General features: G+C 52.6%; 52 protein-coding genes and 2 tRNA genes (2 of these 54 only partly in view). 40 read left to right on the forward strand and 14 right to left on the reverse strand.

The window, feature by feature from the left end:
* The 5 genes from bcp to AACY82_RS02205 form a co-directional block, all read left to right on the forward strand.
* Window positions 1–420, forward strand: partial view of a thioredoxin-dependent thiol peroxidase gene (bcp, locus tag AACY82_RS02185; protein WP_339615121.1) — the 3' portion only. The gene continues 51 nt to the left of window position 1, outside the view; only the last 420 of its 471 coding nucleotides appear in the window; its start codon lies beyond the left edge, outside the window; its stop codon occupies window positions 418–420.
* Between the two features lie 310 nt (window positions 421–730).
* A complete protein-coding gene (locus tag AACY82_RS02190) occupies window positions 731–1,168 on the forward strand; it encodes a helix-turn-helix domain-containing protein (protein WP_041523159.1) in 438 nt (145 codons plus the stop codon).
* 120 nt (window positions 1,169–1,288) lie between these two features.
* Entirely contained in the window at window positions 1,289–1,621 is a 333-nt protein-coding gene (gene yajC / locus AACY82_RS02195; RefSeq protein WP_339615122.1) for a preprotein translocase subunit YajC, read from the forward strand.
* 69 nt (window positions 1,622–1,690) lie between these two features.
* Window positions 1,691–2,680 (forward strand): D-cysteine desulfhydrase family protein, encoded by a 990-nt coding sequence (locus tag AACY82_RS02200; protein ID WP_339615123.1) that lies wholly within the window; start codon window positions 1,691–1,693, stop codon window positions 2,678–2,680.
* 83 nt (window positions 2,681–2,763) lie between these two features.
* Window positions 2,764–4,119: a sodium:alanine symporter family protein gene (locus AACY82_RS02205; RefSeq protein ID WP_339615124.1), complete on the forward strand. Its 1,356-nt coding sequence runs from the start codon at window positions 2,764–2,766 to the stop codon at window positions 4,117–4,119.
* Between the two features lie 75 nt (window positions 4,120–4,194).
* Here AACY82_RS02205 and AACY82_RS02210 read toward each other — a convergent pair whose 3' ends face one another.
* The 7 genes from AACY82_RS02210 to AACY82_RS02240 all read right to left on the reverse strand — a co-directional run bounded on the left by AACY82_RS02210 (window position 4,195) and on the right by AACY82_RS02240 (window position 9,985).
* Complete coding sequence (locus AACY82_RS02210; protein ID WP_339615125.1) at window positions 4,195–4,530, reverse strand: TusE/DsrC/DsvC family sulfur relay protein; 336 nt, start codon at window positions 4,528–4,530, stop codon at window positions 4,195–4,197.
* A 1-nt stretch (window position 4,531) separates the two neighbouring features.
* Window positions 4,532–4,840 carry a sulfurtransferase complex subunit TusB gene (gene tusB, locus AACY82_RS02215; RefSeq protein WP_339615126.1) on the reverse strand — a complete coding sequence of 103 codons (309 nt, stop codon included), beginning with the start codon at window positions 4,838–4,840 and terminating at the stop codon, window positions 4,532–4,534.
* A complete protein-coding gene (gene tusC / locus AACY82_RS02220; RefSeq protein ID WP_339615127.1) occupies window positions 4,840–5,199 on the reverse strand; it encodes a sulfurtransferase complex subunit TusC in 360 nt (119 codons plus the stop codon). The genes tusB and tusC overlap by 1 nt, the downstream gene beginning before the upstream one ends.
* An 8-nt stretch (window positions 5,200–5,207) precedes the next feature.
* Window positions 5,208–5,600 (reverse strand): sulfurtransferase complex subunit TusD, encoded by a 393-nt coding sequence (gene tusD, locus AACY82_RS02225; RefSeq protein WP_339615128.1) that lies wholly within the window; start codon window positions 5,598–5,600, stop codon window positions 5,208–5,210.
* Window positions 5,601–5,646: 46 nt separating this feature from the next.
* Complete coding sequence (locus AACY82_RS02230) at window positions 5,647–6,309, reverse strand: Bax inhibitor-1/YccA family protein (RefSeq protein ID WP_339615592.1); 663 nt, start codon at window positions 6,307–6,309, stop codon at window positions 5,647–5,649.
* 273 nt (window positions 6,310–6,582) lie between these two features.
* Window positions 6,583–6,673, reverse strand: a tRNA-Ser gene (locus AACY82_RS02235).
* A gap of 147 nt (window positions 6,674–6,820) precedes the next feature.
* On the reverse strand, window positions 6,821–9,985 hold the full coding sequence (locus tag AACY82_RS02240) for an Rne/Rng family ribonuclease (RefSeq protein WP_339615129.1): 3,165 nt from the start codon (window positions 9,983–9,985) through the stop codon (window positions 6,821–6,823).
* A gap of 732 nt (window positions 9,986–10,717) precedes the next feature.
* Between AACY82_RS02240 and rluC the strand changes: the two genes are divergently transcribed.
* Both rluC and AACY82_RS02250 read left to right on the forward strand, forming a co-directional pair.
* Window positions 10,718–11,725, forward strand: coding sequence for a 23S rRNA pseudouridine(955/2504/2580) synthase RluC (gene rluC / locus AACY82_RS02245; protein WP_339615130.1), 1,008 nt, complete (start codon window positions 10,718–10,720; stop codon window positions 11,723–11,725).
* Between the two features lie 58 nt (window positions 11,726–11,783).
* Complete coding sequence (locus AACY82_RS02250; RefSeq protein WP_339615131.1) at window positions 11,784–12,422, forward strand: HAD-IA family hydrolase; 639 nt, start codon at window positions 11,784–11,786, stop codon at window positions 12,420–12,422.
* 28 nt (window positions 12,423–12,450) lie between these two features.
* Here the strand turns inward: AACY82_RS02250 and AACY82_RS02255 are convergent, their stop codons facing one another.
* Window positions 12,451–13,041 (reverse strand): Maf family nucleotide pyrophosphatase, encoded by a 591-nt coding sequence (locus AACY82_RS02255; RefSeq protein WP_339615132.1) that lies wholly within the window; start codon window positions 13,039–13,041, stop codon window positions 12,451–12,453.
* Between the two features lie 251 nt (window positions 13,042–13,292).
* Here AACY82_RS02255 and AACY82_RS02260 point away from each other — a divergent pair, with 251 nt between their 5' ends.
* From AACY82_RS02260 to AACY82_RS02315, 12 genes are all read left to right on the forward strand, one after another.
* Complete coding sequence (locus AACY82_RS02260) at window positions 13,293–13,835, forward strand: YceD family protein (protein ID WP_339615133.1); 543 nt, start codon at window positions 13,293–13,295, stop codon at window positions 13,833–13,835.
* A 69-nt stretch (window positions 13,836–13,904) separates the two neighbouring features.
* A complete protein-coding gene (gene rpmF / locus AACY82_RS02265) occupies window positions 13,905–14,087 on the forward strand; it encodes a 50S ribosomal protein L32 (protein WP_041523172.1) in 183 nt (60 codons plus the stop codon).
* 25 nt (window positions 14,088–14,112) lie between these two features.
* Complete coding sequence (gene plsX, locus AACY82_RS02270) at window positions 14,113–15,108, forward strand: phosphate acyltransferase PlsX (protein ID WP_339615134.1); 996 nt, start codon at window positions 14,113–14,115, stop codon at window positions 15,106–15,108.
* 36 nt (window positions 15,109–15,144) lie between these two features.
* Window positions 15,145–16,086 (forward strand): ACP S-malonyltransferase, encoded by a 942-nt coding sequence (fabD, locus tag AACY82_RS02275; protein ID WP_339615135.1) that lies wholly within the window; start codon window positions 15,145–15,147, stop codon window positions 16,084–16,086.
* Window positions 16,087–16,107: 21 nt separating this feature from the next.
* Window positions 16,108–16,851: a 3-oxoacyl-ACP reductase FabG gene (gene fabG / locus AACY82_RS02280; protein WP_339615136.1), complete on the forward strand. Its 744-nt coding sequence runs from the start codon at window positions 16,108–16,110 to the stop codon at window positions 16,849–16,851.
* Window positions 16,852–17,041: 190 nt separating this feature from the next.
* On the forward strand, window positions 17,042–17,278 hold the full coding sequence (gene acpP / locus AACY82_RS02285; protein ID WP_007640684.1) for an acyl carrier protein: 237 nt from the start codon (window positions 17,042–17,044) through the stop codon (window positions 17,276–17,278).
* Between the two features lie 136 nt (window positions 17,279–17,414).
* Window positions 17,415–18,659, forward strand: coding sequence for a beta-ketoacyl-ACP synthase II (fabF, locus tag AACY82_RS02290; RefSeq protein ID WP_339615137.1), 1,245 nt, complete (start codon window positions 17,415–17,417; stop codon window positions 18,657–18,659).
* Window positions 18,660–18,704: 45 nt separating this feature from the next.
* A complete protein-coding gene (gene pabC / locus AACY82_RS02295) occupies window positions 18,705–19,586 on the forward strand; it encodes an aminodeoxychorismate lyase (protein ID WP_339615138.1) in 882 nt (293 codons plus the stop codon).
* Window positions 19,583–20,644, forward strand: a complete 1,062-nt coding sequence (gene mltG / locus AACY82_RS02300) for an endolytic transglycosylase MltG (protein WP_339615139.1) — start codon at window positions 19,583–19,585, stop codon at window positions 20,642–20,644. The genes pabC and mltG overlap by 4 nt, the downstream gene beginning before the upstream one ends.
* 88 nt (window positions 20,645–20,732) lie before the next feature.
* Entirely contained in the window at window positions 20,733–22,433 is a 1,701-nt protein-coding gene (locus AACY82_RS02305) for a glutamine--tRNA ligase/YqeY domain fusion protein (RefSeq protein WP_339615140.1), read from the forward strand.
* Between the two features lie 48 nt (window positions 22,434–22,481).
* Window positions 22,482–23,876: a cysteine--tRNA ligase gene (gene cysS, locus AACY82_RS02310; protein WP_339615141.1), complete on the forward strand. Its 1,395-nt coding sequence runs from the start codon at window positions 22,482–22,484 to the stop codon at window positions 23,874–23,876.
* 30 nt (window positions 23,877–23,906) lie between these two features.
* Complete coding sequence (locus AACY82_RS02315) at window positions 23,907–24,287, forward strand: rhodanese-like domain-containing protein (RefSeq protein WP_339615142.1); 381 nt, start codon at window positions 23,907–23,909, stop codon at window positions 24,285–24,287.
* Between the two features lie 266 nt (window positions 24,288–24,553).
* On the opposite strand, the gene AACY82_RS02320 is transcribed toward AACY82_RS02315, so the two are convergent.
* Window positions 24,554–25,828 carry an HlyC/CorC family transporter gene (locus AACY82_RS02320; RefSeq protein ID WP_339615143.1) on the reverse strand — a complete coding sequence of 425 codons (1,275 nt, stop codon included), beginning with the start codon at window positions 25,826–25,828 and terminating at the stop codon, window positions 24,554–24,556.
* 90 nt (window positions 25,829–25,918) lie between these two features.
* Window positions 25,919–26,716: a cytochrome c biogenesis protein CcsA gene (ccsA, locus tag AACY82_RS02325; protein ID WP_339615144.1), complete on the reverse strand. Its 798-nt coding sequence runs from the start codon at window positions 26,714–26,716 to the stop codon at window positions 25,919–25,921.
* 345 nt (window positions 26,717–27,061) lie between these two features.
* Here ccsA and ffh point away from each other — a divergent pair, with 345 nt between their 5' ends.
* The 14 genes from ffh to AACY82_RS02395 all read left to right on the forward strand — a co-directional run bounded on the left by ffh (window position 27,062) and on the right by AACY82_RS02395 (window position 45,341).
* On the forward strand, window positions 27,062–28,459 hold the full coding sequence (ffh, locus tag AACY82_RS02330; RefSeq protein ID WP_339615145.1) for a signal recognition particle protein: 1,398 nt from the start codon (window positions 27,062–27,064) through the stop codon (window positions 28,457–28,459).
* Between the two features lie 177 nt (window positions 28,460–28,636).
* Complete coding sequence (locus tag AACY82_RS02335) at window positions 28,637–29,089, forward strand: META domain-containing protein (protein WP_339615146.1); 453 nt, start codon at window positions 28,637–28,639, stop codon at window positions 29,087–29,089.
* 45 nt (window positions 29,090–29,134) lie between these two features.
* Window positions 29,135–30,820, forward strand: a complete 1,686-nt coding sequence (locus AACY82_RS02340; RefSeq protein ID WP_339615147.1) for an NAD-dependent malic enzyme — start codon at window positions 29,135–29,137, stop codon at window positions 30,818–30,820.
* A gap of 31 nt (window positions 30,821–30,851) precedes the next feature.
* On the forward strand, window positions 30,852–31,421 hold the full coding sequence (locus tag AACY82_RS02345) for a helix-turn-helix domain-containing protein (RefSeq protein WP_339615148.1): 570 nt from the start codon (window positions 30,852–30,854) through the stop codon (window positions 31,419–31,421).
* 59 nt (window positions 31,422–31,480) lie between these two features.
* Complete coding sequence (gene fadB, locus AACY82_RS02350) at window positions 31,481–33,652, forward strand: fatty acid oxidation complex subunit alpha FadB (protein ID WP_339615149.1); 2,172 nt, start codon at window positions 31,481–31,483, stop codon at window positions 33,650–33,652.
* Between the two features lie 11 nt (window positions 33,653–33,663).
* On the forward strand, window positions 33,664–34,863 hold the full coding sequence (gene fadA, locus AACY82_RS02355; RefSeq protein WP_339615150.1) for an acetyl-CoA C-acyltransferase FadA: 1,200 nt from the start codon (window positions 33,664–33,666) through the stop codon (window positions 34,861–34,863).
* 122 nt (window positions 34,864–34,985) lie between these two features.
* Window positions 34,986–36,335 carry a hypothetical protein gene (locus tag AACY82_RS02360; protein WP_339615151.1) on the forward strand — a complete coding sequence of 450 codons (1,350 nt, stop codon included), beginning with the start codon at window positions 34,986–34,988 and terminating at the stop codon, window positions 36,333–36,335.
* A 151-nt stretch (window positions 36,336–36,486) separates the two neighbouring features.
* Window positions 36,487–36,571, forward strand: a tRNA-Leu gene (locus AACY82_RS02365).
* Between the two features lie 97 nt (window positions 36,572–36,668).
* Window positions 36,669–37,982, forward strand: a complete 1,314-nt coding sequence (gene tig / locus AACY82_RS02370; RefSeq protein WP_339615152.1) for a trigger factor — start codon at window positions 36,669–36,671, stop codon at window positions 37,980–37,982.
* Window positions 37,983–38,152: 170 nt separating this feature from the next.
* The gene (clpP, locus tag AACY82_RS02375; RefSeq protein ID WP_339615153.1) at window positions 38,153–38,788 is read left to right on the forward strand and encodes an ATP-dependent Clp endopeptidase proteolytic subunit ClpP; all 636 of its coding nucleotides are present in this window, start codon (window positions 38,153–38,155) and stop codon (window positions 38,786–38,788) included.
* Between the two features lie 108 nt (window positions 38,789–38,896).
* A complete protein-coding gene (clpX, locus tag AACY82_RS02380) occupies window positions 38,897–40,198 on the forward strand; it encodes an ATP-dependent Clp protease ATP-binding subunit ClpX (RefSeq protein ID WP_339615154.1) in 1,302 nt (433 codons plus the stop codon).
* A gap of 159 nt (window positions 40,199–40,357) precedes the next feature.
* Entirely contained in the window at window positions 40,358–42,772 is a 2,415-nt protein-coding gene (lon, locus tag AACY82_RS02385; RefSeq protein ID WP_339615155.1) for an endopeptidase La, read from the forward strand.
* 288 nt (window positions 42,773–43,060) lie between these two features.
* Complete coding sequence (gene hupB, locus AACY82_RS02390) at window positions 43,061–43,333, forward strand: nucleoid-associated protein HU-beta (RefSeq protein WP_339615156.1); 273 nt, start codon at window positions 43,061–43,063, stop codon at window positions 43,331–43,333.
* Window positions 43,334–43,478: 145 nt separating this feature from the next.
* On the forward strand, window positions 43,479–45,341 hold the full coding sequence (locus AACY82_RS02395) for a SurA N-terminal domain-containing protein (protein ID WP_339615157.1): 1,863 nt from the start codon (window positions 43,479–43,481) through the stop codon (window positions 45,339–45,341).
* A 112-nt stretch (window positions 45,342–45,453) separates the two neighbouring features.
* Here the strand turns inward: AACY82_RS02395 and AACY82_RS02400 are convergent, their stop codons facing one another.
* Together AACY82_RS02400 and AACY82_RS02405 are read right to left on the reverse strand one after the other, a co-directional pair.
* On the reverse strand, window positions 45,454–46,422 hold the full coding sequence (locus tag AACY82_RS02400; RefSeq protein WP_339615158.1) for a diguanylate cyclase: 969 nt from the start codon (window positions 46,420–46,422) through the stop codon (window positions 45,454–45,456).
* Window positions 46,423–46,439: 17 nt separating this feature from the next.
* A complete protein-coding gene (locus tag AACY82_RS02405) occupies window positions 46,440–47,060 on the reverse strand; it encodes a histidine kinase (RefSeq protein ID WP_339615159.1) in 621 nt (206 codons plus the stop codon).
* Between the two features lie 342 nt (window positions 47,061–47,402).
* Here AACY82_RS02405 and AACY82_RS02410 point away from each other — a divergent pair, with 342 nt between their 5' ends.
* From AACY82_RS02410 to AACY82_RS02425, 4 genes are read left to right on the forward strand one after another with little or no spacing between them, the layout of a single operon-like run.
* Window positions 47,403–49,247, forward strand: a complete 1,845-nt coding sequence (locus AACY82_RS02410; protein ID WP_339615160.1) for an extracellular solute-binding protein — start codon at window positions 47,403–47,405, stop codon at window positions 49,245–49,247.
* A gap of 24 nt (window positions 49,248–49,271) precedes the next feature.
* On the forward strand, window positions 49,272–50,357 hold the full coding sequence (locus AACY82_RS02415; protein ID WP_339615161.1) for a microcin C ABC transporter permease YejB: 1,086 nt from the start codon (window positions 49,272–49,274) through the stop codon (window positions 50,355–50,357).
* A gap of 12 nt (window positions 50,358–50,369) precedes the next feature.
* On the forward strand, window positions 50,370–51,392 hold the full coding sequence (locus AACY82_RS02420) for an ABC transporter permease (RefSeq protein WP_339615162.1): 1,023 nt from the start codon (window positions 50,370–50,372) through the stop codon (window positions 51,390–51,392).
* 7 nt (window positions 51,393–51,399) lie between these two features.
* On the forward strand, window positions 51,400–53,013 hold the full coding sequence (locus tag AACY82_RS02425) for an ABC transporter ATP-binding protein (RefSeq protein ID WP_339615163.1): 1,614 nt from the start codon (window positions 51,400–51,402) through the stop codon (window positions 53,011–53,013).
* Here the strand turns inward: AACY82_RS02425 and AACY82_RS02430 are convergent.
* The gene (locus tag AACY82_RS02430) at window positions 52,997–54,586 is read right to left on the reverse strand and encodes a LysM peptidoglycan-binding domain-containing protein (protein WP_339615164.1); all 1,590 of its coding nucleotides are present in this window, start codon (window positions 54,584–54,586) and stop codon (window positions 52,997–52,999) included. The two genes, AACY82_RS02425 and AACY82_RS02430, sit on opposite strands and share 17 nt — an antisense overlap.
* 107 nt (window positions 54,587–54,693) lie before the next feature.
* Window positions 54,694–55,473: a hydroxyacylglutathione hydrolase gene (gene gloB / locus AACY82_RS02435; protein ID WP_339615165.1), complete on the reverse strand. Its 780-nt coding sequence runs from the start codon at window positions 55,471–55,473 to the stop codon at window positions 54,694–54,696.
* Between the two features lie 86 nt (window positions 55,474–55,559).
* Between gloB and AACY82_RS02440 the strand changes: the two genes are divergently transcribed.
* The 3 genes in view from AACY82_RS02440 to dnaQ are tightly spaced (at most 43 nt apart) and all read left to right on the forward strand, a layout consistent with a single transcriptional unit that may run on beyond the window.
* Entirely contained in the window at window positions 55,560–56,408 is an 849-nt protein-coding gene (locus tag AACY82_RS02440; RefSeq protein WP_339615166.1) for a methyltransferase domain-containing protein, read from the forward strand.
* Between the two features lie 17 nt (window positions 56,409–56,425).
* On the forward strand, window positions 56,426–56,860 hold the full coding sequence (gene rnhA, locus AACY82_RS02445) for a ribonuclease HI (protein WP_339615167.1): 435 nt from the start codon (window positions 56,426–56,428) through the stop codon (window positions 56,858–56,860).
* A gap of 43 nt (window positions 56,861–56,903) precedes the next feature.
* A protein-coding gene (gene dnaQ / locus AACY82_RS02450) for a DNA polymerase III subunit epsilon (protein WP_339615168.1) crosses the window boundary here: on the forward strand, window positions 56,904–57,671 show its 5' portion. The gene runs 9 nt beyond the window's last position; the window shows 768 of its 777 coding nt (coding positions 1–768); it begins with the start codon at window positions 56,904–56,906; the stop codon falls past the right edge of the window.

Here is a 57,671-nt window from a genome sequence, read left to right on the forward strand (position 1 = left end):
CAAAATGGCGATAAAGTTAGCTTAAAAGACTTTCGCGGCAAGAAAAACGTGGTTTTGTATTTTTACCCCAAGGCGATGACGCCGGGTTGCACGGTTCAGGCTTGTGGTTTGCGGGACACACAAACCGAGCTCGATGAGTTGGATGCGGTGGTGCTGGCGGTGAGCCCAGACCCGGTGGCGAAGCTGGCAAAATTTGTCGATAAGCATCAACTTAATTTTACGCTGCTGTCCGATGAGGACCATGCCATTGCCGATAAGTACGGTGCGTGGGGGTTGAAAAAGTTTATGGGGCGCGAGTTTATGGGCATATTGCGCACCACGTTTTTTATCAATAAAGAGGGCCGGTTAACGCATATTTTTGATAAGGTCAAAACCAAAACACACGACCAGGACGTGCTGGCTTATCTAAACGGGCAATAATGGGGCAATCGGGAGGCTAATCTCTGGCAATATGTGACTCGGTGCAAAAAATCATCTGATAGTCGCGAAGAGATTAATAATAATACGCCAGATAGCCTATAATCTCGGTTCGTAGGCAGGCGCGAGCGCCTGAGCGTGTAGCCCCTTATAGCAGATCCATCTATTGGCGCCTGTTTCGGCACTATAGAAATCTTAAAGTATCGGGGAAACACATTGCCAGCAGTGCTGGCACCCTTTATATTAATGTCTGCCAATTAACAAGCGTCGCCAAAGGTAGGCACTAACCAAGGCCCGGCACAAGGAGAGCCTAATGATTCAACTACAGCGACTTAATCCCCAAGTGACAGATGAGGATGGATTTGCCCGATCTGGAATCCGCTCGTACCATGAATATGTCGTGTTGGCGAAGTTGCCAGAGGTTGAAGGGGTTTCCGATCGAGTGCTAGAAGCCCTGCAAAAACGAGTGGGTCATGCACCGATGGCAATTGAGCATATCGCCGATGACCTAAACCTGTCCAAGCGTACATTACAACGTCGCTTACAGCAGCAGGGCGCGAGTTTTGCTCAGCTGCGTGATAGTTTGCGCTTTCACTATGCTATTAAATACCTTATTGACGATCATATGAGCGTTGATTCGGTGTCGTCGTCCCTCGATTTCTCGGATCGAACCAGTTTTACCAATGCTTTTAAGCGCTGGACGAATTTGTCCCCCAGTGTATTCCGCAAATTGTTTCGCGATTACGCTTAATCCCGCTCTGCCAAGGCTGCCCAAGGGCAGCCTAGCCCTGTATTTATCCTCTCTCGACGTTGGCAAAATCTGCCAAACACGGTAGAGTTACGCCTCTTTTAAGCTAATGAGGTTTTCCCTATGGGATTTTTTGTACAGTCCGCTTGGGCACAAGGTCAGGCAGCTCCGCAAGGCGCACCTATGTACGTTAACTTGCTGATGTTTGGCGGCCTGTTTCTGTTTATGTATCTGCTGATTATCCGTCCGCAGCGCAAGCGTCAAAAAGAGCACAAAGACCTGGTTTCGAGCTTAAAGAAAGGCGATGAAGTCCTGTTAACCAGCGGTATGCTGGGTAAAGTGCTTAAAGTCGACGAGAACTATATTGTGCTGGAAACCGGCGCGAATATTGAACTGAAGTTTCAAAAGTCAGCGGTTCACGCGGTGCTGCCTAAAGGTACCATTAAGTCTATCTAAAGGAGCCTGCGCCTTTGCTGCAGCTCTGATAGTGTAGGGCCAGTTGTATCTTAAAGAACGGAGAACACCATGCCAGATGGCTTAGCGTACCCCGATCGGATCTCACTGGCCCAACTTCCTACCCCGTTGCAATGTCTCTCTTATCCCGCTGTTAGCGAGCGCCGTTTATGGTGCAAACGCGATGATCTTACCGGCTGCTTGTTAAGTGGCAATAAGGTTCGCAAGCTCGAGTTTGTACTTGCCGATGCGCTGGCGCAAGGCGCGGATACGCTTATTACTTGTGGTGGCTTACAGTCTAACCACTGCCGGGCGACAGCGTTGCTCGCCGCGCAGCTTGGGCTTGGTTGTCAATTGGTGTTGCGTGGCGAGCAGCCCGCTATTGCCGATGGTAATTTGCTTTTGAGCCAGTTAGCGGGCGCCGATGTTAGCTGTTACCCCGTGCGTCGCTACCATCACCACTTACCTGAATTATTACATGAGCACGCCGAGCGTTTGCGCAACGCCGGCCGCAAGCCCTATATTATTCCTACAGGCGCCAGCGATGGTGTTGGCGTGTGGGGTTATATCGCTTGCGCACAGGAGCTGGCGGTCCAGTTTAACGCTGAGGCTATTCGCGCACCGCTTGTGGTGTGCGCGGCAGGCTCTGGCGGAACCCTAGCCGGTTTGGCGGCGGGCTTATCGCTTTATTGCCCCGAGGCGCAAGTGCTCGGAGTAGCCGTGTGTGATGATGCTGACTACTTTTACCGCCGGGTGCACGAGGATCTGAGCGCGTGTCGCGATCGCTACCCAAGTTTTGGTTTAATTGAGCCGAAAAACTTTATGGTGGTCGATGATTATATTGGCCCCGGCTACGCCCAAGGTTACCCCGAAGTGTTCGACACTATTGCCACCTTAGCCCGTCATACGGGGGTGGTGTTGGACCCGGTCTATACCGCCAAGGCATTTTATGGAATGCTGGAGCAGCTGCGCCTAGACAAATTTAGCGCTCGCGATGTTGTGTTTGTGCATACGGGCGGTATTTTTGGCATCTACCCCGAGCGCACGTCATTGTCGCGCTGAACCAGCGCCGTGAATAGCCGTTTGCTCGGCCGGCCTGTAGGCAGAAGTCATTAATCGCTCAACCTTCGATATAGGTAATAACCATGGATGAAATACTCGGCATCTTAAACAGCGTCAGCAGCGTGGTCTGGGGGCCCTTGATGTTGCTTTTGTTGGTGGGCACGGGTGTGTTTTTGATGCTGCGCCTTAAGGGGTTTCCGTTGCGCCGCTTGGGCACCGGGTTTGCCTTGTTGTGGCAGGGGCGAAAACCTCAAGGGAAGGGTGATGTCAGCCCCTTTAACGCACTTATGACGGCGCTGGCAGCCACGATAGGCACCGGCAACATCGTTGGCGTTGCTACGGCCATTGGGCTCGGTGGTCCCGGCGCTTTATTTTGGATGTGGTGCAGTGCGTTGGTGGGCATGGCAACCAAGTACGCCGAGGCTGTGTGTGCGGTTCACTACCGCGAGAAAGACAGCGCCGGGCTGAGTGTGGGCGGCCCGATGTATTATATTAAAAACGGCTTGGGCGCGCGCTGGGCCTGGCTGGGCACGGCATTTGCCATATTTGGCTGTGCGGCGGGATTTGGCATTGGCAATACCGTGCAGGCGCACTCTGTGGCAGATGCGCTACACGGTGATTTAGCCATTCCTAAGCTGCTAACGGGCGTGTTGCTTATGGTTTTGGTGGGTGCCGTATTGCTCGGCGGCGTAAAGCGTATCGCGCAAGTGGCGGGGCGCTTGGTCCCCTTTATGGGCGTCGCTTATATTGTCTGTGGTTTGTTGGTGATTGCGGTGCACGCCGATGCGGTGCCGGCAGCGTTAGTGCTGATAGTTGAGAGTGCGTTTAATGGACAGGCCGCGGCCGGCGGCTTTGCCGGTGCCGGCGTGGCTATGGCGATTCAGTTTGGCGTTGCTCGCGGGGTATTCTCCAACGAGGCGGGCCTTGGTAGCGCCCCAATTGCCCATGCCGCGGCGGCAACGGGTAACCCTGTGCGTCAAGGTATGATTGCGATGCTAGGCACATTTATCGATACTTTGGTAGTTTGCTCTATTACCGGGATTGCGATTGTGGCCAGCGGTGCCTGGCAAGGGGGGGCGAAAGGCGCTTTGATGTCGCAGTCTGCGTTTGCCAGCGCTCTACCGTTTGGCGAGCTGTTTATTACGTTGGCGATTGCCTTGTTTGCGTTTACCACTATGCTGGGCTGGAGCTACTATGGCGAACGCTGCGCCCAATATTTGTGGGGCACAAAAGCTATTACCCCGTTTCGTGTGTTGTGGGTATTGGCGATCGGGGTTGGCGCAATGGCTAACTTATCGTTGGTGTGGATTGTTGCCGATATCTTAAATGCGTTAATGGCAATACCAAATTTGATCGCGCTGTTTTTATTATCTGGCGTGGTGGTAACTCTTACTCGCAAATACGCCAAGTCCGGTCACGCGGCGACGGATGATCAATAAATTTTTAAAGGCTTGTGCGTTTAGTCTTGAGCGGCTTGGATTGTGTTGTGCCGTGTTGTGCTAAATATGCATTACTTAAAAGCAGTTGGCCGGGCGCGGTAGCCCGGCTATTTTGCTAACCAGCAGTGCCGGGTGGGGGGCAAACAACCCCATTAAATAGATACTGCGACCTTTCTCTTTTCCGAGTTCTTGTTGCGTGTAACGCACCAGTGCACGACTCGCAGGCGATAGCTCGAACTCACGATAAAACGCTTGCGCTAACGCTATAATCTCCCAGTGATTATCGGTTAGGGTGATTTGTTCGGCTGCCGCTAGTTGCTGTGCAACGCTCGGGCTCCAGTCGCTCCGATTGCGTAAGTATCCGTCTTGGTCAAGTGCCGGTAGTGAGTTTTGGTTGCCTGACGTTGTCATGTTAGTACCAGCTTTGAATCGTTTCGTGCTCGCAGCTTAACCTAACAAACCCCTGATAATCTGTTAAGACAATACCGGCGGCCAGTTGCGCGTCTAACCCTCGCGCCGCTAAATCGCTTGCAAGCGCGTATACCTTTATACCGCGCTTAGTGGCATCGTCTAACAGTTTGGCGGTAGGGGCCGCTGTTAGGGCGCCGTAGGTGCCATCTTCAATCAACAGCAGACTGTCTCCAGACGCGCAAAGGCTAAGACACGATTTAAGTGCCTGGTCAGTAAAAGGTGATTTATTAACCGTGTGTAAAGTGCCCATCAGAAACTTAGTAGGTGGTCGTGTTGTGATATTAGCTGGCGGACTTGGTCGTCAGTCAACCACTGCACGGTATCAATGCAAATAGCCTGCGCACTAAGGCCGCGCTGGTGCGCGGATGGCTGATGCGCATAAACAGTCTCGATGCCAAACATTTCTAGTGCGCTTAAGTTTCGCGCCACACTTTTTTGAATGCCGGCCAGCGGTTGCTGCTGGTCTTTTAATTGCCAGACGCCATCATCCATTAACAGCAGTGCAATATTTTGCTCAAAGGCTGCCGCCGCTAACACCGCTTCTAAAGCTTCGCGGGCGAGCGCATTGCCGTAGGGGGAGTGGCGGCTGATACACAATATAGACTTCATACGCTGCTCTAGGGGCCGAAGGTCAAAACGCGATCCGACACCGCGCTGGCCTCGATAAGCTGGCCCAAACCGCTTAGTTCAAATTCGGGGGCGAGGTTGTCGTTGCTTTTTTGATAGCGTTTTGCCTCTGTTGGGTCTAGCACACCGCGCCTTAACGCCGCCGCAATGCACACCACGGCATCCAATTGGTGTTGCTTAATAAGCTGAGTCCAGCAGGCGGGTAAGTCGTGTTCATCTTGTGGCGGGGCGGCCAACCGTGTGGCGTTATAAACACCATCGGCGTAAAAAAAAAGTCGATAAATGCTGTGGCCGTCGGCAAGGGCTGCTTGGGCAAAGGCTAGTGCGCTTTGGCTCGCACTGTCACCGTAAGGTGCACCTAAAATAACAAGGGTAAATTTCATCGTAGAAAAGCAAAGTCCCTTGCGGGACTTTGCTTTGGTTTAAGTCTTAATCGTCTGCGGCGCCCAGCAGGTGAAGTAGGCTGGTAAAGATATTAATAATGGCCAGGTACAGAGACGTTGTCGCCATTAAGTAGTTGCGCTCGCCACCGTGAATAATGGCACTGGTTTGAAACAAAATAACCGCTGACATCAGCAGTACAATACCGGCAGAGAAAGCCAGGCTAAGTACCGGCATTGGGTAGCCAAACATGGAAGCGCCAACCAGCAGTAGCATACAACCGATCATCACCATCATGCCCATGGCAATAAAGCCATGCATAAAGCTAAAGTCTTTGCGGGTTACCAGGGCGTAAGCCGACAAACCTAAAAAGGTAAAAGCTGTGCCGCCAAGCGCTTGAAGCACAATGCTGGCACCGTTGGCCGAAGCCAGATAGTGATTGATGATGGGGCCGAGGCCAGCACCGATCAAACCGGTAAAAGCGAAGACAACGCCAATGCCTGCCGAAGAGTTGGCGGTGCGGGGCAACACAAACCAAATAAGCCCCATGGCGACGAGAGTCATGATCAAGCCAGCGCCGTAGCTTAAATTAACAGCCATGGCAGCGCCCGCGGTAATCGCCGAGAAAATCAAGGTAATGCTCAGCAGCAAATAAGTATTGCGCAGAACACGGCTTACGTCTGTGGCATCTACCTGTGCGGTTGAGCCCATTCGCGTATTGGCTGCAGTGCGTACATGTTGCATTTAATCTCTCCAAGCAAAAATGATGGTACTTAATGATACAAGCTTAGTTGCCCAATGCAAGCTTAATAGGGCGTTGCGCGGGTAATAACTGGGCACCCAGATAAACGCCCTGATCCTCATCGTATTATGGGGGCTGTATCGATTTTTTAAAGAGAAGCTTTGATGTTTTGTAGGTAAACTTTAGACATAAAAAAAGCGCCGGGTTAAGGCGCTTTTTTTACAGCTGCATGCAGCTCGATATGGCGGAAGGGCAGGGATTTGAACCCTGGGTAGGCTATTAACCTACGCCGGTTTTCAAGACCGGTGCATTCAACCACTCTGCCACCCTTCCGAAGTGGGGCGAATTATACATGGGTTTTTATTGAGGGCAAGTGCTTGAGGGGAAAAAGTTTAGGTTTTTCGGTCACTTGGCTGATTGCTGGACAAACTGGGGAAAATTTATCCGAACCGGCGAGCAGCCGGTTCGGATAATGCGGGCTTAGGACTCGCTTGTGGCGCTATTCGCGACGCGCGGGTCGTTGCTCGGACGTTCAAGTTTGCGCGGATTGTGGCCGACCCGAGAGGGTTGGCTGGTGTCCAGCGCGCGCGGCAGTGGTCGGGTGCGTGTCTCGGTCAAAATACGCACCGCCGAAACCGGCTTGGGCGACAACCGTGGGTCATTGCCTGCCCGGCTAAACTCACGTGCCGTCGGGCGTTCACCGTTTTTGCGGCTAATAGCTACGTTTGACGGCGCGGCCGACCTTTCTGCCGGAACCTTCACCTCGGTTTGGGTGGTAGGCGCCTGCGCGATGGCGGGTTCTTTAGTGTCCGTTTCGGCTAGAGGCTCGTCCGCTTTGGTCTGATTAGCCGACTGCTCCGCGACTGTCTCGGTGACTGCCGGTTCAGCCTTGGGTTCATCCGTGCTGTTAGTAGCTTTGGCGCCCGCTTCTGGACTTTCGGCTTTTGCGGTAGCTTGAGCCGTCGGGGCCGCTTGTGGTTCGGCGACCGCCTCTGGCACCGCCTTGGCTTCGGCCGTTGTCTGCTGAGTCACGTCATCCTGAGCGGTCGGGGTAGCAGCTTCTTCCGTCGGGGAGGAGGCCGGTTTGTCCTCACGCTTATTTGCCATCTCTGCGTTGGCTTGAGTCTGCTTAGGCTCCGTCGCTGCTTTGTCAGATGGCTCGGCCGGCGTTGTAGGCTCGGTTTGAGCGGTGACTTGGCTAGGCGCCCGCTTGGGCTCCTGATTGCGCGGCTCTTGAGCGTCAGGCTCTGGCTGAGGCTTTGTTTGACGAGCGGGACGCTGCTCCGCCGTTTGCGGTTTGTCGCTATTTTCACGGCTCTCGGCGCGCTTTTCGGCGGCGGCTTGAGGTTTTTCGGCCGGCTCGCGGGTAACACTAGCCTCGGCGCCGTTTTTGGCACTTGCCTGCGACTCGTCGCTCTGCTCGCTGGTTTGCGTGTTCTGCTCACCGTCAGTATCGCGGCGACGGCGACGTTGGTTGCCACGGCGACGGCCTGCAGGGCGCTTGGGCGGACGTTGCTCGTCGGAATTTCCGTCTTTTGCGGGCGTGTTTTCAGTGTTGCTTTTAACGCTTTGCTCAGACGTCGATTCTTCTTGCTGCTGTGCGCGAGGGCTGTCGTCGTTACTGCGGTTGCGGTTGCGATTTCTGTTGCGTCCGCGTCGGCCGCGACCGTTGCGAGACTCGCCGCGCTCATTGCTGTTGTTGCTGTCGTTTGCGTTGTTGCTATCTTTGTTGCCGCGCGGCTCGGAGCTGTCGTCTTTCGGCTCGTTGTTTTTGCGCTTATTGCCGGTATCTTTTTGCGACTTCTTGCCTTGGTTGTCGCGCTCGTCGTCGCGTGTGCCGTTGCGACGTTTGCCGCCACGACGGTTGCGGTTTTGCGATGAGCGGTTGCGGTCGTTGCGCTGATCGCCGCCTTTGCGTTGCTGGCCCTTGCCTTTGGTGTTGCTCTTATCGTTTTCGTCTTCCGAGTCAAACACCTCTTGTAGCCAGCTGATCAAACGCTTGATGAGGCCTGGCTCGGGTTTTACTTCGGGCGTTGGCGCTTGCTGCAGCGGGGCCGTAGGCTTAACCAGTGGTTGTGGCAATTTAACCGGCGCTTCATCGGTGATAGTTTCGGGCTCGACGTGCTCTTCGGTGGCAACAATCTTGTAGCTGGTTTCCAGTGTGCCTTCGTCGTCATCGCGCAAGCGTTGAACTTCAAAGTGCGGCGTCGTCATCTCAGCGTTGGGTACCACAACCACGCGAGTGCTGTTGCGCTGCTCAATGTTGAAAATCGTTTTACGTTTTTCGTTGAGCAGGTAAGTCGCGACCGAGGTGGGGGCAATGGCGCGAATCTCGGCGCTGCGCTCTTTTTGTGCTTCGTCTTCCACCAGGCGCAAAATAGACAGTGCCAAAGACCGAGTACCGCGAATGGTGCCTTGGCCGTTACAACGTGGACACACTTTTGAATGCACTTCGCCAAGGGATGGGCGCAAACGCTGGCGCGACATTTCTAGCAAGCCAAAACGTGAGATGCGGCCAATTTGTACTCGAGCGCGATCCATTGCCAGCGCATCGCGAATGCGGTTTTCGACTTCGCGTTGGTTGCGGCTCGATTGCATATCGATAAAGTCAATCACCACCAGACCGCCCATGTCGCGCAAGCGCAGCTGGCGGGCGATTTCATCGGCCGCTTCAAGGTTGGTTTGGGTGGCGGTTTCTTCGATGTCACCGCCTTTGGTGGCGCGCGAAGAGTTGATGTCGATGGAGACCAAGGCCTCTGTCACATCAATGACGATTGAGCCGCCCGACGGCAACTTCACTTCGCGCTGGAATGCGGTTTCGATTTGGCTTTCGATTTGGTAGCGATTAAACAGAGGAATATCGTCTTCGTACAGTTTTACGCGACTGCCAAAGTTGGGCATCACCTGGCCGATAAAGCCTGAGGCAAGCTCAAAAGATTCTTTGTTGTCGACAATGACTTCGCCGACATCTTGACGCAAGTAATCGCGAATCGCGCGAATAATAACGTTGCTTTCTTGAAACAAAAACGCCGGAGCTTTGGCATCTTGGGCGCCTTTATCGATCGACTCCCACAATTGCAATAGGTAGTTTAAATCCCATTGCAGTTCTTCGGCGCTGCGGCCAACACCGGCGGTGCGAATAATGATGCCCATGCCGTTGGGGATGGTAACTTGGCTGAGTGCGTCGCGCAGCTCGGCGCGATCTTCACCTTCGATGCGACGGGAAATACCGCCGGCGCGAGGATTGTTTGGCATCAGTACCAAGTAACGGCCGGCCAGGCTAATAAAGGTCGTTAAAGCCGCGCCTTTGTTGCCGCGCTCTTCTTTATCGACTTGAACAATAACTTCAGTGCCTTCTTTAACCACGTCTTTAATTTTGACGCGGCCTTCACTGTCGTTGGGGGATTTGCTGAAATATTCGCGGGATATTTCTTTGAGGGGCAAAAAGCCGTGGCGCTCGGCGCCGTAGTCGACAAACGCAGCCTCAAGGCTGGGTTCCACTCGGGTGATGCGGCCTTTGTAGATGTTGGCCTTTTTTTGCTCGCGATTACGGTTTTCGATGTCAAGGTCGTACAGCCATTGGCCATCAACCAGCGCAACACGCAACTCTTCAGGTTGGGTTGCATTAATAAGCATTCTTTTCATGCGTTTCCTAGTCTTTTCGTTGGGCGCAGCGTGCCCACGCGACTGTCAACGCTCCTGTGTCTTGCACAACCCTATAGACTGCGCGCTACATTCTGCTCGCGTCAGCGGTTGTCTGATGCTTATTGAACTTCGTCGTCGCCCCGAGCCTGGTGGCTGTCGTGGGGTCGAAATGTCAATATTAATCGTTAACCCGTATTTACCAGTTTTTGCCCGGGTTTACCCGGTAACGCCTAATTTAGGCTGTTTAGCGCAGTCTGCGTATCGCAGCTAGTTGTCGCAGTTAGGGCAGATATTGCCGTTTTTACCATCAACACTAAGAGTCGCTCTATGAGTCTATCTTTTGGGCCGCGAGCAGTTGCTCGTTAGGGCCGGTCTCATGGTTTAACTTCTGCCAGCAAGAGCTTGGTATTCAAGTTACAAAACACATTCAGCGGATCAGTCGCATTGCGCTTGCTGCGCAATGGTTCCGGTGCTCGCGCGGGATCGGGGTCTTATGTTCCCGATCAGGGCGCGCGTCACACCCTTCATCATTTTGCCGGTTCTGTACACATTTTGTGTTTTAAAACAGAGCCTTAGCTGGCAGCGGTATTCCCTCGCGACACGCCTAAAACGCTATGTCCGGAAACCTGCCTGTCCCAGCAGGCTCGAATATAACAGCTAAAGCAATACCCGGCAAATCAAATTGCGGGCCACAGTACCGGTGGCCCGCGGTTTGCTGTTATTATGCCGCCCATGAATAACCAGCCTACAATAGCGTTCGATCTCGACGAGCGTTTTTCTCAAGTCCAGTATTTGGAGGTCGACGCTGACCAGTCGGGTCAGCGCATCGATAACTATCTGGTCGCGCGCCTTAAAGGGGTGCCGCGCACTCACGTGTATAAGTTGTTGCGCAAGGGCGAGGTGCGTGTCAATAAAGGCCGTGTAAAGGCCGATTACCGTTTGCACGCGGGGGATGTGGTGCGTTTGCCGCCGCTTAAAGTGGCCAAAAAGGCGCCCCCAAAGCAGCTCAGTCAAGGGTTGGGGCGAGCCCTGGAGGCGGCGATAATTTATGAGGACGACGGCTTGTTGGTGGTTAATAAGCCGCCGGGCCTAGCAGTACATGGCGGCAGTGGGGTCGACTTGGGGTTGATTGAGGCGCTGCGCCAAATGCGGCCAGATGCGCGCTACCTTGAGTTGGTTCACCGGCTCGACCGAGACACCTCTGGCTGCATCATGATCGCCAAAAAACGCAGCTACCTGCGGCATTTACAGCAAGCGCTGCGCGATAAAACAGCCGGTCGTGGCGGCATTACTAAAATTTATCAGGCTTTGGCTTTGGGGGGCTGGCCCAAGCGGGTGTCCCGCGTTAGTGCTCCTTTATTAAAGCTAGAGCAAAGTGGCGGCCTGGAGCGTATCGTCAAGATTCACCCCGAGGGTAAACCCAGTATTACCGAGTTTTCGGTGGTACAGCGCTACCGTGATTACACGCTACTTGAGGCGCGCCCGGTAACCGGCCGCACTCACCAGATTCGGGTGCACGCTCAGTTTAAGCAGTGCCCGTTGCTGGGGGATGAAAAGTACGGAGATGATAGTGCTAACCGTGAGGCGCAAAAGCTCGGGCTTAAGCGGCATTTTTTGCACGCCAGCGCCCTGATGTTTGTGCTGCCGGGCGCCTCGGATGTTACTCGCGTGGAGGCGCCTTTGTCGGCTGACCTTGCCGGCGTGTTGCAATTGCTTGAGGCGCAAAAGCTCGAAGGTTAAAACGTAATGTTTAACGTGTTGTAAGAGTGTGTTGGGTAAAGGTGGGGAGTAATAAAGGTTGCTGTATATATTTGATTGGGACGGCACGTTAAGTGACTCGACCGGCACTATCGTTACGGCGATGCAGCGTGCCGCAGAGGATTTGGGTTGGCAGCGCCCCGAGCGCGACGATGTGCGTAATATTATCGGTTTGGGGTTGCCCGAAGCGTTGCGGGTGCTGTACCCCGAGATTGATGCGGCAACTGCCGAGCGCTTGCGAGCGCTTTACAGTGAACATTTTTTGGCAATTGATCAGGCGGAGCCTGCGCAGTTTTATCCGCGTGTGATGGACTCCTTAGAGGCATTGCGACAAGAGGGGCATCAGTTGGCGGTGGCTACCGGTAAAAGTCGGCGAGGCTTGGATCGGGTGCTCACCCGGTTAAAGCTTGATGGGTATTTTCATGCCAGCCGCTGCGCCGATGAAACGGCATCTAAGCCCGATCCGCAGATGCTGCACGAGCTGTTGCTGCAATTTGGCACGCAGGCGAGTCAGGCTGTTATGGTGGGTGACACTGAGTACGACATGGAGATGGCGCGTCGCGCCGAAATGCCGCGTATAGCCGTGAGTTATGGGGCCCACACCGCCGAGCGTTTGCACCCTTATGAGCCGGCGCTTTGTATGGATTGCTTTTCTGAGATTTTAGCGTGGCAGCGTTAGGTGCCGGCAGCTTGTAAGAGGGTGGCGTTCAGGTCGCGTTTGCCAGTGGGTCGATGCCCGCTTTGCGGAGCATGCTGGTGAGGCGAATCAGCGGCAGCCCGATAAGTGTGTTGGGGTCGTCTCCTGCCAGTGATTCAAATAAGGTAATCCCCAGTCCTTCACACTTAAAGCTGCCTGCGCAGTCGTAGGGCTGCTCGCGGATTAGGTAGTTGCGAAGCTGGGTGTCTGTCAGGTCGCGGAAGCTGGCCTGGTAAAGTTCGACCGCCAGTTGCTCATTACCAGTGGCGCTGTCGTAAAGGCAAAGCCCGGTATAAAAGGTGACGGTTTTGCCGCGTGAGCGCTGCAGCTGCGCTAATGCGTTGGCAAAGGTGCCGGGTTTGCCGAGCCGCTCTCCGTCGGCCCAGGCGACTTGATCTGAGCCAATAATAAGCGCGTTGCTGTGTCTGTCGTTAAGGGCGCGAGCTTTGCCGCTGGCCAGTCGCCTGGCGAGTGCCTCAGGCGCCTCATTGGCGAGTGGTGTTTCATCGATGTTGGGCGCGGCGGCGACAAAATCGAGACCTAGCCGGCGGAGCAGCGCCTGCCGATATGGAGAGCTGGAGGCAAGGACGATTGGCTGCATTTGTCTGTAATCCTATATTGCCTGTCTATAAAGAGTAGAGTGTCGCCGTTTTGTTTTGTTGGGCGGCTGCACGCCTACGCATTTATACAAAGGAAGGCGGCAAGTCTTGTGGTTACGGTTGCGCATGGTACCGCAAATTGAGCGCTACTCGTAAAATGTCAGCCGGTTTTGCCCGCAAGCCTGAAAATAGTGGGGTTGGAGGGTTATTTTTCTTTGACAGATGCGGTTTCGATCCCTATCATTGCGCGCTTATGTCTCAGCCACCCTTTAGTCAGCCGCTGCCACGTCAGGGCGATCCGCGAAAATATGCTCAGCAGGGCATTGAGATCTCGGGTTTTGTTGATTTAAAACAGCTGCCTAGATTGACCTCAGCGGTGGCAGATGAGAATGCAAGGTTTGCGGTTGTTCTGTCGTTTAAGATAGATGAAGAGCGCAAGCGAGTGGTGCAGGGCAGTATCGAGGGCGAGGTGGGGTTAACCTGTCAGCGCTGCTTGGATACGGTTCGTGTGCCCTTGGTGTGTGCGGTTAATCTCGGCATTGTCTGGGATGAAGAGCAGGCAAAAACCTTACCGCGTGATCGCGATCCTTGGATCGCCGAGGAAGGCCCGGCAGAGTTCTACGATGTTGTCGAAGAAGAGCTGCTGTTAAGTCTACCTCCGGTCGCTTATCACGATCACGCATGTGTACCCTCCGAGCACTTTGTTAGCAAAGCGCCCGAGACAGGGGCTCAAGAGCAACCGAAACAAAACCCGTTTCAAGTTCTGGAGCAACTTAAAGGAACGCCGAAAAAATAGAAGGCTTGTTGTTTATAGTTTTCTTTGAGGCGCCCCAGCTTCAGTTTTTTGTTATATAGGAGTTATATCATGGCCGTACAGAAAAGTAAGAAGACTCGTTCCAAGCGCGGTATGCGTCGTTCACACGATGCGTTGACTGGGCCGACCTTGTCTGTTGATCCAACCAGTGGTGAAAAACACCTTCGTCATCACGTCAGCGCCGACGGTTTTTACCGTGGTCGCAAAGTGATCGACATCGCATCTGACGAGTAAGTATTAGCGACAAGACGATTCTCCATTGTCTGAGCCAATACGACTAGCTGTAGATGCTATGAGCGGGGACTTCGGTCCCCGCGTTGCTATCCCCGCGGCAATTGAGTTTGCTCGCACCTCTCCCGATGCTCATTTGTTATTGTTTGGTGAGCGCACTGCAATGGAGCGAGAGCTTCATACCTCTGTCCCCTCTAATATTGACTTTATCGATACATCAGCTGCGGTGGCGATGGATGCCGATCCGCGTCAGGCGTTGCGCCAGGGCAGTGACACATCTATGTGGCAAACCTTGTTGGCGGTGGCAGACAAGCGCGCCGATGCCTGCGTTAGTGCGGGCAACACCGGCGCGTTAATGTTGATTAGTCGACGTTTGATTGGCATGTTGGCGGGGGTCGAGGTGCCGGCAATTTGCAAGGCGATGCCGGTGCGCTCAGGCGTTACTTTGATGTTGGATCTGGGCGCTAATATCCACTGCAGCAGCGCTCAGTTATTGCAGTTTGCCAAAATGGGTGGTGTGTTGGCGCGCGCTAGCGGTGTCGCAGCCCCCAAAGCGGCGCTACTGAATATTGGCACCGAGGCCGGCAAGGGTACGGCGATTATCCGGGAGGCGGCCAAACTGCTGGCGCAAGCCGAAGATTTTGAGTACGCGGGTTTTGTTGAGGCTGATGCGATATACAGTGGTCACGTACACGTGATTGTCTGCGACGGTTTTAGCGGCAATATCGCTCTTAAGGCCAGTGAGGGGGTTGCGCGCTTGATTGCCGGCCGTATCGAGGAGAGCTTTACAGGCGGTTTTGGTCGGCTGGCGGTGCCACTAATGTGGCCTCTGATTCGTCGCTGGCGAGCAGAGTTGAACCCGGATGCTTATAATGGCGCGATATTGGCGGGTCTTGCCGGAGCGGTTATTAAAAGCCATGGCGGAGCCTCGACGATGGCGACAGTCCACGCGCTGCATCTCGCCTACGAGCAAGCACGCTTTAAATCGACTGAAAAAATGGCACGCGCAATGAGTGCGGCCTAACGAATTTGTTTAATCAGATTGGAAGAGTTAACGATTATGGCCACAGATAACTTGGCGTTTGTATTCCCGGGGCAAGGTTCACAGCAAATTGGTATGTTGGAGCCGCTGGCGGCGGAGTATCCGATTGTGCAGCAGACCTTTGCCGAAGCATCCGACGTGCTTGGCTACGACCTTTGGGATCGCGTACAAAATGGCACGCAAGAAGAAATCAATTTGACTGAGTGCACTCAGCCGCTACTGTTAACGGCTAGCGTTGCGATTTGGCGAGTGTGGGAGCAGTGCGGTGGTGCCAAGCCCGCACTTTTGGCAGGCCATAGCTTGGGTGAGTGGTCGGCATTAGTTTGTGCTGGTGTTGTTTCATTTGCTGATGCCGTTGCGTTAGTGCGTCAGCGGGGCAAGCTAATGCAAGAGGCAGTACCGGCGGGCCAGGGTGCGATGGCGGCAATTATCGGTCTTGCCGATGACGCGGTTTTGGCCGCCTGTGCATCAGCGGCCGATGGCGAGATTGTGGCGGCCGTTAACTTTAACTCTCCAGGACAAGTGGTGATCGCTGGGCACAATGCAGCCGTCGAGCGCGCTATGGCGGCTTGTAAAGAGGCGGGCGCCAAGCGTGCGCTGGCCCTGCCGGTGAGTGCGCCGTTTCATACCGAATTAATGCGTCCGGCCGCCGACGGTCTAGCCATCTGGGTCGAAGAGGTGGAGTTTCATGCACCTCAAATCGCGGTTGTGCACAATGTGCACGCGCGCACTGAAAGCGATCCGGCGAAAATCAAAGCGCTCATGATCGAGCAAATATACAGCCCGGTATTATGGGTTGATTGTGTTAATACGCTGGCGAACGCGGGAGTCGAAACCTTGATCGAGTGTGGCCCCGGCAAAGTGTTGGCTGGCCTGGCAAAGCGCATTAACAAATCATTAAGCGCCAGCTCTATTGAAAACCCTGCCGAGCTGGCGGCGGCAGTGGCGCAACATCAGTAAATCTCAAAAGGCGAGAAGGATATGACTACAGATAACAAGGTCGCATTGGTTACCGGTGCAAGTCGCGGAATCGGTGCGGCGATTGCCGAGCAGTTGGCCCGTACCGGTGCTACCGTTGTTGGTACGGCTACTAGCGAAAAGGGCGCGGCGGCCATTACCGAGCGTTTTAACGAGCAAGGTCTGAATGGTGTTGGCAAAGTGTTAAACGTAACAGATGCCGATTCGGTTGCAGGGCTTTTGAAGGACGTCCAACAGGAGTATGGTGTACCCCTGATATTAGTGAATAACGCAGGCATTACTAAAGATAATCTGTTGATGCGGATGTCTGATGAAGAGTGGTTTGATGTTGTTAACACTAATCTCAGTGCTGTTTACCGGCTCAGTAAAGCGGTGCTTCGCGGCATGATGAAAAGTCGCTGGGGCCGGATTATAAATGTCGGCTCGGTAGTGGGTGCCATGGGCAATGCTGGGCAGTCTAACTACGCGGCAACCAAAGCGGGGGCGGCAGGTTTTGCTCGCTCATTGGCGGCTGAGGTTGGCTCGCGCGGTATTACAGTAAACACTGTCGCGCCTGGCTTTATTGATACTGATATGACGCGTATATTGCCCGACGAGCAAAAAGCTCAGCTGCTAAGTAAGATTCCGCTGGGGCGCTTAGGTAAGCCTGAGGAAATCGCTGCAGTCGTTGGATTTTTGGCCTCTGACGCTGGCGCTTACGTTTCGGGTGAGACAATACACGTCAATGGCGGCATGTATATGAATTAAAGCGGTCTGTAACTGACTGTTTTAAAAAGAAAAAGGGCAAAAAGATAAAGAAATTTTGTCTTATGCGTTACAACGCGGCAAAAATAGATGTAAAATGCGCATCGATTTCGCCGTAGAAAATCTGGAACCGTCAAATGGTTCTGAACATGACGGTTTCGTCGATACTACCTATTAGGAGTTGAATTAGATCATGAGCAGCATTGAAGAACGCGTAAAAAAAATCGTTGCTGAGCAACTGGGCGTTAAAGAAGACGAAGTGAAGAACGAAGCTTCTTTCGTTGAAGATTTAGGCGCGGATTCTCTGGACACCGTAGAGTTGGTGATGGCTCTGGAAGAAGAATTCGAGACCGAAATTCCAGATGAAGAAGCCGAAAAGATCACCACAGTTCAGTTGGCCATCGATTACATCAATGCCAATTTGGCCTAATCTGCAACAAGTTTGGTAGCAGGTTTCGCGAAAGCCGTATTATTGAGAAATAGTACGGCTTTTTCTTTGGGGTTTTGGGTACGCTGGGGCCTAAGGTCGATGGCGTATAAGTCCGTTGTGGGGGAGAGAAAATCACGTGTCGCGTAAGAGAGTAGTAGTAACAGGCTTGGGTATGGTCAGTCCGCTGGGTAACACCGTGGCGGATACCTGGGATGGAATCCTTGCCGGGCGCAGTGGTGTTGCGCCTATCACCCAGTTTGACGCCTCTGCTTTCAGTGCGCGCTTTTCCGCCTCCGTCAAAGATTTTTCGGTTGAGGGCTACTTCTCGGCAAAAGATGCTCGCAAAATGGACCCGTTTATTCAGTTCGGAATGGTGGCGGGTATTCAGGCAATGCGCGACTCGGGTCTCGAAGTCACTGAGCAAAACGGCGCTCGCATGGGCGTGTCGATTGGCTCTGGCATTGGCGGCATTGGCACCATAGAGGATGGCGCGCTAATCGTTGAGCATAAAGGACCGCGACGTATGTCGCCGTTTTTTGTTCCCGGCGCGATCATCAATATGATCGCCGGCAACCTCTCAATTCATTACGGCTTGCGCGGGCCAAACCTAGCGGTTACCACCGCTTGTACCACCGGTACTCACTGCATCGGTTTAGCGGCGCGCTCTATTATGTATGGCGACGCCGACGTCATGCTTGCCGGTGGCGCCGAGATGGCTACCACGCCGGTAGGGCTTGGCGGCTTTGCGGCGGCGCGCGCGCTGTCTACCCGCAACGATGACCCACAAGCGGCTAGTCGCCCTTGGGATAAAGACCGCGATGGTTTTGTTCTGGGGGATGGCGCCGGGGTTATGGTGCTCGAAGAGTACGAGCATGCGCGGGCGCGCGGCGCGAACATTTACGCCGAGCTGATTGGCTTTGGCATGAGTGGTGACGCTTATCATATGACCTCGCCACCTGAAGATGGCGCCGGGGCGGCACTGTCCATGCAGAATGCTATTGACGATGCCGGTATCGATCTGGCCTCGATCAACTACATTAACGCCCACGGCACCTCGACTCAGGCTGGTGATAAAGCCGAATGCCAGGCGGTAAAATCCGTTATGAAATCGGCCGTTGACCAAGTGGCGGTTAGCTCAACCAAATCTATGATTGGTCACTTGCTAGGGGCCGCTGGTGCGGTCGAGGCGATTTTTAGCACCCTGGCGATTCGCGATCAGGTGGCGCCGCCGACGATCAATCTCGACAACCCCGATGAGGGCTGCGACCTCAATCTTGTGCCGCACACCGCGCAAGAGCGGCCAATCCAGGCGGTTTTGAGCAACTCGTTTGGTTTTGGTGGCACCAATGGATCGCTGTTGTTCTCTAAGTTGCGCAACTAATTCGCCCTCGATGTATCTGCGGCGGGGCCTAGAGCCTCGATAGTCATGTCGACACCAACATCCCCTTTAATTTGGATTAACGGAGAGCTGGATCATCAGCTCTCTGCGCTTGATCGTGGTTTAGCGTATGGCGACGGCCTGTTTGAAACGTGCCGGTTGCATAACGGGCGCATTCCACTGTGGTCGAGACACTTGCAGCGGTTGTTGGTGAGCAGTGCCGTTTTTGCCATTGAACTAAACACCAAGCAGCTGGAGTCTTGGGTTGATACGGCCTTGGCGCTATTGCGCGAGCAGAATATCCGTCAGGGAACGTTTAAGCTCATTCTAACTCGCGGCGTGGGCGGGCGTGGGTATCAGCAGCCGCACCGAGTCGCGCCCACAATCGTGTTGATGGTGCAACCCGACAACCTCGAGCTGTTAACGTCACGGCCGACGCCTGCTCGGCTTAAAGTTTGTCGTATGCGTCTGGGGCGCAATCGTGTGTTGGCCGGTCATAAACATCTCAACCGGTTAGAGAATGTGCTGGCCCGGGCTGAGTGGCAAGACAACACGTTTGATGAGGGCCTAATGTTGGACGACCGCGCCAATGTGATTGAGGCGACTTCGCACAATGTGTTTATTTATCGTAAAGGCTGTTGGCACACTCCGGTATTGGATGAGTCCGGGGTCGCCGGTGTCATGCGCCAGCTCGTGCTGGACGAGTTAGCCCCGCGCTGCAGTGTTCGTGTGGCCGTGGCGCCATTGAGTTTGGATGCGGTCTATAGCGCAGAAGAAGTAATGCTGTGTAACAGTAATCGTGGGGTTCGACCGGTAGCGGCGATCGCAGATGACGCCGGGACTTTACATCAATTTTTACATCACAATAATGCACTCCGACTGAGTGCGGCACTGAATGACTTTTTGCAGGGCAAGGGTAGTGGTCAATGATTCATTTGGCGGTTGGTTTAATAAAACGGTTGATTTTGCTCGCGTTGCTAGCCTTGTTGGTGTCCGCTTTGGGGGCGCTGCAATATTTTAAACAGTGGTACGCCGAGCCCATGGCGCTGCCAGAAGATGGGCTTCACTATCAACTTAAATCGGGCGGGAGCCTGAGTGGCGCCGCATCGGATTTGGCCGGGCAGGGAATTCTTAAACACCCGCAAGTATTGACGTTTTACGCGCGCCTGAGTGGCCAAAGTGAAGTGCGCGCCGGTGACTATTTGTTAGAGCCGGGCATGACGCCGCGACAATTCATGAAGATGTTAAATACCGGCAACGTCGTCAGTTATACCGTGACCTTGATTGAGGGCTGGACCTTTGCCCAGGCGGTACAAGCGCTGGCTGAGTCGGAGCGAATCGACTCGCAGTTGGCCGGGCAGAGCCCAGAGGCGCAGCTGGCGATGTTAGATTTGCCTATTGAGCACCCCGAGGGCTGGTTTTTCCCCGATACCTATCATTACAACGGTGGCACTACCGATGTCGCGATATTGCAGCGAGCCTACCGCAAAATGCGTCAAACTTTAGACGAACTTTGGCCGGGACGCGATGTTGGTCTGCCATATCAAACCCCCTATGAGGCGTTGATTATGGCGTCGATTGTCGAGCGTGAGACGGGCGCATCGTGGGAGCGGCGCAAAATAGCCGGTGTGTTTGTCAGGCGGCTGGAAAACAATATGCGCCTGCAGACCGACCCTACGGTTATCTACGGTATGGGCGATGCCTATCAGGGCAAAATCGGTCGCGCCGACTTAACGCGCCCAACACCCTACAATACCTACGTCATTCGCGGTTTACCGCCAACACCAATTGCGCTGCCTGGCGCTCAGGCGGTTTACGCCAGTATGCACCCAGACCCGGGTAGTGAGCTGTACTTTGTCGCTAAAGGCGACGGAACCCATGTGTTTTCTGACACGCTTGAGGCGCACAACGACGCAGTGCGCCACTATCAAATACAGCGCCGCGAGGGTTATCGCTCGACGGTCTCGCCCGGCGCGCTAGAGCAGTAGGCAATGCCGCTGCCAAGCATTACAATAGTTATATCTTAATAGCCGGCTGTGCCGGCCCTCTCGCTTGCTAACTGGATTGTTAATCAGCATGACTGAAACCACCGAAAACGTCTCTGTAAAGGCCGAAAAGCCGTCACACTTTATTCAGAATATACTTCGCAAAGACCTCGATGAAGGCAATGTGCAAAGTGTTGTGACGCGTTTTCCGCCGGAGCCCAATGGCTATTTACACATCGGCCACGCCAAATCAATTTGTCTAAACTTTGGTGTTGCCAAACAGTTTGGCGGTGTGTGCAATTTGCGGTTTGACGACACCAACCCTGAAAAAGAGAGCGATGAGTACGTCGAGTCTATTAAGCGCGATGTCTCTTGGCTGGGGTTTGAGTGGGATGGTGACATTCGCTTTACGTCGGATTATTTCGATCAGCTGCACGGCTGGGCGGTGGAGCTTATTAAAGCAGGTAAAGCCTACGTCTGTGATTTAAGCCCCGATCAAGCTCGCGAGCATCGCGGCACTTTAACCGAGCCCGGAAAAAATAGCCCTTATCGCGATCGCAGCGTGGAGGAGAACTTAGCCCTGTTTGAGCAAATGCGCGCAGGCGAGTTAGAGGAGGGCAGCTGCTCATTGCGGGCTAAAATTGATATGGCGGCGCCCAATATTAATTTGCGCGATCCGGTTATCTACCGCATTAAAAAAGTACGTCATCATCACACGGGCGATAAATGGTGTATTTACCCTTCTTACGACTTTGCTCACGGTCAAAGCGATGCAATCGAAGGCGTTACCCATTCGATTTGTACATTAGAGTTTGAAGATCATCGCCCCTTGTACGAGTGGTTTATCGCGAACTTATCGGTGCCTGCTAATCCCAAACAGTACGAGTTTGCGCGTCTGAATTTAAATTACACTGTTACCAGTAAACGTAAATTGCGTCAGTTGGTAGACGAACATCACGTTGATGGCTGGGATGATCCGCGCATGCCGACGATCTCTGGTATGCGCCGCCGCGGTTACACGGCACAATCGCTGCGCAACTTTTGTGAGCGCATTGGCGTGACTCGCTCCGACAGTGTGGTGGATGTTGGCATGTTGGAGTATTGCGTGCGCGATGATCTGGATAAGCGTGCGCCGCGCGCAATGTGTGTGTTGCGCCCGTTAAAGGTTACCCTAACCAATTACCCCGACGACAAAGTCGAACGCTTGATTGCGCCAGGACACCCTAATCGTGACGACTTGGCAGAACGGGAGTTGCCGTTTGCTAAAACCGTGTTTATCGATGTTGAAGACTTTCGCGAAGAAGCGAACAAAAAATACAAGCGCTTGGTAATAGGCAAGCGTGTCCGGTTGCGCAATGCTTACGTGATTGAAGCAGACGAAGCCGTTAAAAACGAAGCGGGCGAGATCGTAGAGGTTAAAGCTCGAGTTATTGCAAACACTATCGGCACCGACCCGGAAGATGGCGTAAAGCCCAAAGGTGTTATCCACTGGGTCTCTGCCGAGGAGCATATCGATTGCGAAGTCAGGCTTTACGATCGCTTGTTTAACGAAGAGTCGCCGGGTGCTGGCGGTACAGACTTTTTAGCGGCCATTAACCCTGAAAGCTTGCAGGTGTTAAAAGGGGCTAAAGCTGAGGTCTCGCTGCGCGATGCGGCGCCCGAGTCGGCGTACCAATTCGAACGCGAGGGGTATTTTTGCCTCGATGCCCACTACAGTAAAGACGGCGCTGTCGTATTTAACCGAACCATTAGCTTGCGTGATAGCTGGGCAAAAATTTCGCAACAAAGCTAAGCGTTGTTTGCCAAGGTTATTCTTAAAAAGTTTTAGAGAAACAAAGTTATGAGCTTAACGATTTACAGTACCTTGTCCGGTAAAAAAGAAGTGTTTGAACCGCGTGAGCCCGGCAAAATTGGGCTCTATGTCTGCGGTATTACCGTGTACGATTACTGTCATATCGGTCATGCTCGGGTGCTCGTTGCCTTTGATGTGATGAGCCGTTTTTTGCGCTCGCAGCAGTGGAACGTCAACTATGTGCGCAATATTACTGACATCGACGATAAAATTATTGATCGCGCGGCGGATAATGGTGAACGCTATACCGATTTAACCTCTCGCTACATTGAGTTTATGCACGAGGATGAGCGCGCACTTGGCATTTTGCCACCCGATACCGAGCCTCGTGCTACTGCGCATATCGACGATATTATCGCGATGATCGAAACCTTGATCGAGAAAGGTTATGCCTATAGCGCGAACAACGGCGATGTCTACTACCGGGTTAGTCGCTTTGCCGATTACGGCAAGCTCACGAATAAAGACCCGGAACAACTGTTAGCGGGCGCGCGGGTTGAAGTGGGTTCTGCTAAAGAAGATCCTCGTGACTTTGCGTTGTGGAAGTTTGCCGCTGAGGCAGATGTAGGCTGGAGTTCGCCGTTTGGTCGTGGTCGTCCCGGCTGGCATATTGAGTGTTCGGCCATGAGCAAAGCGTGCCTTGGGGCTCACTTTGATATTCATGGCGGCGGCCCAGATTTGCCTTTTCCGCACCACGAAAACGAAATCGCCCAAAGCGAAGCGGCCAACGGTTGCCAGTATGCAAACTATTGGATGCATGCGGGCGCTGTGCGCTTGGATGGTGAAAAGATGTCTAAATCCCTGGGCAACTTTTTCACCATTCGCGATGTGCTAAAACAGTACCACGCCGAGGTAGTGCGCTATTTGTTGATTAGCAGTCACTACCGCAGCCCCATTAATTACTCTGAAGAGAATCTCGTTGAAGCAAAAGCGGGCCTCGATCGTTTGTACAATGCGCTGCGCGGGTATGAATCTGTGGCGGCCGCGAGCTTAGAAGAGTTGGCCGGCAACGAGTTTTATAAAAAGTTTGTCGCGGCAATGAACGATGATTTTAATACCCGAGTTGCGCTGGCGGTTATGTTTGACTTGGTGCGAGCGCTAAACTCTGCCAAAGGCAAACAAGAAGCAGAACCTTTAGTGGCAGAGCTAAAGGCCATGGGTCAGTTGCTTGGTCTGTTTGGTAGTGCCCCTGATGATTTTTTGCAGTCGGCAGGGGAGAGTGACCTTGCTGCCGAGACCGTTGAGGCGTTAATCGCCGAGCGGGCGCAGGCCAAGCGCGACAAAAATTTTGCCCGCGCCGATGAAGTGCGCGATCAGTTGTTGGCAGCAGGCATTTTGCTGGAAGATTCGGCTGAAGGCACTAAATGGCGTCGCGACGCTTGAGTTGTTTATTGGTAGCAAGAGGAGCTCAGAATGACTTTTTGTCAGTTTGGTCCCAAGAGCTTAGTGAGGGTTTTGGCGCTCACGGCGTTGATGCTAGTCTCATTGCATAGCGCCGCTGCACCGGAGACGGTTTGGATAGATGTGCGCACGGCGGATGAGTTCGCTGAGGGTCATTTGCCGGTGGCGGTCAATATTCCCCACGAGGTAATCGCCGGTCAGGTTGCCGAGTACGCACCGGACAAAGACGTACAAGTCGTACTTTATTGTCGCAGTGGTCGCCGCGCCGAAATTGCGAAAGAATCGTTAGAGCAGCTCGGTTATCGGCAAGTGGTTAATGCTGTGGATCTCAATGGCGCGACGCAGCTGTACAACACACAACAACTGCAACATTCTGGGGCAAATGATGATTGATGTACCGCTGCGCGGTGTTACAGGTTTTTTTGATGTTTAGGCGTCTTGGTCGCTATCGCCGACTTGGAGCCGCTAGCTTTTTGTCGTGCGCGTGCTTTATTGCACTGGCTGTTTACGGCTGGGGGGTCAGCTGGGGTCAGCTGTTAGGTTATATGGCAGTGGTTGCCGTCTTACTGCTGTGCCTGTTGGGCTTGGCCGCTTTGACTGGGTGGGTTTTGCACAAGCTTAACCGGCGAGACGATTAAGCTTGTGCTGTATTGCTAACGCTACTGGATTTTTTCATCCATCTTAACGTTAAACCAGGCCACCATTTTGTCGGTAATCTCGACGGTCTCAAACAAATAATGTTCTAGCATAAAGCTGATATTGCCATCGGGAATACTTTCTAAGTACTCCATGGCGAGCCCGTTGAGAGTTTTGGGGCCGTCAATGGGCAGTGCCCATTCCAGCGTTCGGTTGATATCACGAATAAAAGTCCCACCGTGAATTTGATACCAGCCATTCTCTTGAGGGATGATGTCTTGATCTTCATCCTCGGCGACGTTAGTCGTAAAGTCGCCCACAATCTCTTCAAGTAAATCCTCTAGCGTAACAATCCCTTGAACCTCGCCGTATTCGTTAACAACCAACGCGATACGACACTTTTGCTGCTGAAAGTTCATCAGCTGGGTGTGCAGTGGCGTTGATTCGGGGACAAAGTAGGGCTCGTCGGCGTGAGTCTGGAAGTCTGCTTTGCTAATGGCGCTATCATCACCGTTTAAAAAGCGGGCGGAATTTCTAAGGTGCAAGATACCCGCAACCTCGTTCAAATCGCCACGGTAGATCGGCAGCCTTGTGTACTCTGACGTGCGTATTTTGTGGAGCAAGGTGCTAACGTCGTCATCGAGATCAAGCCCTTCGACTTCGTTGCGCGGAATCATGATGTCTTCGACGGTGGATTTCTCGAGGTCGAGAATATTTAACAGCATGCCCTGGTGTTGATCGGGAATGAGCGCGCCGGCCTCGTCCACCACGGTGCGCAACTCCTCAGGTGCTAAATGTTCAATGTGGGTGTGAGCTTTATCGATGCCAAATAACTTGGTGACGCCGTTGGCAATACTGTTAACCAGCATAACCGCAGGGGCCAAAATAAACGCTAAGGGCCGCAAAATCAGGCTGGCAAAAAAGGATATGCGCTCGGGGTAAAGGGTGGCGACGGTTTTGGGGGTTACCTCGGCGAATACCAACATAACCAGGGTAAGCAAAAAGCCCCCCACGGCAACGCCAGAATCGCCCATCAGACGAATCGCAATAACGGTGGTAAGGGCCGCGGCAAAGTTATTGGCGAGATTGTTGCCAATTAGGATCAGGCCGATCAGGCGATCGGGACGCCGCAGTAGTAGCTCGACGCGCTGAGCACCCTTGTCGCCTTTTTTGCTTAGGTGCTTTAGGCGATAGCGGTTAATGGCCATCATCGCGGTTTCGGAGCTGGAGAAAAAGCCTGAGAGCACGAGTAGCCCTAGGAGAATCCCAAACAATAGTTCTAAGGGTATGTCGTTCAAGGAGATGTAGTGCCTATATTGCCGTTCGGCAGGCTATCTTGCAGCAGTTCGCGTCAATTCGCAACTGACAGAGCAAGATCGCCTGAACTGTTAAATATCGAGTATAAACTCGAGTACGATTTTACTGCCAAAATACGCCAGCATGAGCATGATAAAGCCGACTAAAGCCCAGCGAATGGCGGTGTAGCCGCGCCACCCCAAGCTGTGCCGCCCCCAAAGCAGAATGCTGTAAATTAGCCATGCTAGCAAGGTGAAGACGGTTTTGTGAACAACGTGCTGGGCAAAGAGGTCATCGAGAAAAATCACACCCGAGACGATAGCCCCGGTTAACAGTAATTGCCCGGCCCACAGGAGCTCAAACAGCAAAGACTCCATGGTTTGTAGCGGCGGGAGCAAACCGCTGGGCCCTAGGGAGCGCTTATGCTTAAGACGGTGATTTTGAAAGGCCAGAAACAGTGCTTGCAGGGTGGCAATGGTTAACAAGCTGTAGGCGAGAATCGAAAGCAGCACGTGTGATGCCAAGCCAAGGGTTAGGGGCAGTAACGCGTTATTGTTTACCGGTAGCAGGCTGCTAACGATCGCTACAATCGTCAGCGGGAACAGCAATATAAATAGGTTGTGTAAGGGTTTGCGGGCTGCGCTGAGCAATACCACGATGTTGACGGTACAAAAAATAAGCGACAGCATGGGGAATAAGTTTAACGCTAACCCCTGAGGCTGGATGATCAGCTTGGCACAACCGGTGCCGTGTGCGATTAACGCCAATGCGGTAAGCAAATAGAGGGATTGGCGCCGTATGGGGTGCTGGCGCCAAAGCGAAATAAAAAGATAGCCGGCCGCCAGCAAATAGAGAGCGACGGCGATTAGATTGATGTCGAGCGCTGACATGCGTGAGCAGAATCCTTTAAAGTATAGTGTTGCCGATGTGGTCGGTGCGGTGCTTTGGCGGCACCGTTCTCTGGGCAGTATACGCCGCATACCTAGGGTCGAAAGTGTGTCACATGCGCGGGCGTAAGAGAAGCCTACAAATGAGAATCAATCGCCCTGAGCGGTTATTCTGTCGCCCGACGCGAGACGGGGCCCGATTTAACACGGTATAATGCCGCCTTTTCGCCCGTGCGGTCGTACCGCAGGCAACGTGTAAATAGGTGTAGGGTGTTAAGGCGCCCTCATGATCAAAGTCTTATGCGGTCAGCCGTTGCGCACCGCCAGATAATAGGCACCAGTGTCATTATGTTTGAAAATCTGCAAGATCGACTGTCAGGTACGTTTAAAAAAATCACCGGTAAGGCTCGCCTGACCGACGATAATATTCAGGCGACATTGCGCGAAGTTCGCAAAGCGCTACTGGAGGCTGACGTGGCCCTGCCAGTGGTGAAGGATTTTGTCGGTCGGGTACGCTCGCGCGCGCTTGGCACGCAAGTGGGCAAAGCGCTCAATCCGGGCCAGCAATTTCTAAAAATTGTCGAGTCTGAGCTGGTTGAGATGATGGGTGAAGCCAATGAGTCGCTCAATCTCGCAGTGCAGCCCCCAGCAGTGATTTTAATGGCGGGCTTACAAGGGGCGGGTAAAACCACCTCTGTGGCTAAGTTGGCTAAGTTTCTGACCGAGCGGCAAAAAAAGAAAGTGTTGATTGTCAGCGCGGACGTATATCGTCCGGCGGCGATCGCCCAGCTGCAAACGCTGGCCACAGAAGTGGGCGTAGAGTGTTTTCCTTCGACCACCGAAGACAAGCCTGCCGATATTGCACGCAGTGCGATAGATCATGCCAAACGTCAGTTTTACGATGTCTTGCTGATCGATACTGCTGGCCGCTTGCATATCGATGAAACCCTAATGGCCGAGATTCAAGAGCTTCATCAAGTCGCAAACCCCATAGAAACCCTGTTTGTGATTGACGCCATGATTGGCCAGGATGCGGTTAACACCGCCAAAGCTTTTAATGATGCGTTGCCGCTGACTGGCGTGATCTTAACGAAAGCCGATGGTGACGCCCGGGGCGGGGCGGCCTTGTCGGTGCGTCAGGTAACCGGCAAACCGATTAAATTTTTGGGTATGGGCGAAAAAGTTGATGCCCTAGAGCCCTTCCATCCAGATCGTATTGCGTCGCGCATTTTGGGTATGGGCGACATGATGTCGCTGATCGAAGATGCCGAGCGCAAAATTGACCGCGATAAAGCCGAGCGCTTGGTGCAGAAAGTCACCAAAGGCAAACGTTTTGACTTAAATGACTTGCGTGATCAGCTGCAACAAATGCAGGATATGGGCGGTTTAACCGGTTTGATGGATAAACTACCCGGTATGGGCAATATGGCTCAGATGGCGCAACAAGCCGATATGGGCAAGCAGTTTAAGATGATGGATGCGTTAATCGGCTCAATGACGCCGTGGGAGCGGCGCCACCCAGATGACCTGAACAGCTCGCGTAAACGCCGTATCACTCAGGGGTCGGGCACTCAGATACAAGACCTGAACCGCCTGCTTAAACAGCACAAGCAGATGGCAAAAATGATGAAGAAAATGAAAGGCGGCGGCATGACCAAAATGATGCGCGGCTTGGGCGGAATGATGCCCGGCGGTGGTGGTGGCATGCCCCCTGGTGGCGGCTTGCCGCCAGGTATGGGACGTTAGTTAATTGAGCACAAAAACGCCAGGTGATGCCTGGCGTTTTTGTGTCTGGGGTGCTGAGATTAATAGAGCCTAGGGAATTGTTCTTTTGATTGTTGGTCTAGACTCGGTAATAGGCTATTTGTGTCGCCCTGTGCTGCGCAAATAATAATCATATTTCGTCGCTTGGCAGGTACTACTATGTTGCTTCGTTTGTCGTTGTTTGTTTCCGTTGTAGCGGTTGGATTAATGGCTGGCTGTGCACTCTCTAATGCCCCGGCCACCTCAGTGTCCACGAGCCAGGCTGTGTCGTTAAAGGGCGAGTGGATGGTGGAGTACATCGCGGGGCGAGGCGTCATTGATTACAGCCCGGCTCGGCTGCAGTTTACCGACGACGGAAAAATCAATGGCAACGCCAGCTGCAACCGATTTTTTGGTGATTACCAATTAACCCAAGACCGGCTGACGATCCAAGAGCCCTTGGGTGCGACGCGGATGCTGTGCATCCCAGCGTTGAACGATCAAGAGGCGAGATTGTTGGCGGCGCTCCCTGGAACTCACAATGTTCGCATTCAGCATGGTATTCTGAGGTTGATGAACGATGCCGGCGAAGAGGTGTTACGAGCCGCTAAGGTCGATAACGCTAAAACGTAAGGGCCGCAGGCCCCGGCACAAAATGGACGAGATGCGGGTGATTCTGTGAATACCAGACCAATTTACATCCCCTTTGCGGGGCCGGCGCTGTTAGAGGCGCCACTGTTAAACAAAGGTAGCGCGTTCAGCCGCCAAGAGCGTGAGCAATTTAATCTAGAAGGGTTGCTGCCTTATCAAATCGAAACCATTGAAGAGCAAAAAACGCGCGCTTACCAGCAGCTTTGCTCTTTTAAGTCGGATATTGATAAGCATATCTATTTGCGCAATATTCAAGACACCAACGAAACTCTGTATTACCGTTTGGTCACCGAACATCTCGAAGAGGTCATGCCGCTGATTTATACGCCCACGGTGGGGCAGGCGTGCGAGCAATTTTCCAAAATATACCGACGCAAACGCGGTTTGTTTGTCTCTTACGCCGATCGTGACCGGCTTGATGATATTTTACAAAATGCCACCAAGCACAATGTAAAAGTTATTGTGGTGACCGATGGCGAGCGCATTTTAGGGCTTGGTGACCAAGGAATTGGCGGCATGGGGATTCCCATCGGCAAGCTTGCGCTCTACACCGCTTGCGGTGGTATTAGCCCGGCCTACACATTGCCCGTGGTATTGGATGTAGGCTGCAACAACAAGCAGCTAATAAATGACCCCATGTATATGGGTTGGCGACACGAGCGTATCGCCGATAACGAATACTATGAATTCGTTGATCAGTTTATTCAGGCGGTTAAGGTGCGCTGGCCCAATGCGCTGCTACAGTTTGAGGATTTTGCGCAAACTCATGCGACGCCGCTGCTGCATAAATACCGCGATCACATGTGTTGTTTTAACGACGACGTACAGGGAACCGCATCGGTGACCGTGGGTACTTTGCTGGCTGCTTGCCATACCAAACAAGAAAAACTCTCCGAGCAGGTTATTGTTTTTGCCGGTGCAGGCTCAGCCGGCTGCGGTATTGCCGATCAGATCGCCGTGCAAATGCAAGCCGAGGGTTTAACTCGAGAGCAGGCGCTGGCGCGAATATTTTTGGTTAACCGCGAGGGGCTGTTAACTGATACCTCCCAAGGCTTATTGCCGTTTCAGGAAGAGTTTTGTAAAACCGGCACCAGTTTGGTCCATTGGCTGAACGACAAGACGGGGCAAATTTCTTTACTCGATGTGGTACGCAATGCTCAGCCAACGGTACTGGTGGGGGTATCGGGGCAGCCGGGGCTATTCAATAAACTGTTGGTGGACTCGATGCAAACGCATTGCGAGCGGCCGATTATCCTACCTTTGTCGAATCCTACCTCAAAAGTGGAAGGGCAGCCTGTTGATATTCTGCGTTGGACCGGAGGGCGCGCGATTGTCGCGACCGGCAGCCCGTTTGCGCCAGTGGATATTGCCGGGGTGCGCTACGATATTGCGCAGTGTAATAACAGCTATATATTTCCAGGGGTAGGGCTGGGCGTTATTGCCGCTAAAGCGACACGCATTACTGATACCATGATGCTCGCCGCATCTCGGGCGCTGGCCGAGCTGTCGCCGCTGGCTCGCGATGGTCGTGGTTCGCTGTTGCCGGCACTGGCTGATATTCGTCAGGTGAGTGTCACCATCGCCCAAGCGGTGTTTAAACAAGCGATTGCCGATGAGGTTGCTATGCCTGTGCCGGAAGCATTGATTGCCGAAAAAGTCGAGGCCAACTTTTGGTATCCGCGCTATCGCACGTATCGTCGAACGTCGTTCTAAACGGCCGCATTTAAACGCGTAAGGAGGCGGTATGGCCCATTCGTCACAAGCGGTTGCACTGGGACGCAGGCTCAAAGAAATACGAGAGGCCAACGGCTTGTCACAGCGCGAGCTGGCAAAGCGAGCAGGGGTTACCAACAGTAGTATCTCTATGATCGAGCAGGGCCAGGTAAGTCCTAGCGTGCAATCACTAGAGAAGGTGCTAGGCGGCATTCCCATGTCGCTATCACACTTTTTTGCGTCAGTGGATGGCAGTGCGGGGGATGTTTTTTTTAATCAGCACAATATGTTTAAGCATGAAAAACCTTACGGCTTTATGCAAGTGGTTGGCGAGAACCTTCCGACCCGAAAAGCAACACTCAAGCACTTTTACTTTGATCCGCAAACCGATACCGGTGAAACACCGCTAATGAGCCCCTTTGATCAGTCAGGCTGGGTGTCTCAAGGGGATATTCAAATGACGATTGGGGCGAAAATAAAAGAGTTGGCACCCGGGGAAGCTTTCTATTTGGCAGCCTATACTCCCTGCAGGTTGAAAAATCTATCGGAGTTTAATTCGGCGCAAATAATCGTCGCGACTGAAGTGTCGCCAGCGCTGTAAGCAAAAAATGTAACAAAAAGTCATAACAACCAACGCCGCAGTCAATGATGAGGCACATTATGTATCAAGGTGATATTTTTACACTAACGCGCAAGGCTGGTATTGCTGAGCTGGAAATCAATACGCCAGACTCTCCCGTTAATGTTTTTAGCCGCAAAGCGATAGCCGAGCTTAGCCAGGTGCTAGACGTACTGGAGCACGCCGAGTTGTCGGGACTGATGATTGTCAGCGGTAAAGATTCGTTTTTGGCGGGAGCCGATATCAAGGAGTTTACCGATGTGTTTTCGTCGGGTGGCGAAGCAATCGCCGCACACCTTACGCCCAACATACAAAACTTTCAGCGCCTGCAGTCGCTTCCTTTTGCCACTGTGGCGGTCATCAATAAGCTCGCCCTTGGTGGTGGCCTTGAGATGGCGTTGGCGTGTGACTACCGAGTCGCGGATACGGGCGCTCGTATTGGTTTACCCGAAACTCGTCTGGGTATTATTCCCGGTTGGGGCGGTACCGTACGTCTACCTCGCATTGCCGGTTTAGATACCGCGCTTGAATGGATTGCCACCGCAAAAGAGGCCAGCGCCGCTGATGCACTAAAAGCTCATGTACTCGACGCCGTAGTGGCGCAAGACGAGCTGCGTAGTTGCGCAGCTGAGTTGTTGCGCCGCTGCGCACAGGGCGAGATGGATTACGAATTGCGTCGTCAACAAAAAAATCAGCCATTAGCACTAAACCCTATTGAGTCGGGTCTTGCCTTTGAATCGGCTAAAGCCTTTATCGCGCAAAAAGCCGGCAGGCATTATCCCGCCCCCTTGGCTGCGCTGGAGGCGATTCGAGAGGCGGCGACAAAATCCGCGCTCGAGGCGGCAAAATCGGAGCTGGCGTATTTTATACAGGTGGCTCAAACGGATACCGCAAAAGCTTTAAGCGGTTTGTTTATCGCCGATCAAGCGCTCTCTAAAAAAGCGCGTCAGTGGCAGGCCAAGGCGTCGGTTAAAACCGCTAAGCTCGCGGTGGTAGGTGCTGGTATTATGGGTGGGGGTATCGCCTGCCAGTCGGCACTAAAAGGGTTGCCGGTCGCCCTTAAAGATATTAACCAGAAAGGCATCGATTTAGGCTTGCAAGAAGCTGCCAGCGTTCTGGGGCGTCGAGTTGAAAAAGGTAAAATGTCGGTGGCAGCGTTGGCAGAGGCGCTAACGCGTATTCAACCAACGCTTAACGACCAGCCGCTGGCTACGGCGGACGTGGTGGTTGAAGCGGTAGTGGAAAATATTGCGGTTAAAAAAACCGTGCTGGCTGACGTGGAAGCGCAGCTGCCAGCTACGGCTGTGTTGAGTTCTAATACGTCGACTATTTCTATTACGGAATTGGCAACGGCATTAACACGGCCAGAGCAGTTTTGCGGTCTGCATTTTTTTAACCCAGTGCACGCCATGCCGTTGGTAGAAGTGATTCGCGGCGCAAAGACCTCGGACGATACCGTTGCGCGCGCGGTTGAGTGTGCCGGTGCATTGGGCAAAAAAGCGGTCGTGGTTAACGATTGCGCCGGCTTCTTAGTAAACCGGGTTCTGTTTGCCTATTTTGCGGGCTTTGCCGCTCTACTGGATGACGGTGTGGACTTTACCCATATCGATGCTGCCATGGTGCGTTGGGGTTGGCCAATGGGGCCGGCACACTTGCTTGATGTGGTGGGGCTGGATACCGCCGAACACGCTGAGGCGACTATGGCTAACGCGTTTCCCGGGCGTATGGGCAGGACTAACCCCTCGCCAACCACTATTTTGTATCAGGCAGGCTTGTTGGGGCAAAAAGGCGGCAAAGGGTTTTATTGCTATGAAAAAGACAAGCGCGGCCGTCCGCAAAAAACACCCAACCCGGATGCGGTGCAAATGCTCAATATACAATCGACGGCTAAGCCCGATGACGAAACGATTGTCTTGCGTATGATGGCGCCGCTGGTAAACGAGCTTTGCCGCACCTTGCAAGAGGGTATTGTCGGGTCGGTAGCCGAAGCCGATATGGCGATGATTTACGGTCTGGGCTTCCCGGCCCATCGCGGTGGTGTATTGCGTTGGGTAGACAGTATTGGGGTGCGTCAGTTTTGCGAACAACTCAACACGTTACGTCAGTATGGGCCTTTGTATCAAACCGAGCCCATGATGTCAGAGCTGGCCGAGCAGGGCACAAGTTTTTATGGCTCAGCCGCCACTAGTGCCACATTAAACCCAAGCCACTAAGGAGGCTCCCGGTGACTACACAATTTGTTTCATCATCACGTTTACAGCCGAGAGATCCCGTCATTGTTGACTTTGCGCGCAGTGCGATGGGGCGCTCAAAAGGCGGGTGCTTCCGACACTCGCGCGCCGACGACATCTCGGCGGCGCTGGTGCGTGGCTTGCTTGCCCGAAATGCCGCGTTGGACCCGTCGGAAATTGACGACTTAATTTGGGGTTGCGTGCTGCAGCGCGAAGAGCAAGCTTTTAACATCGCCCGCTATATTGTGTTACTGGCTGGGCTGGACCATTCAATACCGGCACAAACCGTTAATCGCTTGTGTGGCTCGTCAATGGCGGCTTTGCACTCCGCCAGCGCCAATATCCAGGCGGGGCTTGGCGATGTGTACCTTGTTGGAGGGGTTGAACACTTGGGGCACTTGCCTATGTACGAGGCAATGGACCCAAACCCACTGCTGGGGTTAAGTGTGGCCAAAGCTGCGGGTAATATGGGGCTGACGGCGGAATACCTCGCCCAGTTGCACGGCATTGAGCGTGACGCGATGGATAAACTTTCTTTGCGTTCACATCTGTTAGCGGCTAAAGCGCGAGACACTGGCGAGTTTGACTGCGAGATTATTCCTGTTGCCGGGCATACCGCAGATGGCGTGCCAGCGATGATTGCCGCAGACGAAACGATTCGCGCCGACACCACATTAGAGGGGCTGGCGGCGCTTAAGCCGGTGTTTGATCCTGTTAATGGCAAAGTAACGGCTGGCAGTTCATCGCAATTGTCCGATGGCGCCTCCGCCATGCTGGTGATGTCGGCCGAGCGCGCCGCGAGTCTCGGGCTAACCCCGCGGGCGCGAGTACGTTCGCAAGCGGTGGCCGGGGTCGACCCGTCTATTATGGGTTACGGGCCAGTACCCGCCAGTCGCAAGGCTCTTAAAATGGCAGGGCTTACAACCGCCGACATTGACTATGTCGAGCTTAATGAGGCTTTTGCGGCGCAAGCGCTACCGGTACTGAAAGACTTAGACTTTTTGCCGCAAATGGATGAGCGCGTAAACGTCCACGGCGGCGCTATTGCCTTGGGGCATCCGTTTGGCTGCTCCGGCACTCGCATTACCGGCTCTTTGCTCAGCGTGCTTGAGTCACGCGATGCCTCAATTGGGTTGGCAACCATGTGCATTGGTTTGGGGCAGGGTATTGCGACCGTTATCGAGCGGGTTTAGCGGAAGCTTAGGTTTGTAAGCTTGCGAGCGGCTACCTCTGTTAGAATAGGCCGCCCGTAATGCTCGCTGCAGATGCTGCCCTCCTGCATCTGTAGCAAAACGCTGCTTGGAGATTGCCGCGCTTGAAGATTTACTCTGCTTTAAACCTAGACACCTTTTTGGCTAACAGCGTCCAGCAACTAGCGGCTAATAAGCTGCTAGCGCTGCAGTTTGAGCATCATGCTTATTATTTGCCAGAGCCAAAAACGCAAACCTTGCTGGCCGTAGTGAGCGGTGCGGTCGATAATTTACAGGGGTTTATTTGCCTTGCAACGGACGATGCCTTGCGCGTGGTACGCGATTGGTCCGATAGCGTTACCTTATCTCACCTCGCGCAAACGCTCGGCGCGCCGGTGCTCGATTTAGCCGGTGCGGTAGCCCTAGTTCCGGTAGCTATCCCCAAGCCTTGGGGACGGGAGGTTTGGTATACCGGTATCGAAGTGCGCGGCCAGGCAGGGGTGGGGAGTGATCGCCTGAGCACACCGCTGCCTTGGTTGCTGTCACTATTGCCCGGGCGTTTTGCCTGTGATCGGCCGCAAGAATTAACTTTATTAAAAATTCTCGATCCGTTACCCGACGAAGTGTTTGGCGACCTGTATTTTGAGATGCATGAGCGCAAGCAAGAGGTGTATGTCGTCACCCATGTCGACAAAACAGCCTGGCCCGATGGTGTGGGGGGGATTCGGTTTGGTTTTTGCCCGGCCAAGCGCGCCGAGTTTGGCGACGATGCTAGTTTTAAGGCGGCGTACCGGAACGCTGTTTCTGATTATGAAGAGGTGCGCCGACAAATTGACGCCAGACTCGACATCGTCAAGCAAGCTGAAGGCATAGAGGTAAACACCCCGGTAAGTCCCTCTCAGGTGCGCTACTGGATGCGGCATATTGATTTGGATTTGCAGCAACAGGAGCAAGCGCGACGCCAGTATATGGACAGCTTTACCCAAGTGTTGCCTTTGGTAGTGGGGGACGTGGTTAAAGTGCCGTGTTATACCCCTCACTCACTGCTGCATGGGGTGCGCACGGTAGAGTTTCAAACCCCTGTTTACGAGCGCAAGATTTTAGCGTTTGCGCAAAAAGTGTTAACTCAGGTTGAGTGGGATACTGATGCTGCACTGGCTAAAATCGATGTGGCGTGCCCGCCTCAACCTGCCATCTGCGCTTTTCAGGACGAGGAAGGAGCCATTATTCGCGAGCAGATTGTCGATTTTGATGATTTTGAAGTATGGCGCCTTAGGGCCCCTAAAGCGGGCAGTTATGTACTGGCTGGTGCCGATACCTATCAGTTGGTAATGGCGGTTTCCGGCGAGCAATCGGTCGATCAACGTTTGCTTGGCGCCGAACAGGCGATGTTAATACCCGCGCGGGCCCGTCAGGGCACTAGGATTCGGTTAGAAATAGGTGCCGTGACGCTTATTGCTAAGCCCAAGCAATGAAAATGATTGAATTCGCTAGTTGAACCTCGTCGAGGACTGTGGCAGAATCACCACCCTTCTCGCAGACAGTCTTTGGCCTTGTTGGTTTTTTAGATGTAAATCAACAGCTTGCGGTTAAAGGCGGGTTTTGCGAAATGCGCCATTGGGCGACGCGGTCGTGGTGAAATTGGTAGACACGCCAGATTTAGGTTCTGGTGCCGCAAGGTGTGAGAGTTCGAGTCTCTCCGACCGCACCAAACAATGAAAGAGAATACGCCGCCGCTCTTAGTGATCTAGGACGGCGGCGTTTTTTAACCGATGTGAGAGACATCGACGTTATTTCACGAGGAAAATATGCAGGTTTCAATCGAAACGACTTCTGGCTTAGAGCGTCGTCTGACCATCGGCGTACCCGCCGATACCGTAGAAGGCGAAATTGAAAAGCGCCTGAAAGATGCCGCTAAAAACATTCGGATTAACGGTTTTCGCAAGGGCAAAGTCCCCATGAAAATCGTTAAGCAGCGCTACGGCGCTGGTGTTCGCCAAGAAGTTGTGGGCGAAGTCATTAGCCGCTCTTTCTACGAAGCCGCACAAAAAGAAGACGTGAAACCTGCCGGTCAGCCAAGCATTCAGCCCAAGCAAATGGGCGAAGGGCAAGACTTAGAGTTTGTTGCCACCTTTGAGGTGTACCCAGAGGTTACGCTGGGCGATATCTCGGGCTTCAAAGTGACTCGCGAGTCCGCTGAGATTACCGACGAAGATATCGACAACATGATCGAAACCCTGCGCAAGCATCAAGCGACATACGAAGTCGTTAAGCGTGCTAGCGCCGATGGCGATCAGGTAAATATTGATTTTACTGGCACCAAAGACGGTGAAGAGTTCGAAGGCGGTAAGGCGCAGGGCCACAACTTAGTGTTGGGCTCAAACTCCATGATCCCTGGTTTTGAAGACGGCATCGTGGGCATGAAAGCCGGCGATGAGAAAACCATTAAGGTCACCTTCCCGGAAGACTATCAGTCGGAAGATCTTAAAGGTGCTGACGTCGAATTTGCAATTAAAGTAAATAGCGTCTCAGAGCAAACCTTACCAGAGCTGAAAAAACCTTTCTTCCAAACCTTTGGTCTGGAAAAGGGCGGAATTAAGGCCTTCCAGAAGGAAGTTAAGGCCAATATGGAGCGCGAGCTGAAGAACGCGCTAAAAGGTAAGGTAAAGTCTCAGGTTATGGATCAATTGATCGAGAGCCATGAGGTTGACCTGCCCAAAGCGTTGGTTGGCAACGAAATTGATGTGCTGCGCAATCAAATGATGCAGCGCTTTGGTAAGCAGCCCGAGGGGTTTGATGCAAAATCAATGCTGCCTGACAGCATGTTTGAAGAAGAGGCCAAACGCCGCGTTGCGCTGGGCTTGATTGTCGGCGAAGTTGTAAAATCTGCCAACATCAAACCAGAGGCCAAAGCTGTACGTAGCATGGTTGAAGAGATTGCCGGTACTTACGAAGAGCCGCAAGAGGTTATCGACTATTATTACAGCCAGCGTCAAATGTTGGCCGGTATTGAGTCGGCGGTACTGGAAGACCAGGTTGTCGAGTATATTCTCGAAAAGGCAGACGTAACTGAAGCGACTGCCACCTATGACGAGATCATGCAGCCAAAAGCCGAAAAATAACGCTTTTTGGACAAAAATGCCGCGAAACGCTCGTTTCGCGGCCACTCTCCCTCCCAATTCTCTTACGGCGCTGGCAAACAGTCCCGTCACAGGTTAAGCTCCCACTATCTCGGTTTAATGGCGGCTTCGCGCCGTGTTTGTGACATTTTCAGAAGAAGGTATGAAGCACAATGTCCTACCCGCAATCAGATCGTAGTACTCAAGAGATCACCGCCAGCGGCTTAGTGCCAATGGTTGTCGAGCAAACCGCTCGGGGAGAGCGCTCGTACGATATCTACTCGCGCCTTTTAAAGGAGCGTGTGATTTTTTTAACCGGCCAGGTAGAAGATCATATGGCCAATCTGGTGTGCGCCCAGTTGCTTTTCCTAGAGGCGGAAAATCCAGATAAAGACATTCACTTGTACATTAACTCGCCCGGTGGCTCGGTAACAGCAGGCATGTCCATTTACGACACCATGCAGTTTATCAAGCCAGATGTGAGCACAATGTGCATGGGGCAGGCTTGCTCTATGGGTGCTTTTTTACTGGCATCGGGCGCCAAAGGTAAGCGTTACTGCTTGCCTAACTCGCGGGTGATGATTCACCAGCCCAGTGGTGGTGCTCAGGGTCAGGCGTCGGATATCCATATCCACGCCCAAGAGATCCTTAAGATTCGCGAGCGGTTGAACCAAATTTTGGCCAATCACAGCGGTCAGAAGCTAGAGCAAATAGAGCTGGACACCGAGCGTGATAAGTTTATGTCAGCGGATGAGGCAAAAGAGTACGGCATTGTCGATTCCGTTGTCTCGAGCCGGGTTGAGACTTAATTCATCCCAGTAGAGTATTGCAGTCTCGGTTGATTTACCTGCTGGGGCTTGAAAATTTAGGGTAAAGACTGCATCTTTACTCCATAGGTTAAGAATGGGAGTGGTTTAATGACCGATCACACCGGTGATAGCGGCGACAAAAACGGTAAGCTTTTGTATTGCTCGTTTTGCGGTAAGAGCCAGCACGAGGTTCGCAAGTTAATTGCGGGGCCCTCTGTGTTTATATGTGACGAGTGTGTCGATCTGTGTAACGACATTATTCGCGAAGAAATCCAAGAAACCGCTGCAGAGGGTCAGTCGGAAAAACTGCCTAAGCCGGCTGAGATTTCTGGCATTCTCGATCAGTACGTTATTGGCCAACAACCGGCTAAAAAAGTATTGGCTGTGGCAGTGTATAACCACTACAAACGCTTGCGCGTTGGTGGCGCCAAAGGCAAAGAGAAAGACGCCGTTGAATTGGGTAAAAGTAATATTTTGCTGGTGGGCCCCACCGGTAGTGGTAAAACACTCCTGGCCGAAACCCTAGCGCGCCTGTTAAATGTGCCCTTTACCATTGCCGATGCGACGACCTTGACCGAAGCAGGCTATGTCGGCGAAGACGTTGAAAACATCATTCAAAAGCTACTGCAAAAATGCGACTACGATGTCGAGAAAGCGCAGCAGGGTATCGTTTACATCGATGAGATCGATAAGATCTCTCGTAAGTCGGACAACCCCTCCATTACCCGTGATGTCTCGGGTGAGGGTGTGCAGCAAGCGCTTTTGAAGCTTATTGAGGGCACCGTAGCATCCGTGCCGCCTCAAGGTGGGCGCAAACATCCGCAGCAGGAGTTTTTGCAGGTTGATACCGGTAATATCCTGTTTATCTGTGGCGGCGCATTTGCGGGCTTGGATAAAGTGATTCGCGACCGTTCAGAGCGTGGCGGTATCGGTTTTGGCGCTGAAGTTAAAAGCAAAAACGATGACAAGAGCTTTGGCGACACTCTGCACGAGCTTGAGCCAGAAGATTTAGTGCGCTACGGCTTGATCCCTGAGTTTGTAGGGCGCTTGCCTGTTATCGCAACGCTAGACGAGCTGGACAATGAAGCCTTAGTGCAGATTCTTGCTGAGCCGAAAAACGCTTTAACCAAGCAGTATCAACGCTTGTTTGATATGGAAGGGGTTGAGCTGGACTTCCGCCGTGATGCATTGGAGGCTGTGGCGCAAAAGGCTATGGATCGCAAAACCGGTGCCCGCGGCTTGCGCTCAATTATGGAGTCTGTCTTGCTGGACACCATGTACCGCATTCCTTCAGAGGAAAGTGTTAAGAAAGTGGTGGTTGATGAGAGCGTGATTAAAGGCGAATCTGAGCCTTTACTGGTGTATGAAAACCAAGAGCCCGCTCCCAGCAAGGTCGCCAAAGAAGACTGAGTTTCGTAGCTAAACTGCTGTAAAACTGCGCAAATAGGGTACTTTTAGTACCCTATTTGCGTTTTTATTCCCTCCTGTCTTGTAATTTCCTCCGCTCGACCCCAATCTTAAGGTGTAAGGCTAATAAGCCCGTTGTAACCAGACCATTAGGGGGTCTCTATGGACCAGAATGAGCAAGTATCAAAGAACTCCGATTTACCCTTGTTGCCGTTGCGGGATGTCGTAGTCTATCCGCACATGGTGATTCCCCTGTTTGTCGGTCGGCAAAAGTCTATCGAAGCGCTTGAGAGCGCAATGCGCGCTGACAAGCAGATCGTCTTAGTGGCACAAAAAAGTCCTACTGATGACGACCCAACCCCAAGCGACCTATACCAAGTAGGCACGCTTGCCACAATCCTACAGCTACTCAAACTGCCCGACGGCACCGTCAAAGTGTTGGTTGAAGGCGGCGAGCGGGTGTCTATCGATAATGCTGAAGAGGAAGACGGCCACTACCGCGTTGCCGTGAGCGTCTTTGCCGAGGAAGCCTTGGCCAGTGAAGACGCCGAGGCGTTGATTAAAACCGCGCGCGACCATTTTGAGCAATATGTCAGTTTGTCGCGCAAGGTGTCGTCGGAGGTGATGAGCTCGCTGAGCGGTATTGATGATCCGAGCCGCTTTGCCGATACGGTTGCCGCGCATATGGCGCTTGAGTTGGAGCAAAAACAAGCGGTACTTGAGCTTACCGGCGTTCGCGAGCGAATTGAAAGTTTGCTCGAGCTGATGGATGGGCAAATCGACCTGCTGCAGGTCGAGAAGAAAATTCGCGGCCGCGTTAAAAAACAGATGGAAAAAAGCCAGCGCGAGTACTACCTGAATGAGCAAATGAAGGCGATTCAGAAAGAGCTGGGCGATATGGGCGAAGAGGTCAACGAGGTTGACGAGCTGGAGCAAAAAATTGCCGACAGCGGAATGTCGGAAGAAGCCCAAGAGAAAACTCGCGCCGAACTTGGCAAGTTAAAAATGATGTCGCCGATGTCCGCCGAGGCCTCGGTGCTGCGGGCCTATATCGACTGGATGATCAAGGTCCCTTGGAAAAAACGCAGTAAAGTGCGCCACGATCTCGCCCGGGCCGAGGCAGTGCTCGAAAAAGATCACCACGGCCTCGAAGAGGTTAAAGAGCGTATTCTCGAGTACCTGGCAGTACAAAAACGCGTTAAAAAAATCAAAGGCCCTATCTTGTGTCTGGTGGGCCCTCCGGGGGTTGGTAAAACCTCCTTGGGCGAATCTATCGCTCGCGCAACCAACCGCAAATTTGTGCGTATGGCGCTGGGTGGTGTGCGTGATGAGGCAGAAATTCGCGGCCATCGCCGCACTTACATTGGTTCTTTGCCAGGCAAGTTAGTGCAAAAAATGGCCAAGGCCGGGGTTAAAAACCCACTGTTTTTGCTCGACGAAGTCGACAAGATGGGCATGGACAACCGCGGTGATCCAGCCTCAGCGCTGTTAGAGGTGCTGGACCCGGAGCAGAACAACCACTTCAACGATCACTACCTTGAGGTTGATTACGATCTTTCCGACGTGATGTTTGTCTGCACCTCAAACTCGATGAATATCCCCGGCCCATTGCTGGACCGGATGGAGGTCATCCGGATTCCCGGTTATACCGAAGAAGAAAAGCTGAATATTGCCAAAAAGTACCTGATTCCCAAGCAAGTGAAAGCCAATGGCCTAAAAGAGGGTGAAATGGCGGTGGATGATGACGTTATTCGCGACATAATCCGCTATTACACGCGTGAAGCCGGGGTTCGTGGGCTGGACCGCGAAGTTGCCAAGCTGGCTCGTAAAGTCGTGACCAAGCACGTTCGGGCGGCCGATAAGACCACCGACACCATTACCGTTGATGCGTTGGAAGATTTACTGGGTGTGCGTAAATTTGATTTTGGCCGAGCTGAAAACGATGATCAGATCGGTCAGGTAACGGGACTTGCCTGGACCCAAGTTGGCGGGGAGCTGCTAACCATTGAGTCTACGGCGGTAAAAGGTAAGGGTAGAGTGATAAAAACCGGCTCGCTCGGTGATGTCATGCAGGAGTCTATCCAGGCGGCGTTAACCGTGGTTCGCTCGCGTGCGCAAGTGTTGGGAGTCGCGCCGGATTACCACGAAAAAATGGACATTCATATTCATGTGCCAGAGGGGGCAACGCCTAAAGATGGCCCCAGTGCCGGGGTGGGGATGTGCACGGCCTTGGTGTCTGTGCTGACCTCTATTCCCGTTAGAGCTGATGTGGCCATGACCGGCGAGATTACCCTGCGCGGTGAGGTACTGCGTATTGGCGGCCTAAAAGAGAAGTTGCTGGCCGCTCACCGTGGTGGCATTAAAACTGTTGTGATTCCAGCGGATAACGAGCGTGATCTTAAGGAAATTCCCGACAACATTAAGGCGGATTTAACGATACGCCCGGTTAAATGGATTGACGAGGTGCTGCAAATCGCCTTACAGCATACACCGACGCCACTGAGTGATGAAGAGTACCAGGCGTTGGAGCAAAAGGCTGAGCAGTCGGAAAATGGCAACCGAATTAACACACATTAGTGTGTTAATTCGGCTCTATGGGTTGTTACTTTGAGTAACTTGATTGCGCTCTAAAATTACTCGCCTGGGCCCAGAAACTCTGCTTTTGCTCAAATAGCAGACAAAACTGGGATACTTACGGCGATTGTCGCAGCCCAGCCTTGACCCGACCGGAGCCACTTGGTATAAATCGCAGTTCAACAGAAGTGGTGGTGCGGGACTAAGTCCGGTGAGTCGTTGATGCCATCCATCAATAAGCACTGCACAACTATAAACGCTAGTTCTGGAAATTTATTAAAGGGGTTTAACGTGAATAAAACTGAGCTGATCGAAGCCATCGCCGCATCTGCGGATATCTCTAAAGCTGCTGCGGGACGTGCACTGGATGCCGTTGTTGATGGCGTTACTGACTCACTGAAAAAAGGTGATCAAGTTGTGCTAGTAGGGTTTGGTACTTTTTCTGTAAAAGATCGTGCCGCACGCACCGGGCGCAATCCGCAAACCGGCGCTGAAATTCAGATCGCTGCTGCGAAAGTGCCTAGCTTTAAAGCCGGTAAGGCTCTGAAAGACGCTGTCAATTAAGCCAAGTTTTAGTTTAATTGAAGCCACGTTAGCGTTTTAAAAGAAACCCTAACGTTTAAAAGGCGCATCCAAGATGCGCCTTTTTTGTGTACCGACATAAATATTTGTGTGCAGACATAAAACTGCCCCCGTTCAGGAGCTGGACATGTTACAAACAATGCGCGATAACTCTAAAGGAGTTGTCGCCGGAATCTTAGTCGGTTTGCTGGTGATTATCTTCGCGCTCTCGGGAGCCGAAGCTCTCTTTTCTAGCACGAATACCTCGCAAACCGTATTGACCATTAACGGTCAGGATATTACCGAGACTGAAGTGACTCGCGCAATCGAGCAGCAAAAACAACAGTTGCGCAGCCGCTTTGGCGATTCGGTGCCCGAGGATTTTCTCAGCAGTGAGAACTTGCGAGAGCCCGCTATTGAAAACCTAGTGCGCCGCACCTTATTGACGCAAGCCGCCCAAGAGGCCGGCATGACGGTTTCGGATGCGCGCTTAAACAGTGTGATTACGTCGATCCCCGCGTTTCAGAACCTCGACGGTGAGTTTGATCCAGACCGCTACCAACAATCGCTGCGCATGCTGGCTTATACCCCGGCATCCTACAAGCGTGAGTTGATTCGCGACTTAACGGTTAATCAACTGGCAAGCGGTGTATCAGGCACTAATTTTGTTACGGACGCGGAGCTTCAGTACTTAATTGAGCTGAACAATCAAACCCGCGACTTTAGCTTTGTCACGTTTAATGCTGAAAAATTAATGGAAAGCATTGATGTTAGCGAAGCTGAGATCGAGCAGTATTACCAACAAAACAGCGAGCGCTTTACGGTTCCTGAGAAGGTGGCTGTCGAATACATTGACTTAAGTGTTGATGAACTGGCGGCAAATGAAAGTGTTGACGAGGCTGAGCTGCGTACACAGTACGAAGAAAATATTGAAGATTTTGCGCCTTCAGTTGAACGCCATGCCGCACACATTTTGCTCGAAGATCCGAGCGATGAAAAAATTGCCGAGGTTCAGGCCAAGCTTAACAGCAACGCCGACTTCGCCGAGCTGGCTGCCGAGTACTCGGACGATTTAGGGTCTAAGGATAGCGGCGGCGATCTGGGTGTTTCTGGTGGTGATGCATTCCCTGAAGACTTTGAAGAGGCTTTGGCCGGGTTGTCTGTTGGTGAGGTCTCAGGTCCGGTTACGACCGATGCCGGCACTCACTTTATCAAGCTTCTGGAAGAAAGCGGTGGCGAGCCCACGAGCTTTGCCGAGCAGAAGGAGCAGCTGGCAGAGCAGGCCAAGCGCACCGCCGCCGAGGCTCGCTTTATCGAGCTACTTGATCAGCTTGAAGATTTGTCTTACAACGCTGAAAGCCTGGCTAATGTCGCTGAGCAGCTGAATGTTAAAGTCGCCCAAAGTGAGCTTTTTGCACGCAGCGGCGGCAATGGTATTAGCGCGTCGCCTGCCGTTGCCAAAGCGGCGTTTAGCGAAGAGGTGTTAACCCACGATAACGCCAGTGAGGTTATCGAGCTGGCGCCAGATCGTGTGGTTGTGGTGAAAAAGATCGCCCATGAGCCAAGCTTTGTTAAGCCTTTGGGCGAGGTGAGTGATCAAATCGCAACGACTTTACGAGAAGAGCAGGCCGCGAATCTGCTGGCAGAAAAAGGCAAATCATTGCAGAGTCGCCTCTTGGAGGGCGCTGACTTAGCACAGTTGGCCGAAGCCGAGGCGCTTGAGGTAACCTCATTAGAGGCTGTTGAGCGTGGCAATATGGAGCAGCCCAGAGGGGTTGTCGAGTTTGCCTTTAGCATGGCGCACCCGTCAGCCGACGGTGTGAGTGTCGATGGATTTGGTGCCAATGGCGAGTACTCCGTCGTCGTCTTAAGTGCTGTTAACGTGCCGCAAGAGGATATACCAGACACCGAGAAAGCGTCTGTAAGTCAGAGCTTGGCAAGTTTGCTCGGCAATGCCGACTTTGCTTCTTATCAGCAGTACCTAGAAGAAACCGCTGATATTGAGCGGTAATAGTATCTAATATTATTAGGCCATACTCTCTAAAGCCGGCGCCAATGGGTGCCGGCTTTTTTGTGCGTCGGTTTTGCGGGGTGTTAAGCGTCTTAGAAAGATGTAGCCGGGGCTATTCGCTGGCGTGGGAGCGGTTGCGGCCGTTTTCTTTGCAGAAGTAGAGCGCTTTATCGGCGCCCTCTAGCCAGTTCTGGGTCGAGCAAATAGTTTCGCTAAGCTGTTGGACCCCGAGGCTAATGGTAATTTTAACGTCGGTAGTGGCGGTGGTAATCGACTGCGCCTCGACCGCTTTGCGTAAACGCTCGGCAAACTCAAGGGCGCCGTCGGTATCTGTGTTAGTCAAAATAACACCAAATTCTTCGCCACCGTAACGCCCCGCGATATCCGTTTCGCGCAATTGCGCGCGCAGGCACTCGCTGACGCAACGGATAACGTCATCACCCACCGTGTGACCGTAGGTGTCGTTAACGACTTTAAAGTGGTCGATATCAAACAGCACTAACGAGCAGGAAATGTGATACCGGTCAAAGCGTTTGTACTCTTGTGTTAAACAGTGCTCCCAGTGCCCGCGATTGAATAACCCAGTTAAGTGGTCAATACGACTTAAGCCCTGCAGGCGGTTGTTTGCCTCAATTTGTGCAAGTTTGTTCATTGCAGTGTCGGTTACGTCGTAGACGATCAAGCATATATGCTCAACCTCCCCGTGCGTATCAATCAGGGGGATAATTGTGGTGTTTTGATACATATAGCCGGCACTGCCAGTAATGGGCCGGTAATGGGGAAACCGAAACAGGTGGGGACGTTGCTCCCAGGTGGTGAAAGCGGCACTTTGCAGTACAAAAACCGGCTCCGCCTTGCGGCGAAACCAATCTTCGGACAGCTCGGGGAAGATACTAAACAAACTGTTGCCCAGTACGTGCTCGGGGGCTTGGCCACTGTGGTTTTGCATAAACTGGTTCCACAGAGCGACATTGTACTGAGCGTCAAGCACCACAAGTCCGACATCGATATTCTGCAGAATGTCTAACAGCCAGTGAACGTCCTTGAGAAAGTGGCTCAAGTCGTCTTTTGTATCCGCCATAGCTCAGCTCGCCCGTATTATTCGATCAGGTAATTGAGTTTCTCAAGTAGCCCGTCAATGCAGTTTTCACTGATCACCAATAACAGGTCGCAGTTTACCTTGTGATCCTCAATAGTGTAATTGATCTCGATAACGAGAGCATTATGCCAATTGATTTCACGCTTCTTCAGGGTTTCCGTTAAATCGAAGTGCTCGCCCAGTAAAATCGGGGGACCCAGGCTAAACTGTGTATCCAGCTGTTTGGCAAGACTGTGTAAGCAAGCGCCACCAAGGACGTTGGTGGTGTCCATGAGTAGCTCGCTGCGGGCACTGGCGCCGGCATTGGCGTCATAGCGGAGCAGGGTGGCTAAATCCCGGTAATCGGTACCATTGAAGATCAGTAGTGCCTCGCCGGCGATACCTCCGCCAATAAACCCTTGGCAGACGCCGGCTAGCTCTTGGCCATCGCCATCCTCGCTTTGAAGCGATTGCAGCATCATGGCGATATCATTGGGTGTGAGCAGGCTGACGCTCGGAATGGAGAGAACCACAAAAACGTCCAACAGGCGCGCCAAATGGTCGGCCGACTGCCCCATAGCGACATTGGCTATTTCCTGCAGGCAGTCTCGCTGATCTTCAGTTAGGAGTGTGGCCGTCATGTCTTGGGTCTTTTTATCGTGTAACCGCATTATAACAGGCATTCAAGTTGGCTGCCGTCACCCCAATACTAGCATTTATGCAGCCTAGTGTCTGTCTTCTGGGCAGATTTACCCCTACGTTAGACGAACCTAGTCGAGGCTATTGTCAGCGCGCCAGCGCCTCGCTACACTCAATGGCTCCGGGCCCTTCGCTTCGCATTCTATGTGGTGATGTGAGCCCTTAACAAAATCGTTTTTCTGTTGTCCAAATTCGCATCGTAAATCGCCCTGATAATGTACTCTGGTGCGCCTGACGCAGACGAGTTGACCCCAAACGCGAATATTAGTACGGAGTAGTGCACCATGAAGTTTCTGAGAAACGTATTAGTCTCGCTGACATTAAGCTTTGCGGCTTGTGCGGTGTTTGCCGCCGACTCCGAAGGTGGCGCTAACAGCGTTAAGGTAATTAAGTCTCACGCTTTCGCCGACCATGGCGAGGCGAAGTATCCGGCCGATTTCAGCCATTTTGACTATGTAAACCCCGAGGCTCCCAAAGGGGGAGAGTTGGTTCTCGCGACGATTGGTACTTATGATAGCTTCAATCGCTATGCCTCTCGCGGCGATGCCGAAGTTAACAGCGAAGCGTTTTATGACACACTAATGGTCGACAGCGACGATGAGATAGGGGTTTTGTATCCCTTAATAGCCGAGAGCATTGAGTACCCCGAAGATTACACGTGGGTCGCGTTTAATTTAAACCCTGAGGCGCGCTTTCAAGATGGCACGGCTATCACTGCTGATGATGTGGTTTTTAGTTTTAACAAGTTTATGGATCAAGGTGTATCCTTTGTTAAAAACTACTATAAAGACGTGAAAAACGTTACGGCGCTAAGTCCTCATAAGGTCAAGTTTATATTTTCGAAGAGCAATCGAGATTACATAGCTGGGTTGGCGAGTTTTAATATTTTACCCAAACAATATTGGGCGGACCGAGACCTTAGTGAGCCACTCAATGAGCCACCTTTAGGTAGTGGTGCTTATAGAGTAGTCGATTACAAGATGGGGCAGTTTGCCACCTATGAGCTAATCGACGAATATTGGGCTGCAGATTTGCCTAGCCGTAAAGGGCAGCAAAACTTTAAACGTATTCGCTACGATTATTACCGTGATGATACGGTGGCATTAGAGGCCTTTAAGGCGGGTGAGTTTGACTTTCGTCGAGAAAATGTTGCTAAACAGTGGGCCGAAGGCTACGACGTTCCAGCCGTTAAAAATGGCAATATTATAAAAGAAGAGTTACAGCATAAGATTCCTCAGCCTATGCAGGCGTTTGTGTTTAACATTCAGCGAGAACCGTTTAAAGATCGTCGTGTTCGCGAGGCGTTAAATTACCTATTGGATTTTGAGTGGTTGAATAAAAACCTGTTCTATTCATCGTATACACGCAACACTAGCTATTTTGAAAATACCCCCTATAAGGCGCAGGGTAAGCCCGATGGGTTAGAACTGGAGATACTCTCTAAGTACAGGGATCAGCTGCCTAAAGAGGTTTTTAGTGATGTTTGGCGTCCTAATAAAACCAAGGGCGATGGCAATATTCGCAATGAAATGCGCCAAGCACTGCGCTTACTTAAAGAGGCAGGGTGGGAGCTTAAAGATCAAAAGCTAGTCAATACTAAAACAGACAAGCCATTTTCCTTTGAGATATTGCTTTACTCTCCATCCATGGAGCGAGTGGTTCTGCCTTTTAAACGCAATCTCGAACGAGTGGGCATTGATGTTAGTGTCCGTATGGTGGACACGACTCAATACCTCAATCGTTTGCGCTCGCGCGATTTTGATATGACTCCACAGGGCTATAGCGCAATGCCGTACCCATCATCGAATATGAAACTACGTTGGCACACTGACTATATGGATTCGACTTACAATCAAGCGGGTGTGAGTAATCCTGTGATTGATGATTTATTAGAGAAGATTGAAGCGTCTCAAGAAGATGAAGAGCGTCTTTTAGCGCTAGGCCATGTTTTTGACCGAGTAGCGTTGTGGAACTATTATGTCATTCCTCAGTGGCACTCTAAAAGTTTTCGTATCGCCCATTGGAATAAATTTTCACGCCCAGATACCCGCCCCAAATACGCCATTGGTCTTGATAGCTGGTGGTACGACTCAGATAAAGCAGAATCGTTAGGTAAGAAGCCAAATTAGCATTGGTAATAGAGGTCGTTAGATTTGGGTGCATATATTGTTCGCCGGCTGTTGTTAATTATTCCCACATTGCTGGCGATTATCACTTTAAACTTTTTTATTATACAGGCAGCTCCCGGCGGTCCGGTCGATCAAGCTATCGCCAACATGCTGGGTATGGGCGGGGCGAGCTTAGAGCGTGTTACCGGCAATGCCGGCGATTCTGACGCCGGAGGTTTAGCTCGGCAGAACCAGGATTCCCGCGCGGGCCGTGGCTTAGACCCTGAGGTGATTGCCGAAATCGAACACCAGTTTGGCTTCGATAAGCCTTTGTTTGAGCGCTACTTTACGATGCTGGGCGATTACTTAAGCTTTGATTTTGGCGATAGCCTGTTTAAAGCCAATACTGTGCTAGGGTTGATTGTAGAGCGCTTGCCGGTCTCTATTTCTCTGGGCTTGTGGAGCACGCTTATTATTTACTTTATCTCTATTCCATTGGGGATTCGTAAAGCCATTAAACATCATCAGCCTTTTGATGTTTGGACCAGTTGGGCAGTCGTGATAGGCAATGCGATACCGGGCTTTTTGTTTGCTATTTTGCTGATTATTGTCTTTGCCGGCGGCAGTTATTTAGACTGGTTTCCGCTGAGAGGGCTAGTGTCGTCCAACTTTTCTGAGCTGACTTGGTATCAAAAAATAGGTGATTATTTTTGGCATTTAACATTGCCAGTGCTGGCGTTAGTGGTGGGTGGCTTTGCCACGCTCACAATGCTAACTAAAAATTCTTTTCTCGATGAAATCAATAAACAATATGTAATTACCGCTCGCGCCAAAGGCGCGGGCGAACGGCGTATTTTGTACAAACACGTGTTTCGCAATGCCATGCTGATTATTATTGCTGGGTTCCCGGCGACCTTTATCAGCATGTTTTTTACCGGCTCGTTGCTGATTGAGGTGATTTTTTCCCTCGAAGGGCTTGGGCTGCTGGGCTTTGAGTCTACGTTGCAGCGTGATTACCCGGTAATGTTTGGCACCTTGTATATCTTTAGTCTTTTAGGGTTGCTCATTGGTATTATCAGCGATCTTGCCTACACCTGGGTTGATCCACGCATAGACTTTGAGTCCCGTTAAGGCATGAGTTTCATGAATTTAAGCCCTATTAATCGTGAGCGCTGGCACCGGTTTAAAAATAATCGTCGCGGCTATTACAGCTTGTGGATATTTCTGGCCTTATTTGGCGCAAGCTTATTAGCGGATGTGCTGGCGAATAATGTTCCGCTTATTATACAGCACGAGGGCGAGTGGTACTTTCCAGTTGTTAAAGAGTATTCCGAATTGGACTTTGGCGGTGATTTTGATGTCGCGGCCGACTACCGGGACGACTATATCGCCGAACTCATCAATGACTCAGGCTGGATGCTTTGGCCGCCGATCCGCTTTGATTATCGTGCTATTAATTATAATCTGCCGACTCCCGCTCCCAGCCCGCCTAGCGTTGAAAACTGGTTAGGTACCGATGATCTTGGCCGTGATATTTTGGCGCGTCTTATTTATGGATTCCGTATTTCTGTTATTTTTGGGCTGTTTTTAACCTTGGCTACCTCTGTGGTAGGGATCGCGGTAGGCGCGATTCAGGGCTTTTATGGCGGGAAAGTGGATTTGGTGGGGCAGCGATTTTTAGAGGTTTGGTCGAGTGTGCCAACCCTGTTTGTGCTAATTATTATTGCCAGTATGGTGCCACCCAGCTTTTGGATTTTATTGACGATCTTGTTGCTGTTTGGCTGGATGTCTTTAGTGGGCGTGGTACGGGCAGAATTTTTGCGCGCGAGAAACTTTGAGTATGTGTTGGCGGCGCGCTCCATGGGCGTTTCAAATGCTGCGATAATGTGGCGCCATTTGTTGCCCAACGCGATGGTGGCCACCATTACCTTTATTCCGTTTTTGCTGGTGGGTGGTGTGACCAGTCTAACCGCTTTGGATTTTCTCGGTTTTGGTTTGCCACCGGGCTCTGCATCCCTCGGGGAGATGGTGAGTCAGGGAAAAAATAATTTGCACGCGCCTTGGATCGGGCTGTCGGTGTTTGTGGTTTTGTCGTTATTATTAACCTTGTTAGTGTTTGTGGGCGAGGCGGTACGAGATGCCGTTGACCCTAACCGCACTCGCTAGAGCGATTATGAATCAGCCTTTACTTAGTATTACCAACCTTACCTTAACCTTCCATGGGGCGACCGATGCGACACCTGCGGTACGGGATGTTAGTTTTGATGTTTTACCCGGTGAAGTGTTGGCGCTGGTGGGTGAGAGCGGCTCGGGTAAGTCCGTTACTGCGCAGTCTATTTTGCGCTTACTCAACCCCAGCGCTGTGCGGTACGACTCGGGGCAAATATCGTTTGCCGGACACGATTTGTTGCGCGCGGACGAGCGACATCTAAATCGGATTCGCGGTGGCTCTATTGGAATGATCTTTCAGGAGCCGATGACGAGCTTAAATCCGCTGCAGAGCATTGAAAAGCAGTTGTCTGAATCGCTGTATTTACATAAAGGTACAAAGCGCGCGGCAGCGCGCCCTAAAGTGCTGGAGTGGTTGCAAAGAGTTGAGATTCGCAATGCCGAGCAACGCTTGAGTGCGCTTCCGCACGAATTAAGTGGCGGTGAGCGCCAGCGTGTGATGATCGCTATGGCGCTGATAAACGAGCCGGACTTACTGATTGCCGATGAGCCGACCACCGCTCTCGATGTAACCGTCCAGGCGCAAATTTTACGTCTTTTAAAGCGGCTGCAAAAAGAGTTGGGGATGTCGGTGTTGTTTATTACCCATGACTTGGGGATCGTACGCAAGTTGGCAGACAGGGTGATGATTATGCGTCGCGGTGAGCTTTTAGAGCGTGGCGTAACCGCCGAGGTGTTTGATAACCCTAAAACCGACTATGCCCGGCAGCTGCTGGCGGCAGAGCCGGGCGCACCGCCAGCGCCACTTGCACAAGCTAACCCGTTATTAACGGTCGATCATTTGCGTACTTGGTTTGGTGTTAGTACAGGGTTGTTGCGGCGAGTAAAGCACTACGTTAAAGCCGTAGATGATATTAGTTTTACATTGGCTGAAGGCGAAACTCTGGGCATTGTGGGCGAGAGTGGCTCAGGTAAAACCACATTAGGGCGCTCTGTGTTGCAGCTGATTAAGTGTGAGGGTGATGTGCACTTTACTCTTGCTGGCGAAAAGGCCTCGCGTAACTTATTGCACCTTAGCGCCAAGCAAATGAAACCTTTACGACGTCATATTCAGATGATATTTCAGGACCCGTTCGCCAGTTTGAGCCCGCGAATGTCAGTGCTGCAAATTATCGCTGAGGGGTTAAAAGTACACGAGCGTTATAGTAAAACAGAATTGGAAGCGCGCGTGATTGACGCGATGCGCGAGGTTCAGCTCGATCCTGAATTGCGCCACCGTTACCCCAACGAGTTTTCCGGTGGTCAACGTCAGCGTATCGCTATTGCTCGCGCGCTGGTGTTAAAACCACGCTTGTTGGTACTTGATGAGCCGACCTCGGCACTGGATCGTTCGGTGCAAAAAGACATTGTTGATATGTTGCAGCGGCTGCAGCGCGAGTACGGTTTATCCTATTTGTTTATCAGTCACGACCTCAGCGTCGTGCGCTCCATGAGCCATCGCATTATGATTATGAAAGATGGCAAGGTGGTAGAGCAGGGCGCTGCCGAGCGTATATTTAACCAGCCGCAGCACCCCTATTCTAAAGCCTTGCTAGCGGCAGCTAATGACCCTTTGTAACGTCAACAAATAGGGTAAGTTGCTGGCCGGGGTGAATGTATTTCTTAGTCGACACTTTGTTCCAGCGGGTAATATCTTTAATGCTGACGTTAAAGCGACTGGCAATCCGCGCCAACGAATCGCCGTTTCTTACTTTGTAGGATAGCTTGCGCACCACAGCATCGTCATCGCCGGTTTGGTCCTTAACATTTTTGCTCCACACCACCAGCTTTTGCCCAGGTTTAATGGTGTCGCGCGGCGACATGCCGTTCCAGCGCGCCAACGAGCTGACACTGACTTGATGGTTATTGGCAATTCGCCAAAAGCTATCGCCCTTGCGCACGGTGTAGCTGATTTTCTCGCCGCTAGTGCTCTTAGATCGGCTTTGGGTGCCGAGTTGGCGCTGGATCGCGCTCAGCTCGTAGTAATCGGCACCAGCGCTGGCCGTTGGAATCAGCAATACATCGCCGGCGCGAATGCGCGAGGAGCGCAACTGATTGGCGCTTTTAAGGGCCTCTACACTGGTGTTGTGGTTGTTGGCAATGCGGATAAGACTGTCGCCCGAACGAATTTTATACCGCTCCCAACTGATGCGTTGGGATGGCTCCACTCCGGCCAATGCCGCACTAAAGCTTTCGGCATGTGTGCTGGGTATCAGCAGCCGGTGCGGGCCGGCCGGGTCCGTCGCCCAGCGGTTAAAGCCGGGATTTAATAAGTAGAGCTCCTCCATTGTGATGTCGGCCAGCTCAGCGGCTTGGGCTAAATCGAGCTGCGAGCCGATATCGATAGCGACAAAATAGGGTGCGTTGGAGATCTCAGGTAAGGTAATTTTGTAGTGTTTAGGGTTTGCCACTACCTGAGAGAGCGCCAGCAGTTGTGGGACGTACGCCTGGGTTTCGCGCGGGAGCTTGAGCGACCAAAAATCAGTAGGTTTACCCGCGCGTTTATTGGCCCTAATGGCGCGCGCCAAACGGCCTTGTCCGGTGTTGTAAGCGGCCAAGGCCAACAGCCAGTCACCGTCGAACAGCGAGTGCATTCGCTTTAAGTAGCTAATGGCAGCGTTGGTTGAGGCCACTACATCGCGTCGACCGTCGTACCACCAGTTTTCTTTTAAGCCGTAATCGCCGGCGGTGCCAGACATAAACTGCCACATACCTGCAGCGGTCGCGTGAGAGTAGGCAAATGGGTCGAAGGCGCTTTCCACCACAGGCAGCAGGGCTATTTCTAATGGCAGGCCTTCCTCTTCTAGGCGTTGAACAATGTAGTAAAGGTAGCGTTGGCCGCGCTCAAATACGCGGTCTATGTATTCTGGGTGGCTTGCGTACCAGCTCTCATATTGATTGATACGTTTGTGATCTAGCTCAGACAAAACAAAGCCGGCCGTCATGCGATCGAGCAGCGTTAGCTCGGCAGGGGCGGGCTTGGGAGCGGCAATAGGGGGGGCGCTAACGGCTACCGGCTGGGTTTCTTCCGGCGCCTCATCGTCTGCGCCAATAGGTTCTTGAAAGTCGTCGTTTTCGGCGAGGATGCTGCTGCATCCGTTTAAAATCACTGAAAATAAGCACAGTAGGGCAATACGAGATACAGCAGTCATTGAGTCACTTTAGCGTTTTAGCGTAAATGGTTCACGCTTGCTAACATCCTATTATTCGCGCGAAATTCAGCCGATTCTAGGGGTTTGGCTCTTCTGGGTCAATTGGCTTAGAAACCGTCTTTCCAGCGCCTTAAGACTGCGAATACATCGGCGGCGGAGTCTTGCGAGCAGCCGCTGTATTCGCTGGCGCTGGCTACCACCGGGGCCTGCGTGCACCGTAAAAAGGGGTTGGTGGCAAGTTCTAGGGCAATCGTGCTGGGAACGGTTGGCTGGTGCTGCTCGCGCTTTTTGCGCGCACTGTTAAGTCGCGCGGCAATATCGGGGTTTTCGGGCTCGACGGCTTGGGCAAATACCAAGTTGGCCACGGTGTACTCGTGGGAGCAATACAGGGTGGTATTAGCGGGTAACTGTGCGAGCTTATCCAAAGACTGCTGAAACCGCTCGGGGTCGCCTTCAAACATTCGGCCACAGCCACCGGCAAAAAGTGTGTCACCGGCAATCAGCACACCGTTGGGTTTGGCGTCGGGCCGGTAGTAAACGATATGGTCGAGAGTGTGGCCGGGTGTGGCCAAGATACGCCACTGGGTGCCGCCAAGTTCAAGGGTATCTCCCTCGGCCAATGGCTGCGTCACCTGCGGGATGCGCGTGCTGTGTGGGCCGTAAACCGGCACTTGGTGGTGTTCGAGTAGCTCGTCGATGCCGTCTGTGTGATCCCAGTGGTGGTGGGTAAGTACAATACCTGCCAGAGTGAGTTCGCGTTGTTTGAGCGCGGCGAGCACGGGCGCGGCATCGCCCGGGTCAAATATATAGGCATCGGAGCTTTTAGGGTCTGGCTGTAACAGCCAAAAATAATTTGTCTCAAGTGCCGGTAGGCAATAAATCTGCATACTCTCACTCCGGTTGGCTTCTTTGCACTGACGAATACTGGTATTTTATCAGGCTAAAGAGGCGAGATCATACCGTGGAGGTGCACATGCTCGAGCGGGTAAAAGAAAACATCAAGTCGCGTCGCGACGTTCGGCCTGCAGCCGAGGCGGTACCAGCGTTGACCGATTGGTTCGCCTCAGCGCCGGGGCAAGCGCTATTGGCGTGTGAAAAAGATGATATTGATCAAGCACTTGCTTGCCTGTTCGGGTATCATTTGTGCCAACTTAGCGTGGGCCGTGGGTTGCGCTTAACCGGTAATAGCCGCATTGCCCATACCTTTGCGCTTAACCCTTGCGCACAGCCTGGCGGCGCAGAGGCCGGCTGCTGCGACTATGGTCGGTTGCCGCTAGCGCCTGAGTCGGTGGATGTGTTTGTGCTGCACCACGTGCTGGATTTTAGCCAAACCCCCCACCAACTATTGGCCGAGGTGGCCCGAGCAACCATTGCCCGTGGTCATATTGTTATTATCGGCTTTAATCCCTGGAGCCTGGGCGGCGCTTTGCGCTTTTTGCGCAGCTGGTTTGGCAATGCGCCTGAGGGTGGCCACCAGAGCCTGCGCTGGGGTCGTTTACACGACTGGTGCAAACTGCTGGATTTAGTGCCGGTTAGCGTAACCCGCGGCCAATTTTGGCCCCGCTCTAAAAACAACCAGCGCAGCATTGAGTCCTGGTTGCGGCGTATCGGAGCGCCTTGGGGCAATTATTACGCTGTGACCGTGCGCAAAGATGTGCCAGCAGTATTGCCACTCAAGCCACGCTGGAACAATGTTGAACTGCGAGGCTTTAGTGCCGCCTCGGTGCCCAGTAAAGTCGGGCGCGACGCAACGCGTACAACAAGCTCCACCTCACAGCAGAAACATTTAAAAAGCGTGTTGAGTGATCATAAAAAACATTAACAAGTAATGGTAACTAATTGAAAAAAATAGAAATATATACAGATGGCGCCTGTCGTGGAAATCCCGGGCCAGGGGGCTGGGGGGCATTGTTGCGCTTTGAAGGACAAGAGAAAGAGTTGTGTGGTGGCGAACGTAACACCACCAATAATCGTATGGAGCTGACGGCGGCCATTGAAGGCCTCAAGGCACTTACAGAGGCCTGTGAGGTAGTGTTAACAACCGACTCGCAATATGTGCGCAAAGGCATTACCGAGTGGCTCGCAGGCTGGAAGCGCAAAGGGTGGCGCACCGCCTCTAAGCAACCGGTAAAAAACGTCGATTTATGGCAGGCTCTGGATGAACAAAGTAATCGTCACAAAATAGATTGGCGCTGGGTAAAAGGCCATAGCGGTCACGCCGAGAACGAGCGCGCGGATCAGCTGGCCAATCGCGGTATTGACGAGTTGCGCTAATGACGCCGCGGCGGTAAATCCCCTTTATTTTTAGCAGGTTATTATGAGCACATCAGACAATACCGTCACCCGCCAAATCGTACTCGATACCGAGACGACAGGCCTTGAGGCCACGCAAGGGCACCGTATTATCGAGATCGGTTGTGTCGAGGTCGTCAACCGCAAACTGACGGGAAAACACTATCATCAGTACATCAACCCTGAGCGTGAGATCGACGCGGGGGCGATGGAGGTGCATGGTATCAGCAACGAGATGCTGGCTGATAAGCCGGTATTTGCGCAAATACGCGAGGATTTTTTAGCGTTTATCGCCGGTGCTGAACTGGTTATTCACAATGCGCCCTTTGATATTGGCTTTATCGATGCCGAGCTGCGCCGTATGGACGCGCGCCACAACACTATTGCCTTAAACAACAGCATCGTCGACTCGCTGATGCTGGCGCGCGGCAAGCATCCCGGTCAGAAAAACAGCCTGGATGCGTTGTGTAAGCGCTATGGGGTCGACAACTCACAGCGCGAGCTGCACGGCGCTTTGCTGGATGCCGAGATCCTTGCCGACGTTTATTTACTTATGACTGGTGGCCAAACGGCGCTTATGCTGGGTGGTGGCGATGGCAGTGACGGCGGGGAAGAGGCGTCAGGCTCCGAGATTAAACGTTTAGACAGTGGTCGTCGGCCGTTGCCAGTGCTGCGCGCTGACGAGCAAGAGCTGGTGCGGCATCAAGAGAAGCTCGCCGCCATTAATAGCGCCAGTGATGGTCAGTGTTTGTGGTTATCGACGGGCGAAGCTCTGGGTGAGGTCGCCCCGGGT

Source organism: uncultured Gilvimarinus sp. (genome assembly GCF_963972205.1).
In the GTDB taxonomy this organism is placed as follows: domain Bacteria; phylum Pseudomonadota; class Gammaproteobacteria; order Pseudomonadales; family Cellvibrionaceae; genus Gilvimarinus; species Gilvimarinus japonicus.

Excerpts from the sequence above, each read along its gene's own strand:
- clpX (WP_339615154.1), top strand. The coding sequence starts at position 38,897 with ATGACCGATCACACCGGTGATAGCGGCGACAAAAACGGTAAGCTTTTG.
- rpmF (WP_041523172.1), top strand. The coding sequence starts at position 13,905 with ATGGCCGTACAGAAAAGTAAGAAGACTCGTTCCAAGCGCGGTATGCGT.
- gloB (WP_339615165.1), bottom strand. The coding sequence starts at position 55,473 with ATGCAGATTTATTGCCTACCGGCACTTGAGACAAATTATTTTTGGCTG.
- tusD (WP_339615128.1), bottom strand. The coding sequence starts at position 5,600 with ATGAAATTTACCCTTGTTATTTTAGGTGCACCTTACGGTGACAGTGCG.
- AACY82_RS02240 (WP_339615129.1), bottom strand. The coding sequence starts at position 9,985 with ATGAAAAGAATGCTTATTAATGCAACCCAACCTGAAGAGTTGCGTGTT.
- acpP (WP_007640684.1), top strand. The coding sequence starts at position 17,042 with ATGAGCAGCATTGAAGAACGCGTAAAAAAAATCGTTGCTGAGCAACTG.
- lon (WP_339615155.1), top strand. The coding sequence starts at position 40,358 with ATGGACCAGAATGAGCAAGTATCAAAGAACTCCGATTTACCCTTGTTG.
- AACY82_RS02425 (WP_339615163.1), top strand. The coding sequence starts at position 51,400 with ATGAATCAGCCTTTACTTAGTATTACCAACCTTACCTTAACCTTCCAT.
- AACY82_RS02255 (WP_339615132.1), bottom strand. The coding sequence starts at position 13,041 with ATGCAGCCAATCGTCCTTGCCTCCAGCTCTCCATATCGGCAGGCGCTG.
- AACY82_RS02410 (WP_339615160.1), top strand. The coding sequence starts at position 47,403 with ATGAAGTTTCTGAGAAACGTATTAGTCTCGCTGACATTAAGCTTTGCG.
- fadB (WP_339615149.1), top strand. The coding sequence starts at position 31,481 with ATGTATCAAGGTGATATTTTTACACTAACGCGCAAGGCTGGTATTGCT.
- tusB (WP_339615126.1), bottom strand. The coding sequence starts at position 4,840 with ATGGGCACTTTACACACGGTTAATAAATCACCTTTTACTGACCAGGCA.
- pabC (WP_339615138.1), top strand. The coding sequence starts at position 18,705 with ATGTCGACACCAACATCCCCTTTAATTTGGATTAACGGAGAGCTGGAT.
- AACY82_RS02395 (WP_339615157.1), top strand. The coding sequence starts at position 43,479 with ATGTTACAAACAATGCGCGATAACTCTAAAGGAGTTGTCGCCGGAATC.
- ffh (WP_339615145.1), top strand. The coding sequence starts at position 27,062 with ATGTTTGAAAATCTGCAAGATCGACTGTCAGGTACGTTTAAAAAAATC.
- fabD (WP_339615135.1), top strand. The coding sequence starts at position 15,145 with ATGGCCACAGATAACTTGGCGTTTGTATTCCCGGGGCAAGGTTCACAG.
- AACY82_RS02430 (WP_339615164.1), bottom strand. The coding sequence starts at position 54,586 with ATGACTGCTGTATCTCGTATTGCCCTACTGTGCTTATTTTCAGTGATT.
- AACY82_RS02405 (WP_339615159.1), bottom strand. The coding sequence starts at position 47,060 with ATGACGGCCACACTCCTAACTGAAGATCAGCGAGACTGCCTGCAGGAA.
- AACY82_RS02260 (WP_339615133.1), top strand. The coding sequence starts at position 13,293 with ATGTCTCAGCCACCCTTTAGTCAGCCGCTGCCACGTCAGGGCGATCCG.
- AACY82_RS02230 (WP_339615592.1), bottom strand. The coding sequence starts at position 6,309 with ATGGGCTCAACCGCACAGGTAGATGCCACAGACGTAAGCCGTGTTCTG.
- mltG (WP_339615139.1), top strand. The coding sequence starts at position 19,583 with ATGATTCATTTGGCGGTTGGTTTAATAAAACGGTTGATTTTGCTCGCG.
- AACY82_RS02190 (WP_041523159.1), top strand. The coding sequence starts at position 731 with ATGATTCAACTACAGCGACTTAATCCCCAAGTGACAGATGAGGATGGA.
- AACY82_RS02400 (WP_339615158.1), bottom strand. The coding sequence starts at position 46,422 with ATGGCGGATACAAAAGACGACTTGAGCCACTTTCTCAAGGACGTTCAC.
- AACY82_RS02305 (WP_339615140.1), top strand. The coding sequence starts at position 20,733 with ATGACTGAAACCACCGAAAACGTCTCTGTAAAGGCCGAAAAGCCGTCA.
- AACY82_RS02315 (WP_339615142.1), top strand. The coding sequence starts at position 23,907 with ATGACTTTTTGTCAGTTTGGTCCCAAGAGCTTAGTGAGGGTTTTGGCG.
- AACY82_RS02335 (WP_339615146.1), top strand. The coding sequence starts at position 28,637 with ATGTTGCTTCGTTTGTCGTTGTTTGTTTCCGTTGTAGCGGTTGGATTA.
- AACY82_RS02440 (WP_339615166.1), top strand. The coding sequence starts at position 55,560 with ATGCTCGAGCGGGTAAAAGAAAACATCAAGTCGCGTCGCGACGTTCGG.
- ccsA (WP_339615144.1), bottom strand. The coding sequence starts at position 26,716 with ATGTCAGCGCTCGACATCAATCTAATCGCCGTCGCTCTCTATTTGCTG.
- AACY82_RS02345 (WP_339615148.1), top strand. The coding sequence starts at position 30,852 with ATGGCCCATTCGTCACAAGCGGTTGCACTGGGACGCAGGCTCAAAGAA.
- AACY82_RS02205 (WP_339615124.1), top strand. The coding sequence starts at position 2,764 with ATGGATGAAATACTCGGCATCTTAAACAGCGTCAGCAGCGTGGTCTGG.
- fabG (WP_339615136.1), top strand. The coding sequence starts at position 16,108 with ATGACTACAGATAACAAGGTCGCATTGGTTACCGGTGCAAGTCGCGGA.
- yajC (WP_339615122.1), top strand. The coding sequence starts at position 1,289 with ATGGGATTTTTTGTACAGTCCGCTTGGGCACAAGGTCAGGCAGCTCCG.
- tusC (WP_339615127.1), bottom strand. The coding sequence starts at position 5,199 with ATGAAGTCTATATTGTGTATCAGCCGCCACTCCCCCTACGGCAATGCG.
- AACY82_RS02420 (WP_339615162.1), top strand. The coding sequence starts at position 50,370 with ATGAATTTAAGCCCTATTAATCGTGAGCGCTGGCACCGGTTTAAAAAT.
- AACY82_RS02200 (WP_339615123.1), top strand. The coding sequence starts at position 1,691 with ATGCCAGATGGCTTAGCGTACCCCGATCGGATCTCACTGGCCCAACTT.
- tig (WP_339615152.1), top strand. The coding sequence starts at position 36,669 with ATGCAGGTTTCAATCGAAACGACTTCTGGCTTAGAGCGTCGTCTGACC.
- AACY82_RS02210 (WP_339615125.1), bottom strand. The coding sequence starts at position 4,530 with ATGACAACGTCAGGCAACCAAAACTCACTACCGGCACTTGACCAAGAC.
- cysS (WP_339615141.1), top strand. The coding sequence starts at position 22,482 with ATGAGCTTAACGATTTACAGTACCTTGTCCGGTAAAAAAGAAGTGTTT.
- clpP (WP_339615153.1), top strand. The coding sequence starts at position 38,153 with ATGTCCTACCCGCAATCAGATCGTAGTACTCAAGAGATCACCGCCAGC.
- rluC (WP_339615130.1), top strand. The coding sequence starts at position 10,718 with ATGAATAACCAGCCTACAATAGCGTTCGATCTCGACGAGCGTTTTTCT.